At 73.3% G+C, this 42,443-nt stretch carries 30 protein-coding genes (1 of these 30 only partly in view); 16 read left to right on the top strand and 14 right to left on the bottom strand.

Going from position 1 to position 42,443, the window contains the following annotated elements:
* Window positions 1–481 carry the end of a DUF1996 domain-containing protein gene (locus ACFYP3_RS19735; protein WP_388833936.1) on the top strand. The gene continues 899 nt to the left of window position 1, outside the view, so the window shows 481 of its 1,380 coding nt (coding positions 900–1,380); the start codon falls outside the window, past its left edge; its stop codon occupies window positions 479–481.
* A 250-nt stretch (window positions 482–731) separates the two neighbouring features.
* Here ACFYP3_RS19735 and ACFYP3_RS19740 read toward each other — a convergent pair whose 3' ends face one another.
* Window positions 732–2,051: a PucR family transcriptional regulator gene (locus tag ACFYP3_RS19740; RefSeq protein ID WP_388833939.1), complete on the bottom strand. Its 1,320-nt coding sequence runs from the start codon at window positions 2,049–2,051 to the stop codon at window positions 732–734.
* Between the two features lie 604 nt (window positions 2,052–2,655).
* Between ACFYP3_RS19740 and ACFYP3_RS19745 the strand changes: the two genes are divergently transcribed.
* From ACFYP3_RS19745 to ACFYP3_RS19765, 5 genes are all read left to right on the top strand, one after another.
* Window positions 2,656–3,468 (top strand): hypothetical protein, encoded by an 813-nt coding sequence (locus tag ACFYP3_RS19745; protein ID WP_388833942.1) that lies wholly within the window; start codon window positions 2,656–2,658, stop codon window positions 3,466–3,468.
* 29 nt (window positions 3,469–3,497) lie between these two features.
* Window positions 3,498–4,913: an NADH-ubiquinone oxidoreductase-F iron-sulfur binding region domain-containing protein gene (locus ACFYP3_RS19750; RefSeq protein WP_388833944.1), complete on the top strand. Its 1,416-nt coding sequence runs from the start codon at window positions 3,498–3,500 to the stop codon at window positions 4,911–4,913.
* 136 nt (window positions 4,914–5,049) lie between these two features.
* Entirely contained in the window at window positions 5,050–6,018 is a 969-nt protein-coding gene (locus ACFYP3_RS19755; protein WP_388833947.1) for an SCO0930 family lipoprotein, read from the top strand.
* A gap of 143 nt (window positions 6,019–6,161) precedes the next feature.
* Window positions 6,162–6,740, top strand: coding sequence for a hypothetical protein (locus tag ACFYP3_RS19760; RefSeq protein WP_388833950.1), 579 nt, complete (start codon window positions 6,162–6,164; stop codon window positions 6,738–6,740).
* A gap of 141 nt (window positions 6,741–6,881) precedes the next feature.
* Entirely contained in the window at window positions 6,882–8,456 is a 1,575-nt protein-coding gene (locus ACFYP3_RS19765; RefSeq protein ID WP_388833952.1) for an alpha/beta hydrolase, read from the top strand.
* Window positions 8,457–8,495: 39 nt separating this feature from the next.
* Here the strand turns inward: ACFYP3_RS19765 and ACFYP3_RS19770 are convergent, their stop codons facing one another.
* The 7 genes from ACFYP3_RS19770 to ACFYP3_RS19800 form a co-directional block, all read right to left on the bottom strand.
* On the bottom strand, window positions 8,496–8,951 hold the full coding sequence (locus tag ACFYP3_RS19770; protein WP_388833955.1) for an SRPBCC family protein: 456 nt from the start codon (window positions 8,949–8,951) through the stop codon (window positions 8,496–8,498).
* A 243-nt stretch (window positions 8,952–9,194) separates the two neighbouring features.
* Window positions 9,195–9,608: a PaaI family thioesterase gene (locus ACFYP3_RS19775; protein WP_388833958.1), complete on the bottom strand. Its 414-nt coding sequence runs from the start codon at window positions 9,606–9,608 to the stop codon at window positions 9,195–9,197.
* A gap of 56 nt (window positions 9,609–9,664) precedes the next feature.
* Entirely contained in the window at window positions 9,665–11,698 is a 2,034-nt protein-coding gene (locus ACFYP3_RS19780) for an FAD-dependent oxidoreductase (protein WP_388833961.1), read from the bottom strand.
* Between the two features lie 230 nt (window positions 11,699–11,928).
* A complete protein-coding gene (locus tag ACFYP3_RS19785; RefSeq protein WP_388833964.1) occupies window positions 11,929–14,952 on the bottom strand; it encodes an alpha-mannosidase in 3,024 nt (1,007 codons plus the stop codon).
* Between the two features lie 52 nt (window positions 14,953–15,004).
* A complete protein-coding gene (locus tag ACFYP3_RS19790) occupies window positions 15,005–15,883 on the bottom strand; it encodes a carbohydrate ABC transporter permease (protein WP_388833967.1) in 879 nt (292 codons plus the stop codon).
* Window positions 15,880–16,773, bottom strand: a complete 894-nt coding sequence (locus ACFYP3_RS19795; RefSeq protein WP_388834123.1) for a carbohydrate ABC transporter permease — start codon at window positions 16,771–16,773, stop codon at window positions 15,880–15,882. Before ACFYP3_RS19795 ends, ACFYP3_RS19790 begins: the two co-directional genes overlap by 4 nt.
* 203 nt (window positions 16,774–16,976) lie before the next feature.
* Window positions 16,977–18,311, bottom strand: a complete 1,335-nt coding sequence (locus tag ACFYP3_RS19800) for an ABC transporter substrate-binding protein (RefSeq protein ID WP_388833970.1) — start codon at window positions 18,309–18,311, stop codon at window positions 16,977–16,979.
* Window positions 18,312–18,847: 536 nt separating this feature from the next.
* On the opposite strand from ACFYP3_RS19800, the gene ACFYP3_RS19805 reads away from it, so the two are divergent.
* Window positions 18,848–20,305 carry a DUF4157 domain-containing protein gene (locus ACFYP3_RS19805; protein ID WP_388833973.1) on the top strand — a complete coding sequence of 486 codons (1,458 nt, stop codon included), beginning with the start codon at window positions 18,848–18,850 and terminating at the stop codon, window positions 20,303–20,305.
* Window positions 20,306–20,390: 85 nt separating this feature from the next.
* On the opposite strand, the gene ACFYP3_RS19810 is transcribed toward ACFYP3_RS19805, so the two are convergent.
* Window positions 20,391–20,756, bottom strand: a complete 366-nt coding sequence (locus ACFYP3_RS19810; protein ID WP_388833976.1) for a hypothetical protein — start codon at window positions 20,754–20,756, stop codon at window positions 20,391–20,393.
* Window positions 20,757–20,943: 187 nt separating this feature from the next.
* Here ACFYP3_RS19810 and ACFYP3_RS19815 point away from each other — a divergent pair, with 187 nt between their 5' ends.
* Window positions 20,944–21,414, top strand: coding sequence for a universal stress protein (locus ACFYP3_RS19815; RefSeq protein WP_388833979.1), 471 nt, complete (start codon window positions 20,944–20,946; stop codon window positions 21,412–21,414).
* Window positions 21,415–21,438: 24 nt separating this feature from the next.
* Here ACFYP3_RS19815 and ACFYP3_RS19820 read toward each other — a convergent pair whose 3' ends face one another.
* Together ACFYP3_RS19820 and ACFYP3_RS19825 are read right to left on the bottom strand one after the other, a co-directional pair.
* Window positions 21,439–22,389: a serine/threonine dehydratase gene (locus ACFYP3_RS19820; protein WP_388833982.1), complete on the bottom strand. Its 951-nt coding sequence runs from the start codon at window positions 22,387–22,389 to the stop codon at window positions 21,439–21,441.
* 15 nt (window positions 22,390–22,404) lie between these two features.
* Window positions 22,405–23,046: a TetR/AcrR family transcriptional regulator gene (locus ACFYP3_RS19825; protein WP_388833984.1), complete on the bottom strand. Its 642-nt coding sequence runs from the start codon at window positions 23,044–23,046 to the stop codon at window positions 22,405–22,407.
* Window positions 23,047–23,202: 156 nt separating this feature from the next.
* Here ACFYP3_RS19825 and ACFYP3_RS19830 point away from each other — a divergent pair, with 156 nt between their 5' ends.
* The 7 genes from ACFYP3_RS19830 to ACFYP3_RS19860 all read left to right on the top strand — a co-directional run bounded on the left by ACFYP3_RS19830 (window position 23,203) and on the right by ACFYP3_RS19860 (window position 33,176).
* On the top strand, window positions 23,203–24,891 hold the full coding sequence (locus tag ACFYP3_RS19830; protein ID WP_388833987.1) for a ricin-type beta-trefoil lectin domain protein: 1,689 nt from the start codon (window positions 23,203–23,205) through the stop codon (window positions 24,889–24,891).
* Window positions 24,892–24,919: 28 nt separating this feature from the next.
* On the top strand, window positions 24,920–27,223 hold the full coding sequence (locus ACFYP3_RS19835) for an alpha-N-acetylglucosaminidase (RefSeq protein WP_388833989.1): 2,304 nt from the start codon (window positions 24,920–24,922) through the stop codon (window positions 27,221–27,223).
* 222 nt (window positions 27,224–27,445) lie between these two features.
* Complete coding sequence (locus ACFYP3_RS19840; RefSeq protein ID WP_388833992.1) at window positions 27,446–27,796, top strand: hypothetical protein; 351 nt, start codon at window positions 27,446–27,448, stop codon at window positions 27,794–27,796.
* Entirely contained in the window at window positions 27,789–28,823 is a 1,035-nt protein-coding gene (locus ACFYP3_RS19845; protein WP_388833995.1) for a polyprenyl synthetase family protein, read from the top strand. Before ACFYP3_RS19840 ends, ACFYP3_RS19845 begins: the two co-directional genes overlap by 8 nt.
* Window positions 28,824–28,937: 114 nt before the next feature.
* Window positions 28,938–30,125, top strand: a complete 1,188-nt coding sequence (locus tag ACFYP3_RS19850; protein WP_388833998.1) for an oxygenase MpaB family protein — start codon at window positions 28,938–28,940, stop codon at window positions 30,123–30,125.
* Between the two features lie 102 nt (window positions 30,126–30,227).
* Entirely contained in the window at window positions 30,228–31,775 is a 1,548-nt protein-coding gene (locus ACFYP3_RS19855) for a molybdopterin-dependent oxidoreductase (RefSeq protein ID WP_388834126.1), read from the top strand.
* A 225-nt stretch (window positions 31,776–32,000) separates the two neighbouring features.
* The gene (locus tag ACFYP3_RS19860; RefSeq protein WP_388834001.1) at window positions 32,001–33,176 is read left to right on the top strand and encodes a serine hydrolase domain-containing protein; all 1,176 of its coding nucleotides are present in this window, start codon (window positions 32,001–32,003) and stop codon (window positions 33,174–33,176) included.
* A 45-nt stretch (window positions 33,177–33,221) separates the two neighbouring features.
* Here ACFYP3_RS19860 and ACFYP3_RS19865 read toward each other — a convergent pair whose 3' ends face one another.
* The 3 genes from ACFYP3_RS19865 to ACFYP3_RS19875 form a co-directional block, all read right to left on the bottom strand.
* Complete coding sequence (locus tag ACFYP3_RS19865) at window positions 33,222–34,499, bottom strand: cytochrome P450 (RefSeq protein ID WP_388834004.1); 1,278 nt, start codon at window positions 34,497–34,499, stop codon at window positions 33,222–33,224.
* A gap of 84 nt (window positions 34,500–34,583) precedes the next feature.
* Entirely contained in the window at window positions 34,584–35,858 is a 1,275-nt protein-coding gene (locus ACFYP3_RS19870; protein ID WP_388834006.1) for a putative Ig domain-containing protein, read from the bottom strand.
* Between the two features lie 121 nt (window positions 35,859–35,979).
* On the bottom strand, window positions 35,980–36,873 hold the full coding sequence (locus ACFYP3_RS19875; RefSeq protein WP_388834008.1) for a LysR family transcriptional regulator: 894 nt from the start codon (window positions 36,871–36,873) through the stop codon (window positions 35,980–35,982).
* Window positions 36,874–37,383: 510 nt separating this feature from the next.
* On the opposite strand from ACFYP3_RS19875, the gene ACFYP3_RS19880 reads away from it, so the two are divergent.
* Window positions 37,384–42,443 (top strand): beta-ketoacyl synthase N-terminal-like domain-containing protein (locus ACFYP3_RS19880; RefSeq protein ID WP_388834011.1); only part of this gene is annotated, 5,060 nt, incomplete at its 3' end.

Genomic DNA, 42,443 nt, shown 5'->3' on the forward strand with positions numbered 1-42,443 from the left:
CTTCAAGGGCAGCCCCGTCGACAAGGTCACCGCGATGCCCCGCTTCCTGCGCATCATCACCGGTGACGCCAAGGCCTTCACCAACGGCAATGCCAACGCCAACGCCTCGTGGAGCTGCACCGGTTTCGAGAACCGCCAGTTGAAGGACAAGTACCCGGTCTGCCCCAAGGGCAGTGACGTGGTGCGCACCTTCACCTTCCAGAGCTGCTGGGACGGCCGGAACGTCGACAGCGCCAACCACCGCACGCACGTGGCCTTCCCGGACAAGAACGGCCGCTGCCAGAAGGGCTTCAAGGCCATTCCGCAGCTGGTCATGCGCCTCACGTACGGGGTGGCGCCGGGTGCCCGCTTCGCCGTGGACAGCTTCCCCGAGCAGCTGCACAAGCCGGTGACCGACCACGACGACTTCATCAACGTGATGTCGAACGGCCTGATGAACAAGGCCGTGAGCTGCATCAACGACGGGCGCACCTGCCGCTGACCCCCCTGGTCCGTACCGGTCCGGATCCTTGAGGTCCCGGGCCGGTACGGGCCCTTCCGCTCCCGGGGCCGGGCGCTCCTCACCCCCACCACCGCGCCCGGTCCCGGGAAAGGTGTTGGCCCGGAGCCGACTTCGGGCCAACACCGCACACAACAGCCCGGCCCGGCCCCGTGACGACGGGGCCGGGCCGGGCTGCTCGCGCTTCAGAGGTGGTCGCGCATGTCGATTCGGATGTCGGTCAGCCGGCTGTTCAGAGGCCGTTGACGCGGGCCATGCGTCCGACGACGAGGGGGGTGAAGTCGGCGGTGATCACGCGCGCCGCCCTGCGGCTCACGCGCGAGTGCTGGCGTCGCACCTGGGCCATCAGCCGGCGGCTGCGCAGGGCCATCTCCAGTTCGAAGCGGGTACGGGGGTCGCGCAGGCCGGTACCGAAGAGCTTTTCCAGCTGGCGCATGCGGTAGCGCACGGTCTGCGGGTGCACGCTCAGGGCTTTGGCGGCCTCGGGGGCGCCGCCGCCCTCCAGCCAGGCGAGCAGGGTCACCTCCAGGCGCTCGCTCTGGCGCGGGGTCAGGTCGGCCAGCGGCCGCAGCCACCGGGCGGCCAGCGCGTGGGCGAGCGGTTCGTCCTGGAGGAGCAGCAGGGTCGAGAGGTGGTCGTCCACGAACACGGCCCGGAGCTCCAGGCCCGGGCGGGCGGGGGTCAGGGCGAACAGGCGCAGCGCCCAGCGCAGCGAGGAGGCCGTGTCCCGGAGCGGGACCGCGTGGCCCACGGCCGCGAACCGGCCGCGGAGCAGCTGGTCCAGGGGGGCGCGGGTGTCCGGGTCGAGGCTGGGCACCAGCAGGCACGGCCGGCCCGCGAACGTGCCGGTGAGGGCGTCGGCCAGTACGGCGGCGAGCTGCTGGGCCTCGACGGGCGAGGCCGGCACGATGGCCCGTACGGCCGGGGGGAGCGGCCAGCCGGCCGCCTCGGCGAGTTCGACGAGGGAACTCTCGCAAGCGGCGCGGTCGTCGGTGAGGGCGTTGAAGAGGTCCTCACGTGCGCGGTCGCCCGCGCCGCCGCCCGCTCGGGCGCTCTCTCGGGCGCCCTCGCGAACGCCCTCACGGACGACCTCGTAGCGGCCTTCGTGCGTGACCTCGCACTCGTCGTTCCTCTGGAACGGGATTCCGGCCTTGATCCGGGCCCTGGTCCCGGCCTTGGTCTCGGCCTCGACTCCCGCCGTGTCCATGTCCATGTCCATGTCCGTGTCCATGTCCGTGTCCGCGATGTCGTCCTCGCTCTCGTCCGGGTCCTCGTCCGGGTCCTCGTCCCGGTCCTGGTCCTCGTCCTCGTCCGGTTTCTGTTCCCGGGTTTGCTTCTGGTAGCCGAGCGCGGTGAGGAGAGCCTCTTCCACGCACTGCCTGAGCAACTCGTCATCGATGGCATCGTTGTCATCGATAAGTGCGGAAAATTCCGGAATTCCATGCAGAAGCTCCTCCACTATCTCGGCGGCCAGCGCGGGCAGTTCTTTGCGCAGGACGCGGGTCCACTCGCCACGCGGGCGGGACCAGATGCGGTTCAGAAGTTCGCACATCGTTTTCCTCGTTCGTGCCGGGGTGAGGCTTGTCCGGGGAAGAGCGACAAGCCCGCCGAGGTTGCCCCCTGCGTCAACATCGTTGTCTGACAAAGGAGTTGCGGCCCTCGTACTCCCTCCTGGAGAGGTCCGGCCACTTACGGTCCCGTGATTTTGCAGCGATTTTGCCGTCCGGGACGCGTAGGTGACAGGCGGCGCGGTGGCCAGTCGCAACCTCCGCTGGAGGGGAATCTTCCGGTGTTGTTCGATGCGTCGGAGACGCGGTGCGAGAAATTATCACGTTTCGATAAATCCTGTGGAGCTGGTGTGCAGCTCCACGATGCTGCTGCACTCCGGCCCCAAGTTCCCTCGGCCGGCGCGGAGTTTCACAGCGCTGCCGGGCACAGAGGACACAACGACCCCCGGGTGCCCGAGCGCCAGGTGGAGTGCTCGGAGCCCAGGCGCACAGGAGAACTGGATGCCCCTGCCCCAGCCTCACATGTCCCGCTCACACAGAGCCCGCCGCAGAAGCCGTCACGCGGCTGCGGCAACGGCGCCTACCGCCGGCCGGCGAGCCGTCAGGCGGCCCTCCCTCCTTCCCACCGCGGGCAGACTGCGTCCCGGTGTGATCAGCGCCGTCGGCGCGGCCGTCGTCTCCCTCGTCGTGGCCGCCCGCGCGGGCGCCCTGACCCAGCTGTGGGACTTCCTCGACTACGGGGCGGGCGTGCTCTCGCTCGTCTCGCTCACCTCCACCGTCCTGTGGGGGCTGGTGGCCAGCGACCGGCTCCTGCTGGGATCGGGCCACCGGCTGCTCGCCCAAGGAGTGCACCGCGGCCTCGCGGTGGCCGGGCTGGGTTTCCTGGCCCTCCACATCTGGGTCAAGATCGCGGAGCAGCGCACGACGGCCGCCTCCGCGGTGGTGCCGTTCACGGACGTCGGCCAGCCGGTCCTGATCGGCCTCGGCTCGCTGGCCGGATACCTCTTCCTCGCCGTGGCGATCTCCGGCGCCGTGCGCAGCGCGTTCGCCACCAAGGGCCGCTCCCTGTGGTGGCGGGCCCTGCACTTCGGGGCCTATCCCGCCTGGGGCGCGTCCCTGGTGCACGGCCTGAAGGCGGGCCGGCCCGCCGACGTCTGGGTCACGGCGGCCTACGCCCTGTGCCTGGCCGGCGTCGCCGGAGTGCTCGCGTTCCGCCTCAAGTCCCGTATGGACGAGGTGCCGTCCCGGCCGGCCGGCCCACAGACCGCGCCACAGCCGCGCGTCGTACTGGCGTCCGTGCCCCGGCCGAGACGGGGTACGCCGCCGGTCGCCATCGAGCGGCCGGCCCCGCCGCCCCGGGCCGACGACCCACCGCGCGCCGCCGTGTACGCCCCGAGCCGGGCCGGCGGCGGCCTCGGCGCGAGCGGCGAGCAGCTCGCCGGCGGGGACCGGTGGCTGTGACCGCCCTTCCGACGCCCAGCCTGGGCTGCGTGGGCGCCCCCAGGCTGCTGGCCGGGCTGGACCAGGCGCCCAGGCTCGACCGTGTCGCCCATCTGACCGCACACGGCTCGCTGCCCCGCTACCGGCCGGACGAACTGGTCGACCTGTCCGACAACATCGACCTGCGGGGCCGCGGCGGGGCGGGCTTCCCCTTCGCCCGGAAACTCCGCGCCGTCATGCGGTCGGCGCGGGGCGGGGACGGACAGACCGCGGTCGTCGTCAACGGCAGTGAGGGCGAACCGAGTTGCCTCAAGGACACGGCGCTCCTGCTGCACGCCCCCCATCTGGTGCTCGACGGCGCCCTGCTGGCCGCCGCCGCGATCTCCGCCGACGACGTCGTGGTGGGGGTCACCCGGACGGACGTGGAGCAGTCGGTACGGGCCGCCATCGCGGAACGCGGCCCGGCCGGCCGTCGGGTACGGGTGGCCATGCTCCCCGAGCGGTTCGTCACCGGGGAGGGCACCGCCCACATCAACGGTCTCAACGGAGGTGACACGCTGCCGTCCGGACAGAAGGTACGGACCAGCGAACGGGGCCTGGGCGGCATGCCCACCCTGCTGTCCAACACCGAGACCTTCGCCCAACTCGCCGTCGCCGCGCGGCTCGGCGCGCTGGACTACCGGACGACCGGCCTGCCGAGCGAGCCGGGCACCGTCCTGCTGACCGTCGCCGGCACCACCGTCGTCGAGACGCCGACCGGGGCCGCGCTCTCGTACATCCTCGACCTGTGCGGCACCGATCCCGGGCAGGGCGTACTGGTCGGCGGCTATCACGGCAAATGGCTCGATCCGGGGTCCGCCCGCGCCGCGGAGGTGTCCCGGCAGTCCCTCGATTCGCTCGGCGCGCGGCTGGGGGCGGGGGCGGTGCTGCCGCTGCCCGAGGACACCTGCCCGGCCGGGGAGGTGGCGCGGGTGACCCGCTGGATGGCGAACGAGTCGGCCGGCCAGTGCGGCCCCTGCGTGCGGGGGCTGCCCTCACTGGCCGACGTACTGGAGGACGCGATCCGGGGAGGGGGCAGAACCGCCCTGGACATGGTGGAGGCGCGGCTCAAGGCGGTGCTGGGCCGCGGCGCGTGCAGCCATCCCGACGGCACCTCGCGCTTCGTGGCCTCGGCGCTCAGCGTGTTCCCGGACGAGTTCCGCGACCACGCCCTCGGCAGCGGGTGCGGCCGGCGGGTACTGGGGGCGCTGCCGCTGCCCGAGGACGAGAGTCCGGAGCGGCTGGTCGTGGACTGGACCCTGTGCAGGGGGCACGGGCTGTGCGTGGACATCCTGCCCGACGTCGTACGCCTCGACGCGGACGGCTTCCCGGCGCAGGCCTCCATGCCGGTGCCGGGGCGGCTGCGGCCGAAGGCGCTGCGCGCGGTGCGGCGCTGCCCGGCCCTTGCCCTGCGCATCCAGGACTGAACCATTGCGCCGGGTTCAATCTTGGCGCGATCTGACAAATTCCCAGGGAATTCCGCTTTCGCCGCCCGGCGCCCCGTATCAATTACCGGGGGCAAGAAAACGCGGAACCGAACCTGAAGGAGAGACCGTGAAGAGGATGCGTCGTGAGATATTCGCCGGGTCGGCGGTCGCGGTACTGATGCTGACGGCCGCATGCGGCAGCGGGGACAATTACTCGGGAAAGGGGACATCGGTCCAGCCGGTGGGCGACAGCAAACAGGTCGGAAACGGTTACGACGACGTCTACGGAAGCGGATCCGGGGCCGACCCGTCGGGCGCGGCCGGCAAGAACGGTCCGGCCGGGGAACTGAAGGTCCAGGAGATCGGGACGGTCGGTTCGGGCGTGGCCGACAGCCAGGGATTCACCCTCTACCGGTTCGACAAGGACACGCCCAAGCCCCCCAAGTCCAGCTGTGAAGGGGACTGCGCCAAGGCCTGGCCCGCCGTCGCCGCGGACGACGTCTCGGCAGGTGAGGGGATCGACAAGAGCCTTCTCGGCTCGGTCGCCCGGGCCGACGGAACCCGGCAGCTCACGCTCGCGGGATGGCCCGTGTACCGCTACGCGAAGGACACCAAGGCGGGCGACTCGCTCGGCGAGGGGGTCGGCGGGACCTGGCACGTGCTGGGACCGGACGGAAAGCCGGCCGCACCGGCCAAGAGCGGCGGCGCGGACAGCGGCAAGGGCGGCGGCGCGGCGGAGGAGAAATCCGAACTCAGCGTCAATCAGAATGCCCAGCTCGGCCCCATCATCGCGGACGCCGAGGGCCGGACGCTCTACCGGTTCGACAAGGACAGCGCCTGGCCCATGAAAATCGGCTGTGTGGACGGCTGCACGGACACCTGGAAGCCCGCAAAGCCCGTCGACAAGGCGAATGTGACCGGAATTGCCGCCGAATTGGTGGGCAAGGTGAAGCGACCCGACGGCACCGAGCAATTGACGATCGACTGCTGGCCGGTCTACACGTTCACCGGTGACAAGGAACCCGGGGACATCAGCGGCCACAACAACAAGGGCCTCTGGTTCGCCGTCACCGACAAGGGCAAGAAGGCGAAGGTCACCGGCTAGGACCGGAGCGGACGGCCCCACCCGGCACAGTCCCCCCCCCCCCCCCCCCCCCCCCCCCCCCCCCCCCCCCCCCCGGGGGGCCCCCCCCCCCCCCCCCCCCCCGGCCCCCACGACCCCCGTCCCGACCAGCCCGAGAGGTCGTCATGCCCTTGTCCATCGACCGCCGCACCCGGCGGACGGGCCCGCCGCGCGCGACTGTCGCCGCGCTGTGCCTCGCGGCCCTCCTGTGCGGCGGCTGCGGCGCCGGGCAGACGGCCGCGCACCGCACCTCGAACTCCGCGCAGCAGACCTCGACCTCCCCGCGCGGCACCTCCGTCGAGGAGATCGCCGCGGCCATCGGCTGCACGGCCGAAGTGAGCGTGGAGGCGGACGAGTTGCGGCAAGGAGGCTGCCAGACCGAACAGGCCGGCCCCTACCGCATGGTCACCTTCGCCGCCGAGCAGGGGCTGCGCTCCTGGCTGACCGAGGCCCGGATGTACGGCGGCCTCTACCTGGTCGGGGACCGGTGGGTCGTCACCGCGGGGACGGAGGACGCCCTGGCCGTGGTGCGCGGCCGGCTCGGCGGCTCCCTGGAGAAGGGCGACACGCACGCCGGCCCCTCCGAGCACGCCGGCCCCTCCGAGCACCCCGGCTCCTCCGAGCACTCCGGCTCCCCCGAGCACCCCGGATCCTCCGAGCATCCCGAGCCCGCCGAACACGCCGAGCACTCCACCCATCCCTGAGTCCTCGTGGCGTGTCGGCCAGTTGTCCTGTTTTCAGCTCGTTCGTGAGGAGCACAAGGCACGACCCTCCGGGATGATTCGCCCCAGCAGCGCGTACAACAAGGTGGAGGCCCGAGCGACTTCACCGAAAGGAACGCCTTCGTGCTCCTGAAACGCTTCGCGCCACTGCTCGCCGCCACCGCACTCCTCGCCTCCACCGTGCCCCTGCTGTCGGCGACCCAGGCCTCGGCCGCGCCCGCCGCGGACCACCTGCGGCAGAAGCCCGCCTGGCACCGTTGCAGCCCCGGGCAGCCGGCCTCGTACGAGTGCGCCACGCTCAAGGTTCCGCTCGACTACCGGCGTCCCGACGGGCGCACGATCGACCTCGCGATATCCCGGCTCAAGAGCGAGAACCCGGCCAAGCGGCACGGCGTCATGCTGCTGAACCCCGGCGGCCCCGGCGGTTCCGGGCTCGACCTGCCGCTGATGGTCAACGAGGCGATGCCCAAGGAGGTCCGGGACCAGTACGACCTCATCGGCTTCGATCCGCGCGGGGTCGGCGCCAGCGACCCGATCACCTGCGGACTGGACGACGCCGAGCAGAACTTCGACCGCGCGTACCGTCCGGAGACCTTCGGCTCCGACGTCACCTGGGCCCGCACCGTCGCCGACAAGTGCCGCGAGAAGGCCGGTTCGGTGCTCCCATACATCACCACCCGCAACACGGCGCGCGACATGGACACGATCCGCGCGGTGCTGGGCGAGCGCAAGATGTCGTACCTGGGCTACTCCTACGGGACCTACCTCGGCGCGGTCTACTCGCAGATGTTCCCGGACCGCACGGACCGTTTCGTGCTCGACAGCGGTGTGGACCCGCAGCGGATCTGGCGCGGAATGATCCAGGTCTGGGCCACCGAGGCCGAGCCCGCCTTCGCCCGGTGGACCGGGTGGGCGGCGCAGCGGTCGGCGGAGTACGGTCTCGGCGACAGCCCGAAGGCCGTGTCCGAGACGTTCTGGGGGCTGGTGGCGCGCGCCGACAAGGAGCCGATCGACCTGGAGGGCCTGAAGGTCGACGGGGACATGATCCGTGCCGCACGCGGGGTGTTCTTCTACCCGGCGCAGGCCAGTCCCCTGGTCGCGGCCCTGAAGACGGCGGCCGAGGGCAGGCCGCTGCCCGGGGGCATGACCATGACGGAGCTGAAGCGGCTGCTGACCGGCGGCGCGCCGGCCGAGCCCGCCTCGGACAACGGCACCGCCGTGTTCTGGGCCGTGGTGTGCGGGGACACGGGCACCTGGCCCCGCTACACCGAGCAGTACGAGCGGGACGCGGCGAAGGACAAGGCCAGGTATCCGCTGTACGGGGACTTCGCGTCCAACATCAAGCCGTGCGCCTTCTGGGACCGGCCGGCGGAGGCCGCGACTCCGATGAACAAGAAGGCGAACGTGCTGACCGTGCAGAACGAGTGGGACTCGCAGACCCCGCTCGTCAGCGGGCAGGGCATGCACCGCGCCCTCAAGGGCTCGCGGATGGTGCTGGCGGCCGGCGGTGAGGGCCACGGGGTGTACCTCGCCGACCCCACCTCCTGCGCCAACGCGCCGGTACAGGCGTACCTGACCACGGGCGTGCTGCCCGCTCAGGACGTGACGTGCCAGAACCCGCCGAACGATGCGCGGCAGCGCGGATCCCTGGCCCCGTCGAAGCCGCTGCCGGTCCCGTCCGGACCCGGGCGGTTCTGACACCGGTCCGACCTCGGGCCCGACACCGGCCGCGGCCGACTACCGGTTCGTGGGGGACGCCTCCACGGCCGCCTTGATACGGCGGCCGAAGTCGGGGGCGTCCTTGCGCGCGGCGCCGACCGCGAAGCCGACGAGCAGCTTGCCGAGGCCGTGCCCGTGCAGGGTGTTGAAGATCCGGACCCGGGTGCGGCCGCCGGAGAGCGCTTCGAGGTCGTAGCCGCCCTCCGCGGTGACCAGGTTCTTGCTCTGCTCCGTCCAGCGCATCAGACGCGGCGGGTCGAAGCCGTCGATGCGGAACTCGCGGGCGGTCTTCATCCCGGCGTCCTTGACCGTGCTGCGGAAGACCGTGCCGAGGGCCGTCGGGCCGTCCGGGATCCTGGTGATCTCCTGGACGCGTGGGCTGAAATCCGGATCGTTGCGCCCGTCGGCGAGGTAGGCGAAGACCTCCTCGACCGGCCGGTCGATCTCGACGCTCGCCTCGAACTGTCCGGACATGTCGGCTCCTCGCTGTGACGTCCTGTGATCCACGATCCCAGAACGCCCACCCGTGCGCGCGGCGAACGGCCGCTCTGCGGGATCCCGACGCCTACCGCCCTACGTCGTCCGGGGTGCGGGCCCCTGCGACGCCAGGGCCCGGGTCCGCGGGGCGCCGGGTCGCGGCGGAGCGGCCTCCGAAGCGTGCGTCGGCCGCGCCGACGGCCGCCTGCCGGTGGGCGGTTGGTCCGGCAGGGCGACGGTTCAGCCGAGGAGCGCGTAGACGGTCGAGGCCGTCGCGGCCGGTTCCTCCGAGCCCTCGGGGGTGAGCGTGATGTCGGCGAAGGCCATCCGCTTGCCGAGCTTGGTGACCCGTACGTGGATCAGCAGGTCGGCGCCGACCACCGGCCGCTGGAAGCTCGTCGACTGCTGGACGGTGGTCATCGGCCCGTACCCGCCCCGGGCGGCGGAGATCGCGATGACGGTGGCCGTGTCGGCGGCGGCCATCATCGCCTGCCCGGAGAGCCCGCCGCCGTCGCGGGCCAGCTCCCCGGACCAGGGCAGGCGCAGCACGGCATGCCGCTCGCCCGTCTCCTGGACGGTCAGTCCGAGGGCGAGCACCCAGGGGGCGAAGTGGTCGGCGAGGATCTTGTCTGCGTCTGCGGGAGAGAACGTCACCGGGGCATTGTGGCGGCCCGGCCGGACCGCCACAATCCCCTTTCGGACGCTTCCGGTCAGAGCGAGGCGGCCAGTTCCGTCCCCTGCCGGATGGCCCGCTTGGCGTCGAGCTCGGCGGCCACGTCGGCGCCGCCGATCAGGTGCGCCTCGACGCCGGCCGCGCGCAGCGCCTCGTACAGGTCGCGGCGCGGCTCCTGGCCCGTGCACAGGACCACGGTGTGGGCGGGCACGAGGCGCTGCTCCCCGTCGACGGTGATGTGCAGGCCCTCGTCGTCGATCCGGTCGTACGCCGCCCCGGCGACGGAGACGACGCCGCGGTGCTTGAGTTCGGCGCGGTGGATCCAGCCGGTGGTGGTGCCGAGGCCGGCGCCGACCTTGGTGGCCTTGCGCTGGAGCAGGTGGACGCGGCGCGGCGGCGCGGGGCGCTCGGGCTTCGCGAGCCCGCCGGGGCCGGTGTACGCGGTGTCCACGCCCCAGTGGCGGAAGTACACCTCGGGGTCCTGGGAGGCGCCCTCGCCGCTGTCGGTGAGGAACTCGGCGACGTCGAAGCCGATGCCGCCGGCGCCGATGACGGCGACGCGCTCGCCGACCGGGGCGCCGTCGCGCAGTACGTCGAGGTAGCTGACGACGCTGGCGTGGTCCACGCCCTCGATGTCGGGGGTGCGGGGGGTGACGCCGGTGGCGACGACGACCTCGTCGAAGCCGCACAGGGTCTCCACGTCGGCGCGGGTGTTCAGGCGGACCTCCACACCGCTCTCCGCGAGCTGGGTGCCGAAGTAGCGGATGGTCTCCTCGAACTCCTCCTTGCCGGGGATGCGGCGGGCGACGTCGAGCTGGCCGCCGATGTGGCCGGAGGCCTCGAAGAGGGTGACGGCGTGGCCGCGGCCGGCGGCGGAGACGGCGCACGCGAGACCGGCCGGTCCGGCGCCGACGACGGCGACGCTCTTCTTCGTGCGCGTCGGGGACAGGACGAGTTCGGTCTCGTGGCAGGCGCGCGGGTTGACCAGGCAGGTGGTGATCTTGCCGCTGAAGGTGTGGTCGAGGCAGGCCTGGTTGCAGCCGATGCAGGTGTTGATGGTCTCGGAGCGGCCGGCCGCGGCCTTGGCGACGAAGTCGGCGTCGGCCAGGAAGGGGCGGGCCAGGGACACCAGGTCGGCGCGCCCGTCGGCGAGCAGTTCCTCGGCGATCTCCGGGGTGTTGATGCGGTTGCTGGTGACGAGCGGGACGCTGACCGCGCCCATCAGCCGCTTGGTGACCCAGGTGTAGGCGCCGCGCGGGACGGAGGTGGCGATGGTGGGGATGCGGGCCTCGTGCCAGCCGATGCCGGTGTTGATGATGGTGGCGCCGGCCGCCTCGATCTCCTTGGCGAGGTGGACGACCTCGTCGAGGGTGGAACCGCCGGGAATGAGGTCCAGCATGGACAGGCGGTAGATGAGGATGAAGTCCTCGCCGACGGCCGCGCGGGTGCGCCGGACGATCTCCAGCGGGAAGCGGACGCGGTTGTGGTACGCGCCGCCCCAGCGGTCGGTGCGCTTGTTGGTGGCGGCGGCGATGAACTCGTTGATCAGGTAGCCCTCGGAGCCCATGATCTCGACGCCGTCGTAGCCGGCGAGCTTGGCGAGGCGGGCGGCGCGGACGAAGTCCTCGACGGTCCGCTCCACCTCGATGTCGCTGAGCTCGTTCGGCACGAAGGGGCTGATGGGGGCCTGGAGGGCGCTGGGGGCGACCAGGTCCTTGTGGTAGGCGTAGCGGCCGAAGTGGAGGATCTGCATCGCGATCTTCCCGCCCTCGGCGTGCACGGCCTCGGTGATCACCCGGTGCTCGGCGGCCTCGTCCTCCGTGGTGAGGCGGGAGCCGCCCTCGAAGGGGCGTCCGGCGTCGTTCGGGGCGATGCCGCCGGTGACGATCAGGCCGGCGCCGCCGCGGGCGCGCTCCGCGTAGAAGGCGGCGAGGCGCTCGAAGCCGCCCTCGTGCTCCTCGAGGCCGGTGTGCATCGACCCCATGATCACGCGGTTCGGCAGGGTGGTGAAGCCGAGGTCCAGGGGGCTCAGCAGGTGCGGGTACCGGCTCTGGGAACTCTGCGGACTCATCGGGATGTGCCTCCTCGCGCGGGGTGATGACTCTGTTCTAGCGAGGGGAAGCCGCTTTTGCAACTAAGTGCATAACTGCGTTCGTGCGCCCCCTCCCCCGGAGGCGGGCGCCGCACTACCTCCCCGACGCCCCCTGTGTCGGACCTCACGCGCCGGTGGATCCCCCTGGCCGGTACGGACCGAGCTGACCCCGGCCCGGCCGGCCGGGGTCATCCGTACGTCCGGACCCGTCAGCCCCGGTGGAGCCGGACGGTGACGATCTGGAACGGGCGCAGGGTCAGCGGGACCGCGCCCGCCGGGGTGGGGGCGCCCACCGCCGAACCGGCCAGCGGGCGTTCCAGGAGGTCGCTCTCGACCGCGGCCGAGAAGGGGAAGTCCGCCGTCAGGAGCGCCGACGCACGCCCCCCGCGGGACTCGTAGAGGCGGACGACCACGTCACCGCTGCGGTCCTCGGCCAGTTTCACCGCCTCCACGACGACCGCGTCGTCGTCGACCGCGAGCAGCGGGGTGACCGGGCCCGCCCCGGTCAGGGTGCGCTCGGGCAGGTTCAGCGCGTGCCCCTCGCGGACCGCGTCCCCGACGGACGCGCCCGGCGCGAGCGAGAACCGCAGGGTGTGGGGCCCCTGGTCGGTCTCCGGGTCGGGGTAGCGCGGGGCCCGCAGCAGGGAGAGCCGGACGGTGGTGGTCTGACCGCCGTCGGGGCGCACGTCACGGGTGACGTCGTGCCCGTACGTGGAGTCGTTGAGCAGCGCGACCCCCGAGCCGGGCTCCTCCGCGTGGATCCAGCGGTGCGCGCAGATCTCGAACTTGGCCGCCTCCCAGGAGGTGTTGGTGTGCGTGGCCCGGTAGACGTGCCCGAACTGCGTCTCGGAGGCCGTCCGTTCGGCTTTCACGTCCAGCGGGAAGGCGGCCTTGAGGAACTTCTCCGTCTCGTGCCAGTCCACGTCCGTGACGATGTCCACCGTCCTGGCCCCGGCCCGCAGCGTGACCGCCTGGACGGCGGTGGAGGAGCCGAAGGAGCGGGTCACCCGGACGGTGACGGCCGCCGGCCCGCTCTCGGCGACCTCCATGGCGTCCAGGTCCACCAGGTCCGTGACCCGGTTGCGGTAGAACGCGTCGACGTCCCAGGCGTCCCACATGTTCGGGAAGTCGGGGTGGATCTGCAGCAGGTTCGCCGCGGCGCCCGGAGCGAGGGTCTCGCGGCGCGCCTCCAGGTCGTAGACGGACACGATCAGCCCGCGGCCGTCGATCTCCACCAGCAGCCGGCCGTTGGCCAGCACGTGCCCGCCGCCGTGCCGCTCCTCCACGGTGACCGGCTCCCCGGCCTCGGCCGGGCGCCCCGCCCCGCCCGCCGGGACGCCTCGCCGGGCGTGCGGGGCGCAGTTGAAGACGAGTTCCTCGGCGCCCTCCCCGGCGAGCGCGAGCTGCGCGGCGCGGGTGATCCCGCGGAGCTCCTCGCTCAGCCGCGCGTACGTCTCGCGCGCCTCCCGGTGCACCCAGGCGATGGAGGAACCCGGCAGGATGTCGTGGAACTGGTGCAGCAGCACCGTCTTCCAGATCCGCTCCAGGTCCTCGTACGGGTACTCGTACCCCGGCACCCGCACGGCGGCGCCGGCCGACCACAGCTCGGCCTCGCGCAGCAGCGATTCGCTGCGCCGGTTGCCCTGCTTGGTCTTGGCCTGGGAGGTGTAGGTGCCCCGGTGCAGCTCCAGGTAGAGCTCGCCCGCCCACACGGGAGCGTCCTCGTACTCGGCGCGGGCCTTCTCGAAGAAGGCGTCCGGGCGCTCGATGCGGACCTTCGGCGAGCCTTCGAGGTCCCGCTGGCGCCGGGCCCGGGCGAGGTGTTCGCGGGTGGGGCCGCCGCCGCCGTCGCCCCAGCCGAAGGGGACCAGCGACCGCGAACCACGGCCCTTCTCACGGTAGTTGCGGGCGGCGTGGGCCAGCTGGGCGCCGCCGAGGTCGCCGTTGTAGGTGTCGACGGGCGGGAAGTGCGTGAAGACACGGGTGCCGTCGATGCCCTCCCACCAGAAGGTGTGGTGGGGGAAGGTGTTGACCTGGGACCAGGAGATCTTCTGGGTGAGGAACCAGCGGGAGCCGGACAGCTTGACGATCTGCGGCATCGCGGCGGTGTAGCCGAAGGAGTCGGGGAGCCAGACGTTGTTCGTCTCGATGCCGAACTCGTCGAGGAAGAACTTCTTGCCGTAGAGGAACTGCCGGGCCATGGCCTCGCCGCCGACCATGTTGGTGTCGGACTCCACCCACATCCCGCCGACCGGGACGAACTGCCCGTCCGCGATCTTCTTCTTGACCCGCTCGAAGAGCTCGGGCCGGTGGGTCTTGATCCAGTCCAGCTGCTGGGCCTGGGACATCGCGAAGACGAACTCGGGGTGCTCGTCCATCAGGTCGACCATGTTGGACGCGGTGCGCGCGACCTTGCGGACCGTCTCGCGCAGCGGCCACAGCCAGGCGGAGTCGATGTGGGCGTGGCCGACGGCGCTGATCCGGTGTGCGGAGGCGCCGGCGGGGGCGGCCAGCACCCCGGCGAGCTGGGCGCGGGCCGCGGCCGCCGTACCGGGGACGTCCGTCAGGTCCACCGCGTCCAGGGCGGAGCCGATGGCCCGCAGGATCTCGTGGCGCCTGGCCTCGCGGGTGTCGAGCTGGATCATCAGGTCGTAGAGCACCTCCAGGTCCTGGACCAGCTCCCACACCTCAGTCTCGAAGACGGTGAGGTCCATCCGGGCGAGCCGGTAGAGCGGCTGGTCGCCGCTGGTCAGCCGGTCGCCCTCGTACGTGGCGGCGTGGTCGACCAGGACCGGGTTGGAGGCGGCCTCGACGTACCACTCGACGCGCTCGCCGCCCTCGGCGCGGTCGGCCACCCGGACCCAGTCGTTGTACGGGTTGAGCGCCTTGATCTCACCGCCGTCGGCCCGGTGGACCAGACCCTCGCACTGGAAGCCGGGCATCATCCGGTCGAAGCCCAGGTCGAGGACGGCCTCGACGGTGCGGCCGGCCCAGTCGGCCGGGACTGTGCCGGTGACCTTGAACCAGGTGGTGCCCCAGGCCGGGCCCCACGGATCGCCGATCGCGCAGGGCCCGTAAGGCGCCGCCAGGCCCTCGGCGACGGGAACGGGCTCGCCCGGCGCCTCCCAGCGCTCGACGGTCAGCGGGACGGGGCGGGAGTGGACGGCGGGCTTGATCCGCTCTTTCAGGACCCGGCGGAGACGGTGCTCGGTGATGCTGCGGTCGTCGTGCATGACGGCTGCTCCAGGGACTGGGTGGTCGGTACGGACAGTGCGGCGGGCCGGCTCAGGTCTTGACCGCTCCCTCGCCCACGCCCTTGAAGAAGAAACGCTGGAGGGCGAAGAAGAGGAGCATCATCGGCAGGAGCGCGGCCATCGCACCGGCCGCGACGAGCCGCTGGTCGTTGACGGTGGTGGCACCGGCCAGGGTCTTCAGGCCGAGCTGCAGGGTGTAGTGGTCGCTGTTCGTGAGGACCAGCAGGGGCCAGAGGAAGTCGTCCCAGGCCCCCATGAAGCTGGTGATGCAGACGACGGCCAGGGCGCCCTTGGCGGCGGGGAGGAAGACCCGGGTGAAGCGGGTCCATTCGCCGGCCCCGTCCAGGACGGCGGCCTCCTCGACCTCCTTGGGCACGGCGAGGAAGGCCGCCCGCATGATCATGATGTTGAGCACGGAGACCGCGCCGGGGAGCCAGACACCGATGAGGGTGTCGACCAGCCCCATCTCGCGGACCGTGAGGAACATCGAGATCATCACGGACTCGAAGGGGAACATCAGGGTCGCCACGAGCACGGTGAAGACGGCCCGGCGGCCCTTCCAGGCGGCCCGCGAGAGGGCGTAGCCGCCCATCGACGCGAAGAGCAGGTTCGACGTGACCGCCAGGGCCGCGACGGTGAGCGTGTTGCCGACGTACTGGAGCAGCGGGAAGGACTCGGCGACCCGAAGGTAGTTGTCGAGGGTGGGCCGCGAGGGCAGCACGCCGTCGTACACGTTCTCGGTGCGGCCGCGGATCGAGGTGAGGAACTGCCACACGATCGGGCCCAGCATGACGACGAGCATCATCACGAGTGTGGCGTAGCGGGCGGCCGGACCGGCCCACCGGCGCCGGCGGCCGGCGGCGCCGGCCCGCCGCGGTGGGACGCCTCCCGGGAAGGGCGGGGTGCTCACCTCTCGTCTCCCTTCGACAGGCGGCGGCCCAGCAGGCTGAAGACCAGGGTCAAGAGGAACAGCTGGATGGAGACGGCGCAGGCGTAGCCGGTCTCGCCGGAGAAGCCGAGGCCGACCTGCCGGATGAGGAACGGCAGGGTGCGGGCGCCGCCGCCGGGGCCGCCGCTCTCACCGCCGAGGATGTAGATCTCGGTGAAGACGCGCAGCGCGGAGATGGCGGAGAGGGTGCCGACGAGCAGCATCATCGGCTTCACCTGGGGGACGGTGATGCTGAGGAAGCGGCGGACGGGGCCGGCGCCGTCGATGGCGGCCGCCTCGTGGAGGGAGGCGGGGACGTTCCCGAGGGCCGCCAGGTAGAAGACCATGTAGTAGCCGAGGCCCTTCCACACGGTCACGAGCATGGCCGAGACCAGCAGCATCGTGCTGTCCGTCAGGAACGGGATCGGCTCGGAGATCAGGTGCAGCCGCTCGAAGACGGTGTTGACGAGGCCGTCGCTGCGCAGCACCCACTGCCAGATCAGCCCGACGACCACGGCCGAGGCGATCACCGGGGTGTAGAAGGCGGACCGGAAGAACCCGATGCCGGGGAGCCCGGCCTGGACGAGCACGGCGAGGGCGAGCGGGAGGAAGACCAGGCAGGGGACGACGACCGCCAGGTACAGCACGCTGTTGCCGGTGGCGACCCAGAAGTCGGGATCGGCGAAGGCGCGCCGGTAGTTGTCGACGCCGACGAAGGTGCCGCCGCGCAGGATCCGGGCGTCGGTGAAGGAGAGGACGACGGTGTTGACGAAGGGCCAGAGGCTGAACAGCGCCACCATCGTCAGACCGGGGGCGAGGAACAGGTAGGGGGTCCACCACCTGCGGTGGACCAGGCCCGTGTCGGCCTCCATGGCACGCTGTGCGGCCCGGCGGCGGCGCCTGCGCGCGCGTGCGCCGCCGCGCGGCTCCGGGGCGCCGCCGCCCGGCTCCCGGGTGCGGCCGCCCGACTCTGCGGCGCCCGGGCCCGGCTTTGCGGCGTCGGCTCGCGGCTCCGCTGCGCCCGGGCCCGGTTCTGCGGCGTCGGGGCCCGCGCCGACGCGCCCGTCCACGGCCGTCACTGGTCGGCCGCGGCGGTGAGGAGCCTGTTCGCCGCTTCCTCGGCCTTCTTCACCGCCGTCCTCGGGTCCTGCTCCCCGGTGATCGCCTTCTGCACCTCGCGTACGACGGCGTCGCCCACCTGGTTGGTCCACTGGACGGGGGTGTTGGCGTCGAGCGCGGCGCTCTTCAGCTGCTCGGCGCCGACCGCCCGGGCCAGGGTCTCCGCGTCCTTGCCGTCTCCCTCGTCCGAGAAGAAGGGGTCGGCCAGGCCCTGGGCGTTGGACGGGTAGATGGTGGCCTTCCTGGAGAACTCCACCTGGTTGGGGCCGTTGGTCACCCACTTCGCGAACTCGGCCGCCGCGTCGGGGTGCTTGGTGTCCTTCCTGATGCCGAGGGACTGGGCGTAGATGCCGATGTGGCCGAGCGTGCCCGTGACGGCTCCCGCGACGCGGGTCTTCGCGTAGACCTGCGGGGCGTTCTGTTTGATGTCCTTGACGAAGCCCGGGGAGCCCGGGCCGAACACGAGCTTGCCGCCGCCGTAGAGCTGGTTGATGTCGTCGGACTTGAGCAGGGACTCCTTGGGCATGGCGCCCTTGGCGTAGAGGTCCTTCATCCGCTCCACCCAGGCGACGGCCTGGTCGGTGTCGAAGGTGAACCGGTCCTGCTTCTCGGCGAGGATCGGTACGCCCATCTTCTGCCAGTCGCCGGGCAGGCGGCCCTTGGGATCGGCCATGAAGGCGGCGTACCGGCCCCCGGACGAGGCGGCGATCTGTTCGGCGTAGTCGAAGAACTGCTCCACGCTGGTCGGCGGCTTGGCCGGGTCCAGGCCTGCCTTCTCGAAGAGCTCTCTGTTGTAGGTGAGGATCTCGGGCGTCACGTACCACGGGTACGCGTACACGCCGGCCCCCTTGCCGGGCAGCTTGAACTGCTCCCAGGCGCCGGGCACGTACTCCTGGGCGACGGCCCCGTCGAGCTTGACGACATCGGCGAGCATGCCGCGGTCGGCGAGGAGCTGGAAGGAGTCGGTGGAGAGGTTGACCACGTCGGGGAGGGCCCCGGCCTGGGCGTCCGCGACGAGCTTCTCGTTGTAGCCGTCGCCGGGGACGTCCTCCCATGTGACCTTCGCCTCGGGGTACTTCCGCTCGAAGGCGTCGATGACGCCCTGCACGTAGGCCGTGAAGGTGGGCTTCAGCTGGAGGGTCCGGAAGGTGATCTCCCCGGCCACCCTGCCCGTCCGCTCGGCCTCCTTCGCTTCGCCGGCGCCACCATCGAGGCCGCAGGCGGCGGTCGAGAGGAGGGCGCCGGTCACCAGCGTGGCCACGGCAATACGGGTCGGGTTCGAACGGGTCATCGTCGCCGCCTTTGCAGAAGTCCGGCCTCTTCGCCGGAGGCGGTGCCCACCGTCGCCCGAAGTCGGGACCCCGTCAATGAGGCGGAGCCGCCATTGGCCGGGGACACGCGGGTGGTGAATCCCCCAACAGGTCTGCGGTGGACGCCAGATGACCTCAGCGCGACGGGCCCGAACTGGGCTGATGCGCTTTAGTGCAAAGCCGGGTGAGGGTGTTGTCGATTCGACAACGGAGCCCGACCCGACGTCAACTCCGCTCTGTTTATGGCCGGTTCGGGAGGACGTGCACTAATGCGCTTTATCCGCGGCCCGCGAAAGCCCTTTAGCGCCGAAGCACCCCTCTCGCGGAGCGCAGCGCGCTGACCGAGCAGGTTCAGGGACGGGCCGGCGCGGCCGGCGCGCGCGTCCCGAGGTTGGCTTCCCGGCGGCGAGCGGGCTGATAATGCTCAGACCCCCTGGTCACGACTGGTGACCGCTCCTTCGGGGGTGTGGCCGGCAGCCCGCGAAGCGGCTGCCCCGACGTAGTGGAAGGCGACCGCGTGAGCCCCAAGCACCCCCGCCCGGCGCAGAAGAACGACGACCAATTACTGCAGTCCTCCCGCTCTGCCGCGACTCCGCAGCGGGCGGCGACGCCGCCGGTGGGGCTGATGGGACTCCAAGCCGGTGCGGGCAACGCCGCGGTCGTGCAGATGCTCCGTCGTGCCGCTCACGCCGGGACCCGGGACGAGCACCAGCACACCGACGGATGCGGACACGGGCCGAGCGAGCGGCCCGCGGTGCAGCGGTCCGCCGTCCACGACGTCCTGCGCACCCCCGGGCGTCCCATGGACAACGCCACCCGCACCGACATGGAAGCCCGGCTCGGCGCGGACTTCTCCGACGTCCGCATCCACAACGACAGCGCCGCCAAGGCGTCCGCCGCCGAGGTCGGCGCCCGCGCCTACACGTCCGGCAGCCACGTCGTCATAGGCGACGGCGGCCACGACAAGCACACCCTCGCGCACGAACTCACCCACGTCATCCAGCAACGCCAGGGCCCGGTCGCGGGCACCGACAACGGAACGGGACTGAAGGTCTCCGACCCGTCGGACCGCTTCGAGCGCGAGGCCGAAGCGAACGCCAGGCGCGTCATGGCGGGCGGCTCGCACGCCGCCGCGCACGTGCAGCGCACCGCGGCACCTTCACCCGTCTCCGACAGCGGCCCCGCCGTACAGCGCGTCGAGAACCCCCAGGACCGGATGACGGTCGAGTACTGGGAGGACAAGGCGGGACTGGGCGCATCCAGCAGCAGCGCCGCGAAGGACCGCAGCAAGCAGATCGCCGCGTCCAAGGCCAACGCGAAGAAGTTCAAGGCCCACAAGCCTCCGCGCACGATCGACGAGATCGTCAAGACCGTCGGCCCCAAGCTCCTGGCCGATCTGGCGCTGATGGGGGCGGACTCCGGGCGGATGGAGCTCTACAGGTCCATGAGTTTCGAGGAGGCCCACAGCGCCCTGACCTACTGGGGCGACGCCGCCTCGCGCGAGGCACTGGCGGCGTACGTGGCGTCCGGTGAGGGCTCGGCGAAGGACTTCAGGGAGCAGGGGTTCGGGGGGCTGACGGTAGGAGCCCACCTCGGCGACCAGGGGCAGGCCGACGGGTACTACAACACCCTGGGTGCTCCCTACGCCGTCCAGCTGAAGTTCACGCTCAAGCCCGGGGCCCACGAACTCCTCTTCAACCAGGACCACATGGCTCTCGGTCCGGGCTACAAGAACGACCTGATCCGCAAGGCGAACGAGGGCGGCGGGACCTACAAGAACGCGAGCGCGAACGAGGGGACCCTGGGTGGGTACATCGGCGTGAAGGCCGAGGACAAGGAGCCCTACAGCCTGGGCATCGCGCAGGGGGCGAACGGCAAGAACGGCAGGGAGCTCGGTGCGAGCCAGCTGCTCTTCCAGTTGTTCCTCGACGACGTCCAGCTGGTGAAGAACAGGTCGGGGCAGGACCTGCCGTAGCGGGGTCGGGACACATCGCCGCGGATGCCCCTGACCGGTCCGGTCCGGTCAGGGGCATCCGCGGGGGGTGGGTGCGGTGCGGCACCTACCGCATCGGGTACCGCGTCTTCTCGGCGAGCTTTCCGTCCTTGAAGCAGAAGCGGAGCACGGTCTCCTTGCCGTTCTCGGTGTCACCGCTGGAGAGGTACCAGGAGCAGGTGCTGCCCTCGGGCTCGACCGGTCCGCCCTCCTTGAGGGCGCTCTTGACGAAGCTCTCGCCCGACGGAAGCCTGCCGCGGACCTCGCTCTCCGCGTCGCCGGTCTGCACGGACGCGTAGACCGTCGGGTCGACGAGGGTCTTGTCGGCCATGTCGAGGACCTTCCCCATGCCGAAGACCACGGCCACGAGGAGACCCACACCCAGCACCAGCGCCACGCCGCACCCGATCAGACAACCCTTGCGCTGAGCCACGCCCGTTCCTCCAAGTCTCCGTGTCCGGCGGTGGTCGCCTGGACACTCACACCCTCGCAAGGGACGGCGGCTCCGGGCTGTCCTCGAAAGTCGTCGGCCGTCACAACGATCGTCGTTCGAGGTCGGGCGACTCTTCCGGGTATACAGGGAGGAGATCGACCATTCGGGCAGAACGAGAGGAAGCACCGTGAGCGAGCAGGACACCGTCGAGCCTCTGATCGTCGTCGGCGTGGACGGTTCGAACCACTCCAAGGAGGCGCTGCGCTGGGCCGTCGCGCAGGCCGGGATGACGGGTGGCCGGGTGCACGCCGTCATGGCCTGGGAGTGGAACCGCAATCCGTTCGCCCTCGCTCCGGTGGCCGCCGAGGTCTTCGACGCCGAGGTGGTGACGGTCGAGGAGGCGGCCCGCCGGAAACTGGCGGACACCGTCAAGACGGCCGTCGGCGCCTCGCCCGGCGTGCCGGTGTTCCGCCGCGTCGAGCAGGGCTCCCCGGCGCAGGTCCTGGTGGACGCCTCGAAGGAGGCGGACCTGACGGTGGTCGGCACCCGCGGGTACGGCGGCTTCAAGGGCGCCCTGCTCGGGTCGGTGAGCCAGCAGGTCGTGCAGTACGCCGCCGGCACCGTCGTGGTCGTCCGCGAGGGCGCCGACGAGGACTGAAGGCGCCGCCGGCCGGCCCTGGGCTCAGGCCGCGGGGGTCACCAGGTCCCGGGGGTCCGTGTTGGCCCCGCACAGGATGACGGCGACCCGCTCGCCGAGGGGTTCCGGCGCCCCGCGCAGCGCCGCCAGGGCGGTGGCCGCGCCCGCCTCCACCACGATCCGGTGCTCCTCCCAGAGGGCGCGCCGGGCCGCGGTGATCGCCGCGTCGGGCACGAGCACCGAGGTCACGTGCTCCTCCTGGGCGGCGGCGAGCGCGTCCGCCGAGACCCGGGTGGCCCCCAGGGAGTCGGCGGCGACCGAGTCCACGGCCACGTCCACGACCCGGCCCGCCGCCAAGGCCGCGTTCAGGGCCCGGCAGTTCTCCGGCTCGGCCGCGATCACCCGTACGCCGTGCTCGCGCGCGGCGGTGGCGACGCCGGCGAACAGTCCGCCGCCGCCGACCGCGACGACCACGGTGTCCAGCCCGGGCAGGGCGCCCCGGATCTCGTCGAGCAGCGTCCCGGCGCCCGCGGCGATCAGCGGATGGTCGTAGGCGTGGCTGCTCAGCGCCCCGCTCGTGGCGGCGAACTCCTCGCAGGCGGCGAGTGCTTCGGCGTACCGCTCGCCGACGAGCCGGACCTCGGCCCCGTATCCGCGCAGCCGGTCCACCTTGACGCGCGGGGCGTTGGCGGGCAGGAACACGGTCGCGGGCACGTGCAGCGCGCGGGCCGCCCAGGCGCAGGCGAGACCGGCGTTGCCGCCGGAGGCGATGGTGACGCCCGCCGCCGGGAGGGCGCCGGCCTCGTGGTGGGCGGCGAGGAAGTTGCGGGCGCCGCGCGCCTTGAAGCTGCCGGTGTGCTGGAGGTACTCCAGCGCGTACCAGACCCCCTCGTCGGCGGCGGGGGCCACCGCGACGGGTCGTACCGCGCCGGCGATGCGGTCGGCGGCGGCGCGTACGGCGGCGTGGTCGAGCCGCTGGGCGGGTGCTGCGTGCATGGGCTGTCTCCCCTGTCAGTGGGTGGGCCGGGCGGCCTCGATCAGCTGGCGCAGGGCGCCGTAGTACACCTCGTGGTCCGTCAGGGGCGGCAGTACGTCGGCCAGTCCGCCGCAGAGCACGGGGAACTCCGCCGGATCCAGCGCGGCCAGGGCGGCCCGCGAGGCGGCGGTGGCCGCGGCCGGGTCGCGGTGGTCGACGAAGGCCGCGCTGCCCAGGGTGAGCAGGTACATGCGGCGGTAGACGGTCATCGCCTCGGCGGCGGTCATCCCGGCGGCCATGCTGTCGGCGAGGGCGGGCTCGACGAGCCGGGCGAGGAGCTGGCGGCCGAGCCAGGGCCGGCCGCCGCGCAGCACCAGCAGTCCGGGGTGGGCGGTGAGCAGCAGGTAGAGCGCGCGGAACCGCTGCTCGGTGGCCTGCGCCCAGTCCGTGCCGACGGGGATCTCCGGGAGCTGCGCGGCCAGGTGCTCGGTGCACAGGTCGAGCAGTCCGGCGAGGTCGGTGCAGCGGCGCTGGACGGTGGCGTGGGAGACGTCGAGCCGGTCGGCGAGGGTGCGGAAGCTGAGGCGTCCCGGCCCTTCCTCGTCGAGGATCCGCAGGGCGGCAACGGCGATGGCCTCGGGGGTCGCCCGGTCCAGGGCGTCTGATCGGCGCGGCATGAGATACACCGTAACATACGGTGTATCGACTCTTTCGTGTGACATCGATTGCCGCCATATTGCTGGTCATTGGCCGACAAGCAACGCCTTTTGTTGACAGTGGGTAATCGCATCGCTGCACTGGGCGCACGCCTGCCCCCACGTCAAGGAGACTCAGTGCCGCCTCGCCTGCGTGCGTCGCTCCCCTGCCTGACCGCGGCCGCCCTGTTCGCCCTCGCCCTCTCCCCCGCCCCGGTGGCGGCCGAGCCCCGGGCGACCTCGGACACCCCGCTCGCGCTCACCCCGCCCATGGGGTGGAACAACTGGGCGCACTACATGTGCGACATCGACGAGGCCGAGGTCGTCGCCAACGCCAACGCGCTCGTGGCGAGCGGGCTCGCCGCCAAGGGCTACGACACGGTGACGGTCGACGACTGCTGGATGACCAGGAGCCGGGACGCGCGGGGCGCTCTGGTCGTCGACACGGCGAAGTTCCCGCACGGCATGGCCTGGCTCGGCGAGCACCTGCACGCCAAGGGCCTGAAGTTCGGCATCTACCAGGACGCCGGCTCCCTCACCTGTGAGAAGTACCCCGGCAGCGGCGCGCCCCAGGGCGGCGGGGCGGACCACTACGCGCAGGACGCCAGGCAGTTCGCCTCCTGGAACGTCGACTACGTGAAGATGGACGGCTGCAACCTGTGGGTGCCGCCGGGGCAGACCAAGGAGCAGGCCTACCGGGACGCCTACAACGCCGTGGCGAAGGCACTGCGGGAGAGCGGCCGGGACATGGTCCTGTCGGCGTCCGCGCCCGCCTACTTCCAGCAGGGCGAGTGGGGCGGCGCCGACTGGCACAAGGTCCTCGGCTGGGTCGGCGAGACCGGCCAGCTGTGGCGCGAGGGCAAGGACATCAAGGTCTACAACCCGGCCACGCCCGCCACCTCACGGTGGAGTTCGGTCCTGGGCAACTACGGCTACAACCGCTGGCTCGGCCGGTACGCGGGCCCCGGCAACTGGAACGACCCCGACTTCCTGATCGCGGGCGCCCCCGGGCTCACGGCGGCCGAGAGCCGCAGCCAGGTCGCCCTCTGGGCCATGATGGCCTCCCCGTTCATCCTGTCCTCCGACGTCTCCCAGCTGACCTCCCAGGGGCTCGCGGCCCTCGGGAACACCCGCATGATCGAGCTGGACCAGGACCCGATGGGCCGTCAGGGCGCGGTGGTCTCCTCCAACGCCACCTTCGAGATCCTCACCCGGCCGCTCGCGAACGGCGACCGCGCGGTGGCCGTGCTCAACCGCTCGGCCACCACCCGCGACATCCGGGTGCCGCTCGACGAGATCGGCCTGAGCGACTGCACGGCCGACGCGCAGGACCTGTGGAACGGGTCCCGCCGCGAGGTCTCGGACGCGCTGACCGGGACACTGGCCGGCCACGACACCGCGGTCTGGCGGCTCAGCCCGCGCGGCTGCGCCGCGGCCACGCCGACCGGGCAGGTCGTCGGTGACGGCGCCCGGTGCGCCGACGGCGCCAACACCACCGGCGTCGGCGCCGTCGTGATGGCCGCCTGCACCGGGGCCCCCGACCAGCGGTGGACCCTGCGCGACGACGCGAGCCTGCGGCTGGCCGGCGAGTGCCTCTCCGCGGGCGACGACGGCCTCGTGGAGCTGGCCGACTGCGCGCCCCCGCAGGACCGCCGGCCGGGCCAGAGCTGGACGCACCTGCGCGGCGGAGCCCTCGTGGAGCAGGAGAGCGGGATGTGCCTGACCGCGCCGGCCGCCGCCGCGACCCCGGACGCCCCGGCCGCGCGACTGCGGCTGACGGCCTGCGGCGACCACCGGGTCGACCAGACCTGGGCCCTGCCGGTCTGACGGCCCGAGCCCGACGATGAGGAACCCGATGCCGCGGGGCGGGCGCCGACTGCCCGGCCCCCGCCCGCTCACCCTCGCCGCTCTTCCCGCGGCGTTGCTGGCGCTGATCTCGGCGGGGCCCGCCCCCGGGGCCACGGCCCCGGGGGCGGGGGCGCCCGCACCTGCCCACGTACGGCCTGATGCGCGGGTCACCGTACCCGCGCGCGCGGGCGCGCCAGGGAAGCGGAGCTTCGACACCGCGCCCGCACGGGCCGCCCTGGAGCGGCTGCTCCCGCGCCACCACGGCCAGTTCACCCTGGTGCCCGACACGGCCGCCGGCGCCGACACCTTCACCGTGTCCGGGACCGCCGGGGCGATCACCGTGCGCGGCAGCACCGGCGCCACCCTGCTCACCGGCGTCGGCTGGTACCTCCAGCACGTCGCCGGAGCCGACATCGGCTGGCCCGGCGACAGCATCGACCTGCTGCCCGCCCGGCTGCCGGCCGTCCCCGCGCCGGTGACCCGCGGCGCACAGGTACCGCACCGGTACGCGCTCAACGACACCGACGACGGGTACTCCGGCCCGTACCGCACCTTCGAGGAACACCAACGGCAGATCGACCTGCTCGCCCTGCACGGCATCAACGAGGTGTTCGTGCAGGTGGGAGCGGAGTACCCGTACTACCGGGCACTCCAGGACTTCGGCTACTCCGCCGAGGAGCTGCGGCAGTGGATCCCCGGCCCCGCCCACCAGAGCTGGTGGCTGCTGCAGAACCTGAGCGGTTTCGGCGGCCCGGTCACCGAGCGGCTGATGCGGGAGCGGGCCGCACTGGGCGGGCGGATCGCCGAGCAGCTGCGCGGGCTCGGCATGACCCCGGTGCTGCCCGGCTACTTCGGCACCGTGCCCCCGGAGTTCGCCGCGCGCAACCCCGGAGCGGCCACGGTGGCCCAGGGCGACTGGGCCGGCTTCGACCGCCCCGACTGGCTGGACCCCGCCTCGCCCGCCTTCCGGAAGCTGGCCGCCGCGTACTACGCGGAGCAGCGCGCGGTCTTCGGTGACAGCTCGATGTACCGGATGAGCCCGCTGCACGAGGGCGGACAGACCGGGTCCGTGGACGTCGGCGCCGCGGCGGGCGCCATCCAGGAGGCGCTGCACGCCGCCCACCCGGGCGCGCTGTGGGCGGTGCTGGGCTGGCAGGACGACCCGACCCCCGAGCTGCTGGCCGGGGTGGACACCTCGCGGCTGCTGATCCTGGACGGGCTCTCGGACCGGTACAACCGGCTGGACCGCGAGGCCCGTTGGGGCGGCGCCCCGTACGCGATGGGCACCATCTACAACTTCGGCGGGCACACCACGATCGGCGCGAACACCTCCGTGTGGCTCGAACGGTTCGGCCCCTGGCGCGCCAAGGACGACAGCGCGCTCGCCGGGATCGCCTACCTGCCGGAGGCCACCGGGACCAACCCGGCGGCCTTCGACCTGTTCACGGACCTGGCCTGGGAGCCGGGGGTCATCGACCAGCGGCAGTGGTTCGCCGATTTCGCGGCCCGCCGCTACGGCCGGCCCGACGCCGCCGCCGCCGCGGCCTGGGAGGAGCTGCGCAAGGGGCCGTACAGCACCTCCTCGGGACTGTGGTCGGAGTCGCAGGACAGCCTGTTCACCGCCCGGCCCGCCCTGACCGCGGCCGGGGCGGCGTACTGGAGCCCCAAGTCCATGCGCTATCCCGCCGGTTCGGTCCGCAGGGCACTGGACCAGCTGCTGAAGGTGGCCCCGGAGCTGCGCGGCTCCAGCGCCTACCTCTTCGACCTGGTGGACACCGCCCGGCAGGCCCTCGCCAACCACTCGCGGGTGCTGCTGCCGAGGATCAAGGCGGCGTACGAGGCCAAGGACCTGCCCCTCTTCCGCAGGCTCACGGCCGAATGGCGGGAGGACGAGGCGAAGCTGGACGCGGTGACCGGCTCCGACCCGAACTTCCTCCTCGGCAGCCGGCTCGCCGGGGCCCGCGCCTGGGGCGCCGACCGGGCCGAGCAGGACCGGTACGAGTACGACACCCGCTCCCTGCTCAGCGTGTGGGGCCGCCGCAGCACCAGCGAGGGCGGCTTCCTGCACGACTACGCGAACCGCGAATGGAGCGGCCTGGTCTCGGAGCTGTACGCGCGGCGGTGGGCGCTCTACTTCGACTCGCTGGAGGAGGCGCTGGTGCGGCGGACCGCGCCGCGGGCGATCGACTGGCCCGCCTTCGAGGAGGAGTGGGCCGGTCGGACCACCCGGCACCCGGACCGGCCGAGCGGGGACCCGTACCGCCTGGCCGCCGCGGTCGCGGCGGCCCTGCCGCCGGCGTCCGCCGGCTGACCTACACCACCGGCAGCGGTGGCGATCTCCCGATGCGGTGATCGTCACCCTCCCGGAGGAAAGTCGACGCTCCTGCGGGGGAGATCCTCCGCCGTGGTTCGTCGCGCGGGGCCGGCAGTCGGTTGACTGGCCCGGAAGAGGCCAGGGGCGGACGCCGGAGCGATCCGGTGGCCGCCCCTTCCGATGCCACGAGGCGCGACACGACCAGGAGTGCACCCGAGCATGTCCCAGACCGAACACGACCAGCCCCCGCACTCGCAGGGACAGGAGCGGCAGAAGCAGGAGCGGGCCGCGGGCGCCGGCTCCGCCGCCGCCTCCCTGGAGCTGCTGACGCTGCTCGCCGCCGGGGTGGCCGACCTGGCCCTGGACCAGCTGCGGCAGACCGTCGACCGCGCGCAGGACGCGATGCGCCGCCACGACCTGCCCGAACTGCTCACCGACGGAGTGGTGGAGCTGCGCAAGCGCGGCGAACTGGCCACCCGCCGGGCGGGCATGGGCCACGAGAACTACCTGGAGACCATGGCCCGGCGTGCCTCGGAGCGGATCACGTCCGAGGGCCGCCCCTGTGCATGACCACACCGGCTTCAAGGAACGCATCGACGAGGTGCTGGTCCGGCTGGCCGACGAGGAGGAGCTGGCCCTGCTCGGCCTGCACGCCGAACTCAGTCCGCTCTGCGAGCAGTTACGCCGGTCGCTGGCGCGCGGCAAGCGGCTCCGGGCCGCTTTCCTGTACTGGGGGTGGCGGGCGGCGGGCCAGCCGGACTGCGAAGGGGCGATCCGGGCCGCGGCCGCGATGGAGCTCGTCCACGCGGCGGCCTGCACGCACGACGACATCATCGACGACAGCCGGATGCGGCACGGCCAGCTCACCGCGCACGCCGCCTTCGCGGCGAACGGGCAGCGCTCCACCGCCCTCGCGATGATCCTCGGCGACCTGCTGATGGGGTACGCCGGGCACGTCTTCACCTCCTGCGGGCTGCCCGGCGCCTACCTGGCCCGGACCGTCCCGCTCTGGTCCACCCTGCTCCGCGAGACGATGGCGGGCGAGTTCCTGGAGGTGCTGCGCACCGACGCGTCACCGGACCGCGAACCCCTGGTCGCGGAGTCGCTGGAGGTCGCCCGCTTCAAGACGGCCAAGTACACGGTGGAACGGCCGCTGCACCTCGGAGCCACCCTCGGCGGCGGTTCCCGCGCCCTGCTGGACGCCTTCTCCGGCTACGGCCTCCCGCTCGGCGAGGCCTTCCAGCTGCGCGACGACCTGCTGGGGACCTTCGGCGACCCCGCACGGACCGGCAAGTCGAACCTGGACGACCTGCGGGACGGGAAGCCGACGGCGTTGCTCGCGCTGACCGTGGCCGCGGCCGGCCCCGACGACCGCCGGCTGCTCGCGAAACTGGTCGGCAACCCGGAGCTGGGCGAGGAAGAGGCCTCGTCGGTGCGCGCGCTGATGGAGCGGTGCGGGGCCCAGCGGCAGGTCGAGGACATGATCCGCGAGCGCATCGGCCGGGCCGAGGCCGCGCTGGACCTCGCCGCGATGCCCGCGGAGGCCCGGGCTGCCCTGCGGGGGCTGGCCGCGACCGCCGCCGACCGCTCCCTGTAGCGGCGGGGCCGCCCTCCCCGCCGCGCCCTCCCTACCGCGCCCTTCTCCCGCGACGCCGGCCCGGGCCGGCCGACGACGGCTCCCGTACCCGAAGAGACGACAAGGACGACCGACGTGAAGACCGACGCACCCAAGGCCGCCCCGGCGCGCCCCCGTTACGACCACGCCGCACTCGACGCCCTGAGCACGCAGGGCGATCCGCTCGCCGACGAGACCGTCGCCGAGATGTTCCGCCGCAAGGAGGTCGGCGACCTCAACACCCTCATGCGGTTCTTCACCACCGCCGGCGACACGCTCCCCGAGCAGCTCCCGGCCTCCGCGCGCGCCTACTTCGAGGCCACCGCGATGCCGCCGAGCTGGGTGGACTGGGACGTGATGGAGCAGGCCAGGCTGTTCTTCATGGACAACGCGGCCCACATCAACACCGGCCTCTCCTTCGCGGCCATGCCCGCGACCTACGCCGTCCCCCGGCTCTCCCGGCTGCTGGCCTCGACGCACTCCATGGCGTACCCCTCGCGGCGGATGGCCAACACCGGGCAGTTCGTCACCTACCTCATGCAGACGAACGCGTTCGCGGAGGGCAGCAAGTTCATCCCCGCCGCACAGAAGGTGCGCCTGCTGCACGCGGCGGTCCGCCACCACCTGCGGCACGGCGGCCACTGGGACGTCGAGAAGGACGGAGTGCCCATCTGCCAGGAGGACATGATCGGGGGGCAGATCTGCTTCTCGCTGCTGGTCCTCGACGCGATGCACCGGCTCGGCATCCACATGAGCGAGGACGGCGCCGAGGCCTACTTCTACGCCTGGCGGGTCGTGGGCGCCATGCTCGGCTGCGACATGTCGGCGGTGCCGCAGAACCTCACCGAGGCCCGCGACTACTGCGACCTCTACCTCCTGCGCAACCTCGGCCCCTCCCCCGAGGGGGTCCGCCTCAACGCCCAGCTGATGCGCATGTACGAGGACGTGGTCCCGGGCACCCTCTTCGACCCGATGGTGCCCGCCACCGTCCGGTTCCTCGTCGGCGACACCATCGGCGACTGGCTGGAGATCCCGCGCACCGCCTGGGACACGGCCGCGAAGGCGGTGCCGGTGTTCCTCGGGCTGCTGGAGACGATCGAGGACAGCAGCCCGTACGCGGAGTGGGCGCTCGACAAGGCGGGCTCGCTGCTCTCCGGCTTCGAGCTGGCCTCCCTGACCCGGGGCAGGGTCATGCACCATGCCATCCCCGCGGAGCTGAAGAGCGAGTACGGGGTGAAGGCGCCGCGCACCGGGCGCTGGGTGCCGCCGGCGCCCGTGCACTGACCGGCGGCACTCCCCCGTGGCGGCGCCGCGCCGCCCCGGGGGCCGGTGCACACTTGCGGTGTGGAGGCAGACCCCAACCGGTCCGTGTGGCCGCGGCGCGTGATGGGCGCCGTCAGCGGGATCGTCGCGGCCGTCGGCGGGCTGGCGTTCGCGCAGCTGGCCGCGGCCGCCGTGCGGCCCGAGTCCTCGCCGGTGACCGCCGTCGGCGGGGCGGCCGTCGACCTGACCCCGGTGGCCGTCCGGGAGTGGGCCATCAGGCTGTTCGGCACCGCGGACAAGCTGGTGCTGACGCTGGGCATCGTCGCCGTCCTGACCGTGGTCGCGGCCCTGGCCGGGCTGCTGTCCGTATGCCACCTGCCCGCCGGGATCGCGGTCGCCGGCGGGTTCGGGCTGCTCGGGGCGGCGGCCGCGCTCAGCCGTCCGGAGGCCTCCTGGCGGGACGCGCTGCCCTCGCTGCTGGGCGGGCTGACCGCGGCCGGGGTGCTGTACCTGCTGGTCGCGGCGGCGACGCGGCCCCGGCCGGCGGGCGCGCCACCCGGCGGGAGCCGGGCCATGGACCGGCGCGGCTTCGGCCGGCTGGTCACCGGCGTCCTGACGGCCTCGGTCGTGGCCGGCTACGCCGGGCGGCGCCTGAGCGCCCACGGCTCGGCCGGCGCCACCGCCTCCCGGGCCCGCTTCGTCCTCCCGCCGCCCACCGTGCCCGCACCGCCGGTGCCCACGGGCGCGGACCTGCGGGTGCCGGGGCTGTCGCCCTTCCTCACCCCCGACCGCGACTTCTACCGGGTGGACACCGCGCTGGTCGTCCCCCGCGTGGACGCGGACACCTGGCGGCTGCGCATCCACGGCGAGGGCGTCACGCGGCCCCTCACCCTCGATCTGCGGGAGCTGCTCAGCCGGCCCCTGGTCGAGCACGACATCACCCTCACCTGCGTGTCGAACGAGGTCGGGGGCCCGTACGCGGGCAACGCCCGCTGGCTCGGCGTACGCCTCGCCGACCTGCTCCGCGAGGCCGGGGTGCGCCCGCCGTCCCGGGGCGGGCCGGCCGACCAGCTGGTGTCGCGTTCGGTGGACGGCATGACGATCGGCACGCCCGTCGAGGCGGTCATGGACGGCCGGGAGGCGCTGCTGGCCGTCGGCATGAACGGCGAGCCGCTGCCCTTCGCGCACGGCTTCCCGGTCCGGATGGTCGTACCGGGCCTGTACGGGTACGTCTCCGCGTGCAAATGGCTGACCGAGCTGCGGCTGACCACCTTCGGCGCGTACGACGCGTACTGGGTGCGGCGGTCCTGGGCGCAGCAGGCCCCGGTCAAGACGCAGTCGCGGATCGACACCCCGCGCCCGTACGCCGACCTGGCGCCGGGCCGGGTGGCGGTCGCCGGGGTGGCGTGGGCGCAGCACCGCGGGATCGAGGGGGTCGAGGTACGGGTGGACGGCGGCCCCTGGCAGCGGGCGCGGCTCGGGGCCGCGGACGGGGCGGACACCTGGCGGCAGTGGGTGTGGCCGTGGGAGGCGACGCCCGGGCGGCACAGGCTGGAGGTCCGTGCGACGGACGGGACGGGTGCGGTCCAGACGGGGGAGCGCGCCGGGACCGTGCCGGACGGGGCGACCGGATGGCACGCGGTGGAGGTGCAGGTGAAGGCCCTCGGCTGACGCCCGGACGGGCCCTCCCGTACGCTGCCCGCCCCGAGCGGTCGGGGGCTGACGGGCATCTGCACCGGCGGGTGCTGCGCGGCGCGCGCCGTCGACGGAGCCGGCCGCGTCACCCGCGCGGTGCCTCCGGAGTGCACCGGGCGGGACCCCCGGTTAGCGTGCGTGTCGAGGCCTGCAACCGCGAGGTGGGGGACCTTCGCCTTCGACCCGCAGGGAGGCACCACCGTGCGCCGTTCCAGGATCCTGGCCCTCACCTGTCTGCACCTGCTGCTGGGCGCCTCGCTGGCGGGCGGGTGCACCCTGAGCCGCGCCGAGAGCGCCGCGCAGGACTGCGCGGCCGGCCAGGTCTCGCGGGGCGGCACGTGCCTGCCGGGCGATAAGGAGGACTTCACCGCGCGGCAGGTCACCGAGGCCCTCGCGAAGTACAAGCTGACGGCGGCGATGGCCGAGGTGTGGGTCGACGGGGAACGCGTGGCGACGTCCGCGGCCGGGGAGACGATGACGGGCTTCCCCGCGACGCCGGACATGCGCTTTCGCATCGGGGCGGTCGCGATCCCCTATCTGACGACCGCGCTGCTCAAACTCGTCGACGAGGGCGAGGTCGCGCTCGACGACAAGATCTCCCGGTGGCGCCCGGACCTTCCGCACGCGGACGAGATCACGCTGAAGATGCTGGCGTCGACCTCCTCCGGGTACGCGGACTACGTCACGGACAAGGGCTTCGTCGACGCGCTCTACAAGAACCCCTTCCGGACCTGGACGGCGGAGGAGCGCGTGCGGATCTCCGTCTCCAAGCCCCTGGTGCTGGCCCCCGGTTCGGGTTTCGCCTACTCGCACGCCAACTGGGTCATCCTGGGCGACATCATCGCGAAGGTGAGGCGCAAGCCCCTCGAAGAGGTGATGGTCCAGGACGTCCTCAAGCCGCTCGGCCTGAGCCACACGGCCATCTCCTCCAAGGCGGACATCCCCGAGCCGGTGCTGCACTCCTACGACAACGAACGGGGCGTGTTCGAGGACGCCACCTACTGGAACCCCTCGTGGACGCTGGCGCCGGGATCGGTCATGACGGGCACGCTGGAGGACGCGGCGAAGTCCTTCGCCGCGATCGGTGAGGGAAGACTGCTGACGCCCGAGTCGCACAAGGCCCAGCTCACCGGCGTCGTCAGGGTCAAGGGGGACACCTGGTACGCGCTCGGCCTGCCCGTGCAGAACACCTGGATCGTCCAGAACCCGTCCTTCGCCGGCTACGCGGGCACCGTCGCCTATCTCCCGTCCAAGAAGATCGCCATCGCGACGGTGGCGACGCAGGGTCTCGGCAGCACCGTCCAGAACGCCAGCTCCCTCGTCTTGCAGGCGATCGCCGGTCACCTGGCCCCGGAGCGGCCCCTCACGCTGGGGTGACGGTGCGCCGCCCGTCGGGAGCGGTCCCGGCGGGCGGCGGACGTCTCAGTTCCGGGTCAGGCGCACCGGCAGCGACTCGACGCTGTTGCCGATGAAGCTGCGCTGGTGCGGGAGTTGCGCCTCGGGGGTGGCGAGGTCGAGGTCGGGGAAGCGGGTGAAGAGGCGCTCCAGGGCGGTCGTGGCCTCCAGGCGGGCGAGCGGGGCGCCCACGCAGTAGTGCGCGCCGTGCCCGAAGGAGAGGCTGCGGGCGGCGGTGGGGCGGGTGAGGTCGAAGCGGTCGGCGTCCGGGCCGTGGAAGGCCTCGTCACGGCCGGCGGCGGTGTAACCGGCGAGCACGGGGGTGCCCTGCGGGATGACGGTGCCGTCCAGGGTCAGGTCGCGCGTGGGGTAGCGGAAGGGGAACCAGCTGACCGGTCCGTCCCAGCGCAGGGTCTCGTCCACCACGTCCGACCAGGTCGCCTTCCCCTCCAGGACGAGGGCGAGCTGGTCGCGGTGGGTGCACAGGGCCCGGACGGCGTTGCTGATGAGGTTGAGGGTGGTCTCGTGGCCCGCGACGAGCATCAGCCGCATGGTGCCGGTGAGTTCGGCCTCGCTGAGCTGGTCGCCGTCGTCCTCGCGGGCGGCGATCAGGGCGCTGGTGAGGTCCTCGCCCGGGGCCTCCCGGCGGGTGGCGGCGATCGTGCCCATCAGCTCGACCAGCTCCCGTACGGCGGCCATCGCCTCGGCGGGGGTGGTGTCGGTGGCGATGATCACCTTGTTGGACAGGTGGTGCAGCCGTCCCCGGTGCTCGGGGTCCACCCCGAGCAGCTCGCAGATGACGCTCATCGGGAGCGGCAGCGCGAAGTGCTCGCGCAGGTCGGCGACCCCGTCGGGGGCCTCGGCCGCGGCCCGGGCCAGGTCGTCGAGGAGCTCCGCGGTCAGCTCCTCGACGCGCGGGCGCAGCCTTTCCACCTGGCGGGCCGTGAAGGCCCTGCCGACGAGGGCGCGGAGGCGGCGGTGGTCCGCGTCGTCGGCGGTGTGCATGCCCTGGGCGTTGGCGAAGGCCCGCAGCGGCCAGTCGCGGGGGATGGTGCCGTCGTGCAGGGCCGGGAAGTGCCGGGCGTCCTTGGCCACCTCGGGGTGGCCGAGGAACTCCTTCAGAGCGTCGTGGCCCAGGACGACCGCTCCGGGCACCCCGCCGGGGAGCACGACCTGCGCCACCGGGCCGTGCGCGGCGCGCAGCCGGGCGTTGAGGGCGTGCGGGCAGCCCCCGGCGGGGTCGATGACGTGCGGGGCGTCCGGGGCGTCCGGGGTGGACGGGGCGGGTGAAATCGGGGACGACAAGCCGGCTCTCCTGACCTGATGAATGGAACTCGGTCAACAGTGCCGCCTCGGGGGCGGGTTGGACAAGACCGTCCTCGTCGCGTCTCAGAACCAGGTGAGGCCGAGGGCGAAGGCGGTGCCGGCGGTGGCTCCGGTGGAGTCGGTCGCGGTGGCGGTGACCTGGACCGTGCCGCTGCCCCAGGGCTTGCCGGTGATCCGACCGGAGGCGGCGTCGAGGGTCAGACCCCAGGGCAGGCCGGTGGCGGCGTACCGGACGGGGGGCTTTCCGCCGGTGGCGGTGAGCTGGATGGTGCAGGACTGGTTGAACTTGCACGTCTGCGGACCGGGGTTGGTGAGCCTCAGGTCACCGGGGGTGGGCGTCGGGGTCGGGGTGGGAGTGGGGGTCGGGGTGGGAGTGGGGGTCGGGGTCGGAGTGGGCGTCGGGGTCGGAGTGGCGCCGCAGCCCGGGGTGGCCTCCGGCGGCAGCGGGACCCGCCAGACCTGGGTGTCGTTCTCCGACCCGACGAGCAGGCTGGTGCAGTCGGCGTACGTCACGGTCTCGCCCTGCGACTGGGCCGGGAGCGCGACGTCCGCGAGCTTGACCCCCGCGGTGTCGTACACGGAGGCCGTGTTGGCGCCCAGCGGCCCGCCGCTGCGCAGGGCGTACGAGGCGCCCGACGGGGAGAACGCGCCGTCGGTGGCGAACACCGGGCCGGGCCGGACCGCCGTGAGGGTGTTGACCTGCCCGGTCACGGGCGGCAGCGGGGCCTGGTACAGCTGGCCGGCCGCTCCGATGACCTTGCTCGCGACGTAGAGCCGCCCGCTCACCGGGTCGGCGAGCAGGGACTCCGCGTCGTGCCTGCCGTCGGCGTAGGAGAAGCGGTACGTCACCGGGGTGACCGTGGCGTTCCCCAGCTGGTCGGGCTCCGCGAAAGCGTGCACGGTGATCTCCGCGCGGCCGCCGAAGTTGTCGCCGATGTCCCCGACCAGGATCGCCGGGCCGCCCGAGGCGTCCTTCCCGAGGGCGAGGGCCTCCCAGTCGGTGTTGCCGACGCCGGAGAGGGTGAAGGTGGCCAGCAGCCGGCCGGTGGCGCCGTTGCAGTCGACGGCGAAGACCTGGTTGGTGTTCCCGCTGTCGTTGACGGCGTAGAACACGCCGGGGTGTTTGCGGCTCATGGCGAGACCGCTGAACTCGGCCAGGCCGCCGGGGAGGGTGCACTTCTTCTCCGGCGCCAGTGTTCCGGTGCCGGACACGGCCGGTGTGGCGGAGGGGGCCGGGGAGGCGGTGGCGCTGGCCGTCCAGGCGACCGCGGGCAGGATCGTGGCGAGGGCCGCGGTCGCGAGGGCGGCGGCCCGTGGGGATGTCAGGAGTCGGGACATGCGCACAATGTGAGGGGACATCAGCCGGTGTGCCAGGCCCGGTCCCCTCCCGTTCGAGCATCGTTCAATGCCGAGGGGGCATGTCCCGTCGGCGCACCCTCGGCGCACCGTCGGCACACCGTCAGCGCACCGGCTCCCGTACCGGTCCCTTGTGTCCGGCCTGCGCTATGAACGCGCGGGCCGCGCGGCTCAGCGGCCGACGGGCGTGGGCGATGCCCACCGGGCGCAGCAGCGGCGGCGTGAAGGAGCGGATCTCGGCCCGGCTCCCGAACGCCCTCAGCACCACGTCGCGGTACCAGATGAGGGAGCCGCGGCCGTCCGTCACACCGGTCACCCAGGCGAGGCGTTCGTCGACCTCCAGGGAGGGGACGGGTCGTACCCCGAGACAGCTGAACATGGCCTCCATCTCGGTACGCCGGCCGGTCCCCGGGGTGGGCAGGACCATCGGCAGCCCGTCGAGCATGCGCAGCGGCATCGGGTGGGGCAGTCGGGAGCCGAGCGGGGAGATCAGCACGACCTCGCGCTCCTGGATGAAGTGGGTGGAGAGCTCCTTGTCGACGGGCAGGTCCACCAGGGCCAGCTCCGCGCGCCCCTGGGCCAGTTCCTCGACGAGGACCTCCCTGCTGCCGTGCTGCTGGAGCCGGACGTCGATCGTCGGGTGGCGCGCGGTGAAGGCCCCGACCAGGTCGGTGGCCAGGTCGAGGGCGAGGGTGGGGGTGGTGACGAGGGTCAGGACGGCCCGGGTGTCCCTGCCGTGGGGGGTCCCGATGTCGTCGATGGCCTCCACCGCGTTGAGCACGGTGCGGGCCAGCCGGACGACCCGGGCCCCCTCCGGCGTGAGGTCCACCCCCCTTCCCCGGCGGGCGAGGAGCTCGACGCCCAGATCGCGTTCCATGGCCTGGACGGCCCGGGACAGGGCGGACTGGGCGACGAAGACCGAGGCGGCCGCGCCGGTGATGGACCGGCAGTCGGCGACGGCGACGAGGTAGCGGAGCTGCGCCAGCGTGGGGGTCATGACCGGACGGTAACCTCGCGGGGCTGTACCTGTAAGGGCTCGTCGGGTGAACAACTCCGGGGTGGCCGGTTTGCCTTCATGCCCGGGCGGCGGTTAGGCATGCCGGTGCGGCATGCCCCGGGGGACGCGGTGGCCCGGACCGCGCCGCGGGGGCGGCCGAGCCGGGCGCGGCAACACCGCAGGCCACGGCTCGGCCGGGGCGGTCCGCGGGTCCGCGCGGGGGCCGCGCCGGGTGGTCCGCGGGCGCCGCCGGAGCGAAACACCGTACTCCGCATGGCTGTTGACAGTGCGCGGAGACCACCGCACGATGCAACGCGGCATGAGGGTGTTTGACCATTGTTCAAGCCTGCCGCACTCCGGCAGACGTGCGAGACCGCCGCACTCCCCTCCTCGCGCTCTGTCGCGTTCCCCGCTCTCCGCTCTCCGCTCTCCCCTCAGCCGTTGCCGCCCTTCCGCCGCACCGCCGTCCTGGACTCCGCCATGTCACACAGCACTGGAAGAGGAGCGCCCGTGACCCCCCACTCCCCACAGTCCGCCGCCACCCGCGATCTGGTCGTCGCGGTCAGTCCCTTCGAGGAGCCCTGCCCGGCCGTCGTGACCGCCGCCGAACGCGCCGGGGCCCTCGGACTGCTCGACCTCGGCCGGGACGCGGACGCCGCGCGGAGCGGACTGGCGGAGTCGGGCCGCCGGCTCGGCAGCAGCGGCAGGTACGGGGTGCGGGTGCCCGCGGGCTGCCCGCTCGGACCGGAGGAACTTCCGGCGGACGTCGACACCGTGCTGCTCGCCGACCCCGCGTGGCACACCCCGGAGCGGGTGGCCGCGTGGACGGCGGCGGCCGGCCGGCCCCGCGTGTGGGCCGAGGTCACCAGCCTGGCGGAGGCCACGGCCGCCGTGGCCGCGGGGGCGGACTCGCTCGTCGCCAAGGGCCACGAGGGCGGCGGCCGGGTCGGCGCGGCCACCACCTTCGTCCTGCTCCAGCAGCTGCTCGGGGACCCCGCGATCCGGGTACCCGTACGGGCCTGCGGCGGGATCGGGCCGCACACGGCCGCCGCGGCCGTCGCGGGCGGGGCCGCCGGGGTGCTGCTCGACGTACAACTGGCCCTGACCGTCGAGGGGGAGGCCGCGCTGCCGGCGGAGGTGGCCGCCGCCCTGCGGGCGATGGACGGCTCCGAGACCCGGCTGGCCGACGGGCACCGGGTGTTCGCACGCCCCGACCTCACCCCGCCCGAGGGTCCGGCCCACCTGCTGCTCGGCGCCCGGGACCTGCGGACCCGGCTGCTGCCGGTCGGGCAGGACGGCGCGTCGGCGGCCCGGCTCGCCGAGCGGCACCGAACCACCGGCGGTGTGCTCCTCGCCGTACGGGCGGCCATCGGCGGGCATCTGGCGGCCGCGGCCCGGACCCGGCCGCCGGCCGTCGCGCAGGGGCCCATGACCCGGGTGAGCGATCAGGCGGCCTTCGCCGAGGCGGTGGCCGCCGCGGACGGCGTCCCGTACCTGGCGCTCGCCGTGATGGAGGGCCCGGACGTACGCCGGCTCCTCGCCGACACGGCCGAACGGCTCGGCGAGCGCCCCTGGGGCGTGGGCCTGCTCGGCTTCGCCCCGCCGGAGCTGCGGCGGGCCCAGCTGGCGGCCGTGACCGAGGCCCGCCCACCGCACGCGATCATCGCCGGGGGCACCCCCGCGCAGGCGGCCCCGCTGGAGGCCGCCGGGATCCGCACCCACCTGCACGTGCCCTCGCCCGCCCTGCTGGAGCGGTACCTCGCCGAGGGGGCGCGGCGGTTCGTCTTCGATGGGCTGGAGTGCGGGGGCCACGTCGGGCCGCGCGCCTCGTTCCCGCTGTGGGAGGAGCAGATCGAGCTGCTGCTGTCCTGCCCCGAACCGGAGGCCCTGGACCTGCTGTTCGCGGGCGGGATCCACGACGAACGGTCCGCCGCCATGGCGGTGGCGGCCGCGGCCCCGCTGGCCGCGCGCGGCGCCAGGATCGGGGTGCTGATGGGCACCGCCTACCTGTTCACCGAGGAGGCCGTGGCGGCGGGGGCGGTACTGCCGGGCTTCCAGCGGGCGGCGGTGGAGTGCGCGGACACCGTACTGCTGCGCACCGCGCCCGGGCACGCGACCCGCTGCGCGGACACTCCGTACGCCGAGACCTTCGAGGCGACCCGGCGACGGCTCGCGGAGAGCGGCGTGGAAGCGCGCGAGGTCTGGGAGGAGCTGGAACGGCTCAACCTGGGGCGGCTGCGGATCGCCAGCAAGGGGCTGCGGCGCGCGGCGGACCGACTGGAGGCCGTCGACGAGGAACAGCAGTACGCGGAGGGGCTGTTCATGCTCGGTCAGGCCGCGACCCTGCGCACCGCGACCACCACGATCGCCGCACTGCACGCGCAGGTCACCGAGGGGGCCGCGGCGCTGCTGGAGCGCCGGGCCCGGGACTTCGCCGAGGAGGCACCCCAGGCGGCCGACCCCCTCGACATCGCCATCGTCGGCATGGCCTGCGCCTACCCCGGCGCGCCGGACCTCGCCGCCTACTGGGCGATGGTCCTCGCCGGGAGGGACGCCGTGACCGAAGTACCGGCGGAGCGTTGGGACCCGGAGCTCTACTACGACGCCGACCCGGCCCGGGCCGGGGAGCGCACACCGTCCCGCTGGGGCGGCTTCCTCGGCCCGGTGCCCTTCGACGCCCTCGCGCACGGCATCCCGCCCGCCTCCCTGGCCGGGATCGAGCCGGTGCAGCTGCTGGCCCTGGAGATCTCGGCGCGGGCCCTCGGCGACGCCGGATACGGCCGGGAGCGCGCCTTCGACCGCTCGCGGACCTCGGTGGTCTTCGGCGCGGAGGCCGGTACCGAACTGGCGGGCGCGTACGGGCTGCGCGCCCTCCTTCCCGCCTACCTGGGCGAGCTGCCCCCCGCCCTGGACGAACAGCTGCCGAGGCTCACGGAGGACTCCTTCCCCGGGATCCTCGCCAACGTCATCGCGGGCCGGGTCGCCAACCGGCTGGATCTGGGCGGCGCGAACTGCACCGTCGACGCCGCCTGCGCCTCCTCCCTCGCCGCCCTGGACCTGGCCTGCCGCCAACTGCGCGACGGCGACAGCGACATGGTGCTGTGCGGGGGCGCCGACGTGCACAACGGGATCAACGACTACCTGATGTTCGCCTCCGTCCGCGCCCTCTCGCCGGGCGGCCGCTGCCGGCCGTTCGACGCGGCCGCCGACGGGATCGCCCTCGGCGAGGGGGTGGGGGCGCTCGTCCTGAAGCGGCTCGCGGACGCGGAGCGGGACGGCGACCGGGTGTACGCGGTGATCAAGGCGGTGGGCTCGGCCAGCGACGGCCGGTCCCTCGGCCTGACCGCACCCCGCCCGGAAGGACAGCGGCGGGCCCTGGAGCGGGCCTACGCACGGGCCGGGATCGCCCCGGCCGAGGTGGGCCTGGTCGAGGCGCACGGCACCGGTACGGTGGTCGGGGACAGCACCGAACTGTCCGTGCTCAGCGAGCTGTTCACCGCGTCCGGGGCCGCCGCCGGATCCTGCGCCCTGGGCTCCGTGAAGTCCCAGCTCGGCCACACCAAGTGCGCCGCGGGGCTCGCCGGGCTCATCAAGGCCGCACGGGCCGTCCACGCGGGCGTACGGCCGCCGACGCTGCACATCGAGACCCCGAACCCGGCCTGGCGGGCGGAGACCAGCCCCTTCTCCTTCGACACCGAGGCCCGCCCCTGGGCCGTGCCCGTCGAGCGGCGGATCGCCGGGGTGAGCGCCTTCGGCTTCGGCGGCACCAACTACCACGCGGTGCTGGCCGGTTACGGCGGCGCCGAGGAGCCCCGGCACGGCCTGGAGGAGTGGCCCGCCGAGCTGTTCTGCTTCCGCGGCACGGACCGGAAGGCGGCCGGCCGGGCGATGGCACGGCTCGCGGCCCGCCTGGAGGAGAACGACACGGCCGGACGGCCCTGGCCGCTGCGCGACCTCGCGGCGGAGACCGCCGGCGGCTCCGGCCCGGTCCAGGTGGCGATCGTGGCCGCCGACCTCGACGAACTGACGGCCCGCCTCGAACAGGCCCGCACCTTCAACCACGGCACGGGCATCCACATCACCCGGGAGAACGCCGGCCTGACCGCCTTCCTCTTCCCCGGGCAGCACAGCCAACGCCCGCGCATCCTGGGCGAGTTGTTCACGGCGTTCCCCGCCCTGCGCGCCCTCCTGGACTCGGCTCCGCCCCCGGTCGTGGCCGCGATGTTCCCACCTGCGGCGTTCACCGCCGAGGGGCGGGCGGCCCAGAGAACGGCGGTCACCGACACCCGCGTGGCCCAGCCCGCCCTGGGACTGGCCGGGGCAGCGGCCCATCTGCTGCTCGGCGAGCTCGGCGTACGGCCGGACTGCGTGGCCGGGCACTCGTACGGGGAGCTCACCGCGCTGTGGGCGGCCGGGGTCTACGACACCGGGAGCCTGCTGCGGCTGAGCGCCGACCGCGCCGAGGCGATCCTCGACGCCGCCGGCGCGGATCCGGGCGCGATGGCGGCGGTGTCGGCGACGCCGGACGAGGTCGCCGCACACACCGACTGCACCATCGCGAACCACAACGCCCCCCGCCAGTGCGTCATCTCGGGCCCCACGCCCTCCGTCGAGGAGGCGGTGTCCGCACTCCGCGGGGCGGGACTCTCGGCCGAGCCCCTCCCGGTGGCCTGCGCCTTCCACAGCAAGGTGGTGGCGGAGGCGTCGGAGGCCCTCGCCACGGCCCTCGCGGACACCCCGATGACCGCCCCGGCCCTCCCCGTCTGGTCGAACACCACAGCCGACCGGTACCCCACCTCGCCCGAGGAGATCCGGACCCTCCTGGGCCGCCAGGTGGCGGAGCCGGTCCGGTTCGTCGACGAGGTGGAGGCGATGTACGCGGCAGGCGTCCGCACCTTCGTGGAGGCGGGCCCCGGCCGGGTCCTCACCGCCCTCGTCGGCCGGATCCTGGCCGACCGCCCGCACACGGTGATCCCGCTGGACGTACCCGGCGAGCACGGCCTGGTCCGGCTGGTCACGGCGCTGGCGGAACTGACGGCGGCCGGCGTGCCGGTGGCGCCGGAGGCCCTGTTCCGCGGCCGCGCCAGCCGCCTCCCCGCACACGCCCCGCGCCGGCCGGGCTGGCTGGTCGACGGCCACCTGGTCCGCACCGCGTCCGGCGCCCCGGTCCCCGGCGGTCTGCGTCCGGCGCAGCGCGTGGCGGCGCCCGCTGGAGCCGTGGATCCGCACACGACCGCGAATGGAGGCACGGGCATGACCACGAGTCGGACGGCAGGTACCGAGGAGACGATCCTGGAGTACCTCCGCGGCACCCGCGAGCTGGTCGCGGCCCAGCGGGACGTCCTGCTGAGCTACCTGGGCCTGCCGGCAGCCGGTTCCACCGGGGCCGGGAGTGTGCCGGGGCGATCCCCGCAGGGCGCCGAACGCACTTCCGCCCAGCTCTCCGACCCCCCGACACGTTCGGCGTCCGAGGAGACGTCCCGGCGCGCGCCCGGCCCCCCCCCACCCCCCCCCCCCCCCCCCCACCCCCCCCCCCCCGCCCCCCCCCGCGGGGGGGGCGGGGGGCCCGC

The organism is Streptomyces sp. NPDC005533, from assembly GCF_042871845.1.
GTDB lineage: Bacteria > Actinomycetota > Actinomycetes > Streptomycetales > Streptomycetaceae > Streptomyces.

What these genes read in the sequence shown, in the direction of transcription:
- ACFYP3_RS19875 (WP_388834008.1), bottom strand. Translation starts at nt 36,873, where the DNA reads ATGACCCCCACGCTGGCGCAGCTCCGCTACCTCGTCGCCGTCGCCGAC.
- ACFYP3_RS19840 (WP_388833992.1), top strand. Translation starts at nt 27,446, where the DNA reads ATGTCCCAGACCGAACACGACCAGCCCCCGCACTCGCAGGGACAGGAG.
- ACFYP3_RS19800 (WP_388833970.1), bottom strand. Translation starts at nt 18,311, where the DNA reads ATGACCCGTTCGAACCCGACCCGTATTGCCGTGGCCACGCTGGTGACC.
- ACFYP3_RS19740 (WP_388833939.1), bottom strand. Translation starts at nt 2,051, where the DNA reads ATGTGCGAACTTCTGAACCGCATCTGGTCCCGCCCGCGTGGCGAGTGG.
- ACFYP3_RS19825 (WP_388833984.1), bottom strand. Translation starts at nt 23,046, where the DNA reads ATGCCGCGCCGATCAGACGCCCTGGACCGGGCGACCCCCGAGGCCATC.
- ACFYP3_RS19835 (WP_388833989.1), top strand. Translation starts at nt 24,920, where the DNA reads ATGCCGCGGGGCGGGCGCCGACTGCCCGGCCCCCGCCCGCTCACCCTC.
- ACFYP3_RS19755 (WP_388833947.1), top strand. Translation starts at nt 5,050, where the DNA reads ATGCGTCGTGAGATATTCGCCGGGTCGGCGGTCGCGGTACTGATGCTG.
- ACFYP3_RS19820 (WP_388833982.1), bottom strand. Translation starts at nt 22,389, where the DNA reads ATGCACGCAGCACCCGCCCAGCGGCTCGACCACGCCGCCGTACGCGCC.
- ACFYP3_RS19855 (WP_388834126.1), top strand. Translation starts at nt 30,228, where the DNA reads ATGGGCGCCGTCAGCGGGATCGTCGCGGCCGTCGGCGGGCTGGCGTTC.
- ACFYP3_RS19785 (WP_388833964.1), bottom strand. Translation starts at nt 14,952, where the DNA reads ATGCACGACGACCGCAGCATCACCGAGCACCGTCTCCGCCGGGTCCTG.
- ACFYP3_RS19770 (WP_388833955.1), bottom strand. Translation starts at nt 8,951, where the DNA reads ATGTCCGGACAGTTCGAGGCGAGCGTCGAGATCGACCGGCCGGTCGAG.
- ACFYP3_RS19780 (WP_388833961.1), bottom strand. Translation starts at nt 11,698, where the DNA reads ATGAGTCCGCAGAGTTCCCAGAGCCGGTACCCGCACCTGCTGAGCCCC.
- ACFYP3_RS19870 (WP_388834006.1), bottom strand. Translation starts at nt 35,858, where the DNA reads ATGTCCCGACTCCTGACATCCCCACGGGCCGCCGCCCTCGCGACCGCG.
- ACFYP3_RS19795 (WP_388834123.1), bottom strand. Translation starts at nt 16,773, where the DNA reads ATGGAGGCCGACACGGGCCTGGTCCACCGCAGGTGGTGGACCCCCTAC.
- ACFYP3_RS19760 (WP_388833950.1), top strand. Translation starts at nt 6,162, where the DNA reads ATGCCCTTGTCCATCGACCGCCGCACCCGGCGGACGGGCCCGCCGCGC.